The following is a 44059-nucleotide window of genomic DNA, read 5'->3' on the forward strand; positions in this document are numbered from 1 at the left end:
GATGTGTATAAGAGACAGGAACGAAGCTGTCGCCGACGATGTCGAACGGTTGCGGACTGCGAACCGTCAGTCGCGGTATCTGCATGGCAGGACTCCTTTCCGCTGGTCTCCGGCCCATCCTGGGTCGGGCTGCGCCGGCTGCACACGGGTAGTGGGCTACTCGATTCCTGCGCCGGGCGGGCCCGCCGGGACCGGGATCGCCGGGATTTCAGGTAGTCGGCTACTCGCGTCACGGCCGGCTTGCCGCGCGAACATCGGTGCCAACCACTTCGCGATCTCCGTCAGACTGGGAGGCACTCCTCATGCCTATGTGGATCGAAACGGCCGGGGCCCCTGCGCCTTTCCCGGTATCGCTGGTTGACCGGCGGTGCCGCCTGGGGGACTACACCAGGCAGACCATCCCCGCTGTCAACGTGCACAGCGAGGTCATCGCCTACGCGTCACCGGACTCCACCTACGCGGTGACCAAAAGACTCCTCGACGCCGCCACCCGGTCGATCCTGATCGGCATCTACGACTTCTCCGCCGCCTACATGAAGCAGTTGCTGCTTGACGCGCTGGCCCGCAAAGTGGCGGTGTCGCTCATGCTCGATATCGACAGTCCCGCAGAGGCCGGGCTTTTCCGGGAACTTGTCGACATGGGGGTGGTGGGCGTGCCGGCGCCGTCGTGCGCCAACCCCAGTGTTCAGGTCTTTGCGTCCGCGCACGAGAAGGTCATCGTGATAGACGACGAGTGGACGCTGGTGCAAAGCGGCAACTACAGCGCCAATTCCATCCCGCTCAACGAGGCCGACGGAGGTGGCGGTCCGGTGTTTCGCACCGGGAATCGGGACGCGGGGCTGGCGATTCGTTCCCCGGAGCTGGCCGCGCTGTTCACCCGGATCCTGAGGCGCGATATGGCCGCGGTGCCCGCGGTCGCCGCCGACGGACTCGGCGAGCCGCCGCAACCGGGGATGATCCTGGTGGAGCGAGCGCCGACCGACCGGCCGTCGCAACTGTTCACCAGCCGCACGTTCGAACTCGACGCGCCGCTGACCATCCAGCCGGTGCTCAGTCCCGACAACTACCTGGACGTGATTCCCGCGCTGATTCGCACGGCAACGCACTCCATTCTCCTTGAGCAGCAGTACATCAGGGCCGACCAGGCCCAGGTCCGGGTACTCCTGGACGCCGTCGCCGCGGCGCGTCGGCAACATCCGCAGCTGGAGGTGCGCATCGTCCTCGGCAAGATCTTCGACCGGTCGGATCTTCCGCGCGAGTACCGCAACCTCGATGTGCTCGCCGCGGACTACGACCTCAAACTGGACGCCAATATCCGCTACATCAACACCGATCAGCTGGTGCACTGCCACAACAAGATGATCGTGATCGACGGCGCAGCGGTATTGGTGTCGTCGCAGAACTGGTCGGACTCCGCGCTCACCAAGAACCGTGAGGCCGGACTGTGGGTGCCGCATGCGGGGATCGCGCAGTACTTCGCGCAGATCTTCGCGACCGACTGGGACAGCGCATTCACCAGCCCCGAGCAGGGCCTGGGGACCGCCCGGCTGAACCGTGCCGAGCTCGCCGCCGGCGGTTTGGTGCGTGTCGAGCCCGCCGACTACGACGAAGTGTGATTCCCACTGCCGATTTCGCGTAGTCGGCTACTCGTGACCGCAAGCGGCGACCGCGCCGAGCATGGGCGGTGTCCACCAATGGAACGCCCCAAACAGGGGCGCCTGAGCAACCTGGAGGCTGTCATGGACACACGGTGCGGTTGTTTCATCGTTCCCCAGCACGTGCTGGACGAACTTTCCGCCGACGAATCCCTGTCCGCCCGGTCACGCCAGGCGCTGCGTGACACCGGCACGCTCGAGCCGGTATGGCGTCGCCTCCGGGCCGCGCAGATCCGCGCCGGCCAGGCCGGCATGCTGCCGATGGGTGCCGCGGTCTCCGGAGCGCTGGCGTCCCAACCGGAAGCGACGGTGTTTAACTGCAAGAACACCCGGTCGCTTCCCGGCGCGCCCGTCCTCAACCCGGACTCGTCGTCGGATGCCACCGCTGGCCGCGCCTACCACGAGACGCTGGCCGTGGCCGACTTCTACGCCCAGTGTTTCGGACGCAACTCGGTCGACAACGCCGGCATGACCCTGGTCTCGTCGGTCCACTACGACGTGCGTTACTCCAACGCCTTCTGGAACGGCACCCAGATGACCTACGGCGACGGCGACGGCGAGGTCTTCATCGACTTCACCGCGTCAACCGACGTCATCGGACACGAGTTGACGCACGGGGTAACGCAATTCACGGCGGGCCTGAATTACACCAACGAGGCCGGCGGGCTCAACGAGAGTGTTTCGGACGTGTTCGGCACCATGTTCCGGCAGTGGCGGAAGGACCAGACCGTCGACCAGGCCGATTGGCTGATCGGAGCCGACATCATCGGGCCCAAGGCCGCCGCTAAGGGCTATACCTGCCTGCGCGACATGGCCGACCCCGGCGCCCAGCACTGCCTGTCCCGGCAGCCCTCGGATTACCGAGACTACGTGCCAGGCGGCGATCCGCACACCAACAGCGGCATTGCCAACCACGCGTTCTACCTTGCCGCCAAGGCCATCGGCGGACAGTCCTGGGAGAAGGCCGGCAAGGCGTGGTACGCGGCACTCACCAGCCCCAAAGCCTCGCCGAACATGAAGATGAAGGCATTCGCCAACCTGACGCGGTCGGCGGCAAAGTCCTTGTTCGCGACGGATTCCGCTGTATACAGTGCAGTTGACGCCGCGTGGGAGGCGGTCGGCGTCGCGTAGCGCAAGCGGGGCACCCATGAATGAATACGTCATCGAAAGGCGCGGCGGACTGGCCGGATTGCCAGCCACAGGTCGCGTGGCGGCCGACGCCCTGGATTCCCAGTCCCGGGCGGCGCTGGACCGCCTGATCGACAGCGCGGCGCCGCTGCCGCCCGATCCCGGCGCTGATCGCTACACGTATCTGGTGACGCGCCGAACGCCGGCCGGGGAGACCGCCCGGGAAATACCCGAAAGCCTGCTGCCGCAGTCGGTGACCAGGCTGGTGCGAGAAACGATCTAGCGCAACATATCCCAGGGAGCACCGATGATCACGCTGCAGCGACACATCGACGACGCCGGCGATCACGCGCCCGGCGCAGACCAGGTGGCCGACCTGGGCGCGGTGTCCAGGCCGCTGCGCGTCGTGCTGGTGGTCTGGGTGGGACTCGACGCCGCACTGGTGCTCGGATTGGCTGTCCGTAATGCGACCCTGACCAGCGCCGCGTGGGACCTGATCGGGACGGCGCTGCTCGCCGCGATCGGCATCACCTGCGCGCTGGCATCGATCCAGATCGCGAAGAAGTCGCGGGGCGCGGCGCTGACCGCCACCGTGAGTCAGGTCTTCATCGCGAGCCTGGCCGTCTATGTCTGGATGGTCGATCAGCGCAGCCCGGTAAGTCAGCTCCTGGGTGTCACGGGCATCGTGTTGTTGATGGGCGGTATCGCCCTGTGCTGGGTGCTCTACCTCGGCCGCTACGCGCGCGGTGCGTTCAGCAGGGGCGCGGCCGTCGCGGTCGCACTGTTCCCGTTGGTGGGCCTGGCTCAGTTCTGGATGCAGACCGAATACCTGCCCGCGTCCGCACGCCCGCTCGTCGACCTCAACGCCGAGCTGTCGCCGACGGGCTCGACCGGCCCGATCGTCCATCTGTCGGCGACGGTGACCCTGCACAACCGTGGCCCGGTGCAGGTCGAGGTACCGGCGGGGCTGATGCGCGTGACGGCATATCCGGTGGGAACGCCGGAAGAACCGGCCAGCACCGAACACCTTCTCGCCGGGCTGACGCCGCAGGGCCGGGTCCTGAAAGGCGAGTACCGCCAAATCCCTAACCTTCCGGTGGAATCCCAGCTGCTGTACGCCAACCTGTTTGCGGCCCCGTATGACTACACCTTTCTCTCGCCCGGGGGAACGGTGCAGCACAAAGTGGTGATCGACATCGACTCGCGCAAGGTCCGGCTGGTCCGGCTCTCGGTGACCGGAGTCGTGGTCACCCGCCGGACGCTGAAGGACACCCATACGTGCTACCCGCCGCAAGTCTCGCTTGTGCGCGACCCGTTCGCCTTCTTCGACGAGGCCGGCAAGATGCACGACTTCGGCGACGGCAAAGCGGGCGTCTTGTGCGCCGAATCCCGTTTCGCCTCCACCGGTGCCATCCAGGAGCTGGTCGCGGATCATCCGATGTCGAGGGTCTACGTCGTGGTCGATCCACCGGCGCCGACTTGGGAGGCACCGGATCTGATGACGTTCTACGGCATCCGCGACACCATCGACGATCCGCTTCGGCACGTCGACACCATGGACCAGATCGACAGAGCGAATCCCACCGCGATTGTGACGAACTCAGCCGAGTATGTGCCGTCGGACGCCGATGTTGGGCGTTGACGCAGGTGAATTCGGGTACGGCGCTACTCGTGCCGGCCGGCGACGATCAGGCAGATAGTGGGATACGGCCACCGTTGGAAAGGGATGCGCCATGACCCGCTCATCAGGCAACCGCGCGAACACCGATGCTGTCGTTCGCTGGATGGACACCGGCGCCGGCAGAACCGATCCGGAGCCGACGGCGCTGGCGCCCATCACGCCGGCGAAGCGCAGACTGCACGCCGCGTGGCGAGAATCCGCGCAGAGCCGGATCGTCGATCTGGATGTCGAGATCGACTGTCTGATCGAGCAGTTGGGCAGCGAGATGTCCGCGGCGCAACGACGCCGGCTGGGCGTGGCAAAGGGCAGGCTGCGCGCCGCTGACGCGGCCGTCAAGAGCCGCCCGGGATTGCGCTATGCCTGGACGGGCGTCGATGTCGCCCGGGCGCTGGGGCACATCAACGCGGTCGAAATCACCCTCACCGCACTGTCGCCGCCGGACGCCGTCGCCGCGAAACTGCCCGACATCATCGCCGACGCAGCTCTGCTGCTCAAGCCGCACGATGCCCGGCTGGACGACCTGCGCAAGTACGCCGCGAAACAAGCCCTCACCGACCAGGACCGCGGCGCCATCGCCCAGGACGTGCGGGCCATCTACGCGGCCTGCGCCGACGAACACGTCCGGACGCGCAGCTTTCGCAATCTGCTGTTCGGAGCCACCTTCGTGCTCACGCTGTTCGCTGTCGGCATCGGACTACTCGGCTGGCGCGCGCCGGGCTGGTTCGCGCTGTGCGCGGCAGATCATCCGGCGGCAGCCACCTGCCCGACGGGGGGATGGGCGCCCACCGGGGGTGACGTCTTCCTGGTCGAACTCATCGGACTGTTCAGTGCGGGGTTGTTGGGGTCGGTCGCCATTCGCCGGATGCGCGGCTCCTCGACGCCGTACGCGGTTCCGATGGCCTCGCTGCTGGTGAAGTTGCCGACCGGGGCGCTGACGGCGTTGGCCGGGCTGCTGCTGATCCGCGCCGGTGTCCTGGGCCCCGATGTCGCCGCCGCGGGCCGAGCGCAGCTCGTCGCCTACGCGCTGATCTTCGGCGGCTCGCAGCAGGCCTTCACCAGGCTCATCGACATTCAGACCCAGAACGTGCTCGACAGCATTCCCAGCCGCAACCGCGACGCGGCCAAACCGGCCCACGCCGGCCCGGACGGCCGGTGAGCCGCCGACGTCACAGCGCGATCCGGATGGGCGTCGCCGGAGTCGCCGCGATCGCGTCGAGCCCCCTGATGTTGCCCGCGATATTGCGGCTTTCCCGCTCGGCGATCTCGCGGATGACCGCCTGCGACACCGGGGACAGCGCGGCTGCCTCGAATACCGACACCACCTGGCGGGCCACCCAGCGGTCGCGGACCCAGATCGTGGGGCCGTGTGCGATCACCGGCTCTTGCGCCAGCAGCGATGCGAAGCGCCAGGCGCTGTCGCGCATCGCCCGCACCGCGGCGTTGATGGCGAACAGCTCGCCGGACCCCAACAACGCATACAGCTCGCCCAAGGCCGGTGACAGCTGGTTGAGCCGGCCGACGACGTCGCTGACCTGGGCCGCCAGCACCGCATTGATCGCGGTGAAGTCCTCACGCAGTGTCCACAGCGCCGGTCCGGGCGAAACCTGGACCGCGGCGATACCCAGATCCAGTGCGATATGTGCGGTGACCCCGGCGACCAGGTGCTGCACCAGGATCGGGTCGCCCGCGCTCGCCTCGCCGAATGCCACCGCCCAGGAACGGGTTGGCCGGGGGTACCGCTGTGGATGCAGGTGCCCGTTGAGTGCGTCGAGGTAGCGGTTGGCGAAGGCGACGTCGAACCGCTCCATCCGGGGCCCGTCGGCGAACACACCTTGGGCTATGGCTGTGCGCACCGCGATGGTGATCCGTTTGTACAGTGCCGCAAAGTAGCCCAGGCGGCTCGACGAGGTGATCGACCACTCGACCACGGCATCGATGCGGGCGATCACCTCGTCGAGCGTGGTGGCCGCGGGCAGATCCGGTGGGGGCGCGAAGGAGTTCATCTTTCCGAGGATCCACCGGTGGGGTCGCGGTCGCTAGCGTAGTCCGCTACGTCACTTGTTGCGCCGCAGTTCTTGGCGCACAGGCGGGTAGCGCGCTACTCGCGTGCGGGGCGTGCGAGCGGTCCTAGCGTTGTCCCCGAGTACGGAAGGGGCGCAGATGTCTTCGATCAATCCGTTCTGGCTGCCCGACGTGCTGCGCCGCGAAGGACTCGATGTCGTGGAGTTCCCCCGTTGGCGGTTTCGCGGGCTCGGCGACTTCACCGACATCTGGGGCGTGATCTGCCACCACACCGGTGCGAACGAGGCGCCGCCGGAGCGCATCGCAGGCGGCACCGTCGGGGTGACGGGCCCGCTCGCTCAGTTGCACCTGGCTCAGAACGGCACGGTCACCGTTGTCGCGGCCGGCACCGCGCGGCACGCCGGCTCGGGCCGCTATCCCGGCCTGCCCGCCGACCAGGCGGATCAGCACACGATCGGTATCCGCGCGGTGAACACCGGAACCGAAGGCTGGGGGCCGCCGCAATATGACGCGCTGGTGCGCTGCTGTGCGGCGATCCTGCGCAGACTGGGCCGGCCCAGCACCCATGTGCTCGGGCATCGGGAGTGGAACCCGCGCAAGTGGGACCCGGGTGCACTCGATGTGGAACGCTTGCGCGCGGACGTCGCCGCACGGCTGAGCGCACCGCGGGCCGCCTACGAAACCTTCCGCAGCACAGGCGAAGGCAGGTAGTTGCCTACGCTATGGGCGCGTTTTCGGCAGATCGATGATCGGGATTGGAAGTCACCACCCGAGATTGGAGTCGATATGCCCACCAAGAAGGCCGGACTGAAGACGCTGGCCACAAGCACAACTCAGCCCCATGTCACCCGGGCCGCGTCGCGCACGGCGCACAACGGGAACGGCACCGCACGCATGGTCTTCGGTTCGGCGTCCGGGGACAACCCGCAAGGGGCAACGCCATCTGTGGTTGCGGCCGACGGTGACGCACGCGGCGGTGCCAATGCCTACGGTGCCTTCTCGGTCGAGACCTTCGCCGACGCGGGGTCGCTGATGTACACCCACGAGGATGCCGCCGGCTTCCTCGGATACGTCGGCAAGTTCACCGCACCCAACTTCTGGTACAAGGACGGCAACGTCCAGATCTGGTCCTACTACGAGGACTTCGACGACTGGCAGGACACCTATGGCATGGACGCGGTCAACGTCGCCTACCATTCCGGGCACGGCGGCCGCCGCGCGGACGGCAGTGTGTGGTTCCCGCTGGGCGGCAACTGGAACAACCAGGGCACCAACGCATGGGCGTCCAACATGCGGCTGGGCAACGAACGGGCCAACTACCTGTTCTGGTCCACCTGTTTCGCCTGCCCCGTGTACGCCCCGCTGAACCCGATCATCACCTGGAACTCGGCGAATCTCGGCTTTCGCATGCTGTTCGGTTTCGAGACCACGAGCGTGGATGACGGCAACTACGGCAAGTACTTCTTCGAGGAGTGGAACAAGGGGAAGTCCTTCAGCACTGCCTGGATGGACGCCAGCTGGCGGATCTCTCACGGCCAGGTGCCGTCTGTCGTCGCCTGCGGCGCAACGCAGGCCGAGGCCAGCGACCGCCTCAACAACGAACGTCTGTTCAACTTCGGGCACGTCAGCAAGAACTGGTGGCAGTGGCGCTGGTACTACGCGTCGAGTCTGGCGCCGGCGAATCTGAATACGCGGGAACGGCAGCTCACCGTCCCGGTCGATGTCCGCGGCGCGCGACTGCGGCCGATCGAGGTCAGCCCGAAAGCCCTTCGCTCGGCGGTCGAGCGCTTCGGGGTCCGGGTCAGCATTTCCCGCGAGGTCGCGGTGTCGGCCACCGGCGCGTTCCGGATCGGCGACGGGGATGCCCGGCTGGCGTTCGGCGCCGACGGGTCGCTGGAAGCGCAGCTCGAGCACCACAACGACAGCAACCACGACCAGATCCCGGTGAGCCAGGCGGGGGCCATCGCCCAAGAGGCCCTCGGCCTGTACGGGTTGACCCGTGACGCCGAGTTGGTCTTCGACAAGGTGCAATACGCCGCCGAGGCCGGCGGCAGCGCCAACGGTGACGGCGAGTTGCTGGACCCGGTGGTGACCGGCACGACGGTGACGTTCAGACAGATGATCAACGGTCTGCCGGTGGTCACCCCCGGTGCCGGCGAGGTGCGGGTCTGTGTCGACAACGACGGCACGGTCACCCGGGTCGCCAGCTCGGTGCGCACCGTGGACCGGCTCACCCGCGGCGTGGGCGGCGGCAGCCCGACCCCGACCCCGGACGGCGCCGAACAATCCACGCGTGTCACAGCCGACCAGGACCCGGTAGAGCAGCGTCTCGGGGCGTCGTGGGCGCAGCACATGGCGCGCTGGGCCACCAAGGGCCAGATGCCGGTGGGCTACTCGCTGGTGCCCGGCACCACCGAAGTCGGCTACGCCGTGCAGCTCGACCAGGCGGTGCTGGTGGCCACTCGTGAGATCGAGGTGGACTTCGGCAACGGCCTGTTCAAGCGCTACCGCGTCGAGGCCCCGCTCGACTGATTCCACCGCCGCGACGAAACCCGGGTCCGGCGAAAGCGAACCCGGGTTTCGTCGGCTGTGTTCGCCCTACCGCGATGCCGCCACAACCGTGACGGCGAAGCGGCTGAGCACGCCGGTGTCGCCCTCCCAGCTTCGCCGGTAGGTGAGCCGCAGGACGCTTTCACCCGGCGCCCGAACCCTGAGGTGAAAGCAGGCCACACCGGCCGAACCCGTCGCCGCGGGATAGTCGCCGGAGGTTTCGGTGAGCTCCAACAATCGCTCATCGAGACTGTCGACGCCCCAGCGGTAACCCGCTGGGGCGTTTTCCGGCAGTCGTAGCTCGATCGTGTCACCGACCCGCAGCTGAATGCGGCGGCCGTCGTCACGCTCGGTCAGACGCAATGCCATCGTGCCGCGCGCCTCGTGATCACAACGCCACCCCGTAGCTCTCGTTGAAGAAGGCGCCGTTGATGTACTCCGGGCTCGCGTAGCCGAAACCGTCGTCACCCCAGCCGGTGCCCCAACTGTTGCGCAGGATGAAGCGCCCTTCGTCGGTGTAGCCGACCACCGTGACGGCATGGCCGCCCCGGACGGTGGCGGGCTGGAACTGATCCAGCTTGCCTCCCGTCGTCGCCGCGTTGTCCCACGTCGCATCCACGTTGAGGCCCACCAGGATGGGGCCGTGCTGGCTCAGCCAGGCACGCCAATTGTCCAGATTGAGCTGCAGGTTGAAATACGACGCGATCTTGTGCGTCGCGGCGGTGGCGTAGAAGGTGTTCTCGTTGCCGGAGTACATCGCGGTGTTGATCTTGAAGGGCAGCATGGACTCGGGCACCGCGCCGTAGTTGCGCAGAATGTCGGCCGCCGCCTTCAGCGTGGTACCTGCACCTTCGATCATCGTCTCCGGCCGCGAGGTGAACTGGTCGGTCTCCTTGGACGCCATCCAGGCGAACCGCGGTGACAACCTCTCCGTCTTCGCCAGCCGGCCGGCCGTCACGAACATGTACCGCGCCACCCCGTCGGTCGACGCCCAGCCGACGCACGATCCGGTGTTGCCCTGATCGCCGATGCCCCACCATGAGCTGCGCAGGTCCACGTGGGCCGGCAGGGCGGCCGGGGCGCCGAGGACCCCCGCAGCCAGCGCGTCGGTGAACTTCCAGTCGGTTTGCATGCTCTTCGGCGGTGTGGGAACCAGATTGCAGATCCGCTTGCGTTCCCTGCGCCGTGTTGCGACCTTTGCCATTTCAGTGACCTCCTGTGATCGGTCCGGGCGCGATGCCCGGGTAGGAATCCAATGATCCGGAGCGCAAAGGGGATTCAGCACGGGTAGTGGGCTACCTCAAACTGAGGTGAGCGCGGGTCACGTGGCAAGGCCACACCCGACCCGGCCTGCTCATCGCGCGGCTCAGTCCTCGAAATGACGGTCGTAGTCCCAGCGCTCAAGCCACAACTGCGCCTCATGCGCTCCGCTGGAAAAGAGCAGGATCAGCATGGCCACGCAGCCGGCGACGATGACGCTCATAGCCGGTACATCTCGCGCGCCATGCGCGAGGGCTCCAGGTAGTCACGTACGCGCGGGTACCGCGCCGGTGGGTCGGGCAGGCTGGGCAGCGACGCCAGTGCCCGACGGGCTATGGCCATCAGCCGGTGCCCGGCGCGCAGACGCGGCAAATCCACCGGTACCGTCCCAGGCAGCGTCGCCCCTGCGGTGACAAGAGCGGGGGCCGGCAGCGGTACGGAATTAACCGCTTCGACAATTGCGGCGGTTCGCGGTTGCGATAACACAGACATTTCAATTTCTCCTGACATCGTCGGTCGTGTGATGCGAGAAAATTAGGTCCGCCGGGCAACCGGCGGCACGAGTGGAGCGCTACCTGACTTCCGCCACGGGTGACCACGAATCCACAGGTAAAGGGGTGTACGCGCGCCCCGGAATCACCGAAGATGAAGTATTCGAATACTCGTGTTCGCTGCGATGTGACGTTCCACGATCGATGAGGGCGGAATGGGCGCCGAAAAAGAACACAGAGAGGCGGTATCGAAGTGCGCGCAACAATGTCGCGGTTGATGTCGAGAGCCGCAGAAAAGGCCGATCGCACAATCGGGTGGTCGCGCTTACCGAGGCCGTTGGCCCTGGCCGTTCTGGTCGGGCTGCGCCATCAGTTGCGGGCATACAACCTTTACGACGCCGGGCGCGGCGCCGCCGACCAGCCGCCCGATGACGGGCCGGTGTTCGGCAACCGCCTGGCTGCCCGCACTCTCAACGGCACCCATAACGACATCGACGACCCGCTGATGGGCTCGCTGGGAAGCAGGTTCGGCCGCAACGTTCCCCCGGAATACACCTATCCGGAGGATCCCGAGGCGCTGCTCGAGCCCAATCCGCGGCTGATCAGCCGGCGGCTGCTCGTCCGCGACGACTTCCAGCCGGCGACCACGCTGAACCTGCTGGCCGCCGCGTGGATCCAATTCGAGGTCCACGACTGGTTCAGCCACGGCACCGTCGACACCCAGCCCTGGCAGATCCCGCTGCACGACCACGATCCCTGGCCGCAGCGGCCGATGACCATCAAACGGGCGGCGCCCGACCCCAGCCCCGACCCGCAGGGTCCGCCCACCTTCGTCACCGGGGAGACCCACTGGTGGGACGCCTCGCAGATCTATGGCTCCACACCGGAATTCTGCGCGGCGCTGCGCACCGGCCACCGCGGTCAGCTCAAGCTCGACCAGCTGGGATTGCCGCCGGTCGAACTGGAGCGCCATCTCGACCTGACCGGCGCCGCCGGGAACTTCTGGGTCGGCCTGGCCATCTTGCACTCACTGTTCATGCGTGAGCACAACGCGATTTGCGACCGGCTCGCGCAGTGCTACCCGCAGCTGGGGGATCAGGAACTGTACGACAAGGCTCGGCTGGTCAATGCCGCGCTGATCGCCAAGATCCACACCATCGACTGGACACCGGCCATCATCGCCCACCCCACCACCGTGCTTGCCATGCGGGCCAACTGGTTCGGTGTTCTGGGGGAGCGGTTCCGGCGCCGCTTCGGGCGCATCACCGACAGCGAGGTGCTGCAGGGCATACCCGGATCGCCCACCAACCACCACGGCGTTCCCTATTCGCTCACTGAGGAATTCGTGGCGGTGTACCGCATGCATCCGCTGATCCCCGATACCTTCCTGTTCCGCTCGCTGGCCGACGACTGTGTCGTGGCCGAACACGAGTTCTCCGATCTGACCCTTCGGCACGTGCGTGAGCGGCTCGACGAGATCCCGATGGCGCACCTGTTCTACTCATTCGGCCGAGCGCATCCCGGTGCCCTCACGTTGCACAACTTTCCCCGGCAGCTGCAGCACTTCGAGCGCCCGGACGGATCGCTGATCGACCTGGCCGCCACCGACATACTGCGGGTGCGCGAGCGCGGCGTGCCCCGCTACAACGAGTTCCGGCGCCTGTTGCGCCTCAAACCGGTGTCATCGTTCGACGAGCTGACCGACAACCCGGTGTGGGCGCAGGAACTCCGCCAGGTCTACGCGGACGTGGAGCAGGTCGACCTGATGGTCGGGCTCTATGCCGAACCCAAGCCCCGGGGATTCGGCTTCAGCGACACCGCATTTCGGATCTTTGTGCTGATGGCGTCGCGGCGGCTGGCCAGCGACCGCTTCTTCACCCGGGACTTCCGGCCCGAGGTCTACACCCAGGCGGGCCTGGACTGGGTCGCCGACAACGACATGCGCAGCGTGCTGCTGCGGCACTTTCCGGCACTCGAGCCCGCCCTGGCCGGCGTCGCCAATCCCTTCGCGCCGTGGCACCCCGTCGGCGCTGCGCCGTCCACGGCACCGAAGGCGACTGCCGGCCGCGCCGCGCCGAACTACGTGCGCTACCGGGAGGACCTGGAGCAGCCACGGCCCGACGAGAACGAGGTGATCGAGCGGATCACCGCCGCACTGCGCCACAACAACGAACGGGCCTACCGGAAGTTCAAGCATGGGCTGCGCGACGCGCACGCCAAGAGCCATGCGATCCTGCGCGGCGAACTGTCCGTCTACCCCGATCTGCCCGAGGAACTGGCGCAGGGGCTGTTCGCCGCACCCGCGACGTACCCGGTGATCGCGCGGATCTCCACGACGTCGGGTGTGCTGCGCAGCGATCAGATCCGCGGTGTCCGCGGACTGGCGATCAAGGTCCTCGGGGTGGGAGGACCACGGGCTCTGGCCGACGACGATGCCACGACGCAGGACCTCATCATGGTGACCCACCGCGAGTTCCTGTTCGCCGACGCGCACGCCTACCTCGCGCAGGGCATGCCGACCGCTCGCGTCCTGGCGATGCTGCCCGACCGCGCGCTGTGGGCGGGCAGCGAGGTGCTGGCGGCGGCCACCAAGGTCGGCGTGCGGCTGCCGCCGAACCTCGCGGTCTTCATCGCGCCCAACACCCACATCCTGGGCGAGACCTTCTTTTCGTCGGCGCCGCTGCGCTACGGCGACTACGTCGCGAAGATGCTCTACGCGCCGTTGTCGGACTCGGTGAAAAGCCTGCAGGGCCGGCGAGTGCCCCGCGACGCCGGCCCGGAGGCCCACCGGGACCTGATGATCGACTTCTTCGCAGACCAGGGCGCCGAATACGAGCTGCGGGTGCAGCTGTGCACCGACACTGCCACGATGCCGATCGAAGACGCCACGGTGGCGTGGCCGGAAGAGGCGTCACCGCACCGGCCGGTGGCCAAGATAACCTTTCCGCCGCAGAATCCGTGCAGCCCGCAGCGCCGCGCCTTCGGCGACGATGTGCTGTCGTTCAACTCCTGGCGAGCTCTGGCAGATCACCGGCCGCTGGGCTCGATCAACCGCCTCAAGCTGCGGGTCTACGAGGCGTCGAGCCAGTACCGCCACCACGTCAACGCCGCGCCGCGCCTCGAACCGGTCGACATCGGGCAGCTGCCGGATTGATCCGATTTCTGCTGGTGAGGTGCCCGGGGCCGACTTAGACTGTCTATCCATGGCAGGCGGGTGGCGGCTGCTTGATCGCCCCGCGGAATGCGAGGCGATCCGGTCCTGTCTGACGGGTGAGGACTGTCGCGGTGTCGTGCTGGTGGGCTCCGCCGGAGTCGGCAAGACGACCTTGGCCCGCGCCGTCACCGCATCGCTGCCCTCCCGGGTGCACTGGGCGGCGTGCACGGAGTCTTCCCGCAGCATCCCGCTGGGGGCGTTCGCCCAGTGGGTGGAGGCGTCGGCGTCGCGCGACCCGATCGCGCTGCTGACATCGGCGCGGAAATCCCTGGTGGCTGACGGCGACACCGTCATCGGCGTGGACGACGCGCACCTGCTGGACCAGCTGTCGGCGACTCTGCTGCACCAGCTTGTGGTGGAGGGCGCGGCGCGGGTGGTGTGCACGGTGCGCAGCGGCGAACCGGTGTTGGACGCGGTGACCGCCTTGTGGAAGGACGCGCACCTGCAGCGCCTCGAACTGCACGTGTTGTCCAAACAACAGTGTGTCGCGCTGGTCGAATCGGTCCTGGGCGGGACGCTCGAGGGACTCAGCGCCGACGTCATGTGGGAATCGACGGGCGGCAATCCGCTGTTCCTGCGGCACCTGGTCGAAGGGGCTGTCGACGCGGGAACCCTGACCGAAGTCAACGGTGTGTGGCAGTTGCGTGGGCCGACCAAGGTGCCGTCGGGCCTGGCGGCGTTGCTCGACGAGCGTCTCGACCGCGCCGGCAACGAGGTGGTGGGCGCCTTGAAGCTGCTGGCGCTGTGCGAACCACTGGACATAGACGCGTTGTGCGAGCTGGCCGGGGAGGAGGCGGTGGACGCCGCCGAGGTGCAGGGGCTGATCCGCGTCACACAGGACGGTCGGCATCTCAGCGCCCGGTTCAGCCACCCGGTGTTCGGCGACGTCGTGCGCCGCCGGATCGGCACCGCCTCCGCGCGCAGCCTGCGGGGCCGCATCGTGAAGGTCCTTCGCGAACGCGATCTGGATTCGGCTGCCGACCGTATCCGGCTGGCGCACCTGTGCATCGACAGCGACCAGCAGGTCGACATGGAGTCGCTGATCAGCGCGGCCAAGGATGCGATCTTCTTGTCGAACCTGCCCCTGGGGGAGCGGTTGGCGCGCTCGGCTTTCGAGCGGGGCGGCGGCCTGCGTGCCGCCGAGCTGCTGTCGCGGGCGCTGTTGTGGCAGGGGCGCCCGGTGCAGGCCGACGAGATCCTCACCCGTTTCGATCCCGCCCACCTCGATGAGCTGCAGCTTGTGCAGTGGGGCATCCCCCGGTTGTCGATCCTGTTCTGGTCGATGGGCGATATCGCCCAGGCCACCGCGCTGCTGGAACTGCTGCACAGCCGCGTCGAACACCCGGCCCTCAAACTCATCGTGGACGCCACCGGATCGGCGATGGCGATCCACCAGAACAAGATCGAGGAGGGGCTGGCCGCAGCCGAGCGGGTGCTGGCAGACCCGCACGCCCCCAAACAAGCCGTCGACTTCGCCGCGTTCGGTGCGGGCCTGGCCATGCCGCTGGCAGGTCGCGGCGGCGAGTTCGCATCGATCGCCGCCAGGTGCCGCGCCGAGCAGAAGGCCACCGACGGCATGCTGCGCGGGATGGTGCGGTACGGCGACGTGCTCGCGCTGACCTGTATCGGGGAGCTCGACCAGGCCGATCAGCGGGTAGCCGAATACACGCAGTTCTCCTCGGCCGGCCAATTCGTCGGGTGGGCCATCGCCAAGATCATGGCCGGCCTGGTCGCGACCTATCGGGGCCGATTCCGCGACGCCATCTCCTCGATGGAGCAGGCGATCGCGGCGTTGGCCGCCGAAGCCTCGCTGCCCTGGCAGCTGCCGGCGCGGGTGCTGCTGGTGCGCGCGTATGCCGCGCTGACCAACATCGACGAGGCGGAGCGGGTGCTCGACGCCACCCAGGAACACACCGGCCCGCATGAGGCGCTGTGGGAACCCCAGCTGATGATCGCCAAGGCGTGGCTCGCCGCCGGGAAGGGCGGCCAGCGCTCGGCGGTCGACTTGGCCCGTGCTGCTGCCGATCTGGCCCGCACCGCGGGTCAGTGCGCGGTCGAAGCTGAGGCGTTGCACCATGCCGCCCGGTTCGGTGACCGCACCGTCGCGGGCCGGCTGGCGACGTTGGCCACCCGCGTCGGGGGGACGGTCGCGGGCTGTTATGCCCAGCATGCGCGTGCGGTGGGCACCTCGGACGCGGCCGCACTCGACGCGGTCAGTGTGGAACTGGAAGCCGCCGGCATGGTGTTGTCCGCCGCCGACGCCGCCGCGCAGGCGGTGCCGCTGTATGAGCGTGCGGGTCAGCGGCGCCGCAGCGCGGAGTCAGCGGCGCGGGCGCTGCGGCTGGCCACCCAATGCGACGGGGCGATGACGCCGGCCATCAGAGCGGCGGCGCGACCGCTGCCGGTGACGGCCCGCGAGCGGGAGATCGCGGCCCTGATCGCCCGTGGCCTGTCGAATCGGCAGATCGCCGAGCGGCTCACGGTGTCGGTTCGTACGGTCGAAGGCCATATCTACCGGGCCTGCATCAAACTCGACATCGCCGACCGCGACGACCTCGCCAAGATCGTCTGGCAGGAACCCGCCAACTAGTCACCGCCCACCGCGAAACCGACGTTGTGCAGACGGCTACTCGCACTTTTCCTGCAGAACGTCGGGCTCGTGGTGCTCAGGCCGGGTGCTCGTCCCAGCTTCCCGGCAGCATCGGCACCCGCGGCTCGGCGTCGAGCCCGTCGCCGGTCAGCACCGCGATGCCCGCGGCCTGCCGGCGCCCGTCGGCGGCCGTCCCGGCGAAGCCCAACGGTCCGGCGCCGGAGCCCGAGGCGCTCGCCGTCGCCGGCGGCGCACCCCAGTCCGGGGTCACCGAGACGTTCATGTCCATGTACTCGTCGCCGAACCCGCGCTGTTTGACGCGCTGGCGCCGCCGGCGCTGCTGCGCCAGCGTCAGCGCCGCGGCGTCGGCGGGCGCGTCCTGGTCTTCGGCGGCGTCTTCCTCCGCACTGCGGGAGCGCCGCGCACCGCTGGCGCGCCGCGCCGGCGACGCAACGCTGCTCACCAGATACAGGCAGGAGGTCGGCCCGAAACCGACACCCGGACCGCCGCCGGCCGCCCCGCCCGCCGGCATCCCGGCGCTGACGTTGACCGGCGCGGCCTGACCGGCCGAGGAGATCGGCTCGGCGCAGGGGCAGGCCTCGGCACCCGCAGGCACCGGGGCGCCCGCGGCCACCGGCGTGGCAGCACCGGCCACCGGCAGCGGCGGAGTCGGCTCGGGCATGTGGTCGAGCGCGCCCACCGCGCCGACAGCGCCGAGCGCACCCAACCCGGCGGCGGCGGTCAAGGCGGGCGCGGCGGCCATGACGATGGGGATCGCCATCTGCACCGCGATCTGCCCCAGCGGCCACAGCAGCGTCAGCGTGTGGAAGGTGGTCCAGCCCAGGGCCCCGGCCAGAATCGGGGACATACCCGGAATCTGCAGCAGCATCTGGCTGACCGAGCTGGCGAACGGAAACGCCTCGATCGGATATCCGTCGACCCCCAGCAGCGACCACAGCCACCTGGCGATCGGGTCCGCGAAGCCCATGTTGTACTGCCGAAGCAGGTCGGCGACTTGTTGTTCCCAGCTCACGGGTGGGGCGGCTTCGGCGGCCGACGCCAGAATCGGCGGTGCGGGCGCGGCCAGCGGAACCGAGGCCAGTGCGGCCCCGGCGATGCCCTGGTAGAGCGTCATCATCTCCGCGGCCTGCACCCACATGCGGGCGTAGTCGGCTTCGTTGAGGGCGATCGGGACGGTGTTGATGCCGAAGAAGTTCGTGGCCACCAGCGTGGCGTGCACGGCGTGGTTGGCGGCGAGTTCGGCCAGCGTGGGCATGCCGGCCAGCGCGGTGGTGTAGGCCGCCGCCGCCGTACGGTGCAGGTTGGCCGTGATGGTGCTGGTGACGGCGCTCTCGGCCAGCCAGCTCAGATACGGTTGGTGCGCGGCCGCGTACTCCAGGGCACTGGGCCCCTGCCAGGTACTGGCCTGCACACCGGCCAGCACCGCCTCCAGCTCGGCGGCCACCTCGGCATACTCCGCGCTCATCGCCGTCCACACCGACGCCGACTCCAGCAGCGGACCGGGTCCGGGCCCGGCGCTCAACAGTGCCGAGTGCACCTCCGGCGGCGAGGCCAACCAGACGGGTGCGGTCATCGAACACCTCATCTCAGCCGTATCGTGATCCCAGTTTGCTCTATCAGTAGTCGCGCTGGGAGCTGGTTTGGTTCCGTGCGAATCAACCTTTGTGTCCGGGCGCTGAATGAGCCACTATGTCGGCATGCGGTGCGAGGTAGTTCGCGAAACCCTGTCGTCGTTGCTGGACGGCGAGCAGCAAGGCCTGCCCGCCCAACAGGTGGATGCGCACCTGGCGTCGTGCCGCAGCTGTCGGCGCTGGCTGGTCGGAGCGGCTGCCCAGGCCCGGCGGCTCAGTGAGATCGACACCGGTACCGAAGCCGGCCCCGACTTGGCCGCACAGATCCTGGCGGCCGCCGGAGTGACGTCGGTCACCGGGATTTCCGATGACGACCGCTGGGCGCACTGGGGTGTGCGACGGCTGGCGCTGATCGCAGTCGGGGCGCTGCAGGTGGCGATGGCGATGGCTCAGATCGCGGGCGTGCACTTCGGCATGGTCTCGGCTCACGGCCACGGCGCAGCCACCGGCGCGCATTTGCTGCATGAGTCCACCGCATGGCTTTTGGCGCTCGGTGGCGCAATGATCGCCGCCGGCGTCTGGCCCTCCCTGGCGGTGGGTGTGGCCGCCATTGCTGGTGTGTATGCACTGGCACTGGGTGGTTACGTGGCTATCGACGCCTACCACGGCCAAGTGACGGCGGCGCGTATCGCCAGCCACCTGCCGGTGCTGATCGGTTTGGTATTTGCTTTGCTGGTGACGCGGGAGCGGGTCGGTGACACGCGCCCGCGCCCGGCTCGGGAAGACGCCCACGGCAGTGCTGCGGGCAGTGCTGCGGTCGCCGCGATCAGCCGCCCCAGGCGCCGTCATCTGCGATCGGTCAACCACGCGGCCGGCTCTACGACCATGCGTCGTAATCGGGTTGCGTATCCCGGGCTAAAGTTGTCGTCCATGGCGGGAGCTGAGCGAGTCGACGACCACGCTGTCACCGCACTCGCCGTAGCTGCCGCGGCCGGCGACGCGCGCGCGCTGGAATCGTTCATCAAAGCCACCCAGAAAGACGTCTGGCGCTTTGTCGCCTACCTCTTCGACGGAGTCAGCGCGGACGACCTGACCCAGGAGACCTACCTGCGGGCGATCAGCGCGATCCCGCGGTTCGCCGGCCGTTCAAGCGCCCGGACCTGGCTGCTGGCCATCGCCCGGCGGGTGGTGGCCGACCACATCCGCTACCTCAAGTCGCGTCCGCGCACCGCACCGGGAATCGACCCCGAGCTGCTGCTCGACCGTGACCGGCCCACCCGCGGCTTCGAAGACGTCGTCGAGGTGACCGCGCTGATCGCCGGCCTGTCGACCGATCAGCGCGAGGCATTGCTGCTGACCCAGCTGTTCGGGCTGTCCTACCACGACGCCGCCGAGGTCTGTGGCTGCCCGGTGGGCACCATCAGGTCCCGGGTCGCCCGCGCGCGTGACGCGCTGCTCGCCGACCCCGAGCACGGTGAACTGACCGGTTAGACCGCCGGGTCCGCGCGGGCGGGCCGAGATTCGGCCGGGCGTGAAGCCCGGTCAGAGCCGCCGTCGGCGGAGCAGTCATGGAACGATGGACGGGTAACCAGAGTTTCGAGCTTGGGGAGATCGGTGTCGGCGCTACGTTGGCTGCGGACGGCTGCCGTGGTGGGCGCGACGGCTGTCCTGCTGGCATCCAGCTGCAGCTGGCAGCTCGGCAACCCGATCCCGCAGGGCGTTCCGCCGCCACCGGGTGACCCGGTCCCGCCGGTCAGCACCGACCTCGCGTCCGGCCGGCCCGCCGACCAGCTCTATCAGTGGGCCGCCGAGCGGGCCCCGCTGCTGGGCATCCCGATCACCGCGCTGGAGGCCTACGCCTACGCCGCGCGGGTCGCCGAGGTGGAGAACCCCGGCTGCCACCTGGGCTGGACCACGCTGGCCGGTATCGGCCAGATCGAGAGTCACCACGGGCACTACAACAACGCCACGGTGGCACGCAACGGCGATGTGCGGCCCAAGATCCGTGGGGTCCGGCTCGACGGCTCCGGGGGCAATCTGCACATCGTCGAGGAGGTCCAGCCGGATCTGGCCGACGACGACGGCGTGGTCCGCGCTATGGGTCCGATGCAGTTCATCCCGGAGACCTGGCGGCTTTACGGCGTCGACGCCAACAACGACGGCATCATCAGCCCGGACAACATCGACGACGCCGCGCTGTCGGCGGCCGGCTACCTGTGCTGGCGCGGTAAAGATCTGGCCACCCCCAAGGGCTGGATGACGGCGCTGATGGCTTACAACCAGTCGGAGATCTACGCCCGCGCCGTCCGGGATTGGGCTGCGGCATACGCAGCCGGTCGCCCGCTGTGAGGCGTCCGGTACGGGCTAGGCTCCCAGCAGGCCCTCACTAGGACAAAGCAGTCCCCACTCAGCTCAAGGAGAAGTCAGTGCCCATCATCCAGCAGGTCGGCGCCCGCGAGATCCTCGATTCCCGCGGCAACCCCACGGTCGAGGTCGAGGTCGCGCTGGAGGACGGCACCTTCGCCCGGGCCGCGGTGCCCTCCGGTGCCTCCACCGGTGAGCACGAGGCCGTGGAGCTGCGCGACGGTGGCGCGCGCTACGGCGGCAAGGGTGTGCAGAAGGCGGTCACCGCGGTCCTGGACGAGATCGCGCCGGTGGTCATCGGTATCAGCGCCGACGACCAGCGGTTGGTCGACCAGGCACTGCTGGACCTCGACGGCACGCCGGACAAGTCCCGGCTGGGCGCCAACGCCATGCTCGGGGTGTCGCTGGCGGTGGCCAAGGCCGCAGCCGACTCCGCGGCGCTGCCGTTGTACCGCTACCTCGGCGGCCCCAACGCCCACATCCTGCCGGTGCCGATGATGAACATCCTCAACGGCGGCGCGCACGCCGACACCGGAGTCGACGTTCAGGAGTTCATGGTCGCCCCGATCGGCGCACCCAACTTCGCGGAGTCGCTGCGCTGGGGCGCGGAGGTCTACCACTCGCTCAAGGCCGTGCTCAAGAAGCAGGGCCTGGCCACCGGTCTGGGCGACGAGGGCGGTTTCGCCCCCGACGTCGCCGGCACCACCGCCGCGCTGGACCTCATCAGCACCGCGATCGAGGCCACCGGCCTCAAGCTGGGCAGCGATGTGGCGCTGGCGCTCGACGTCGCGGCCACCGAGTTCTACACCGAGGGCAGCGGCTACGCGTTCGAGAAGCAGAACCGCACCGCTGAGCAGCTGGCCGAGTTCTACGCCTCGCTGCTCGACAGCTACCCGCTGGTGTCGATCGAAGACCCGCTGTCCGAGGACGACTGGGACGGCTGGGTGTCGCTGACCTCGGCGATCGGGGACCGGGTGCAGCTGGTCGGTGACGACCTGTTCGTCACCAACCCCGAACGTCTCGAGGAGGGCATCGAGCGGGGTGCGGCGAACGCGCTGCTGGTCAAGGTCAACCAGATCGGCACCCTGACCGAGACCCTGGACGCGGTCACCCTGGCTCACCACAGCGGTTACCGCACCATGATGAGCCACCGCAGCGGCGAGACCGAGGACACCACCATCGCCGACCTGGCGGTGGCCGTCAGCAGCGGCCAGATCAAGACCGGCGCTCCGGCCCGCAGCGAGCGGGTGGCCAAGTACAACCAGCTGTTGCGTATCGAGGAGGAACTCGGCGACGCAGCCCGTTACGCCGGCGAGCTGGCCTTCCCCCGTTACGCGCCGGAGAGCAAGTAGCAGCCAGGGGCCGCTGCCATGTCCGATCCGAAACGGCCCGACGCCAAGCGGCGCGCCGCGACGTCGCGGCCGGGACGGGGCGGAGAAAACGGACGGGCGCGCCCGCGCCGGGCGCCGGCGGTACGCCGAGGGACCACCAGCTCGCGAACCCCGGCGCCGTCGCCGGCCGGAGCGGTCAAACGCGCCATCGCGGCGGCGGCCGAGCAGAGCTCGGAGCTGCGGGTGGGGTTCACCGCCCGGCGGGCGGTGATCCTGGCCGCGGTGATGTGCGTGCTCACCCTGACCCTCGCCGGGCCGGTCCGTACCTTCTTCGCCCAGCACGCGGAGATGAAACAGCAGTCCCAATTGGAGGACACCCTGCACCGCCAGATCAGCGACCTGCAGCAGCAGAAGGCCAACCTGGACGATCCCGCGCACATCCGGGCGCAGGCCCGCCAGCGGCTCGGCTTCGTCATGCCCGGCGAAATCCCGTACCAGGTGCAGCTGCCCGGCGCACCGGAGATGCCCGGCGAACCGGGCGCCGACTCCCCGGCCTTGGCCAGCGATGATCCCTGGTACACCGCGCTGTGGCACACCATCGCCGACGCGCCACACCCCGCGCCGGTGCCGCCGGGCCCCCCGGGACCGCCCGGTCCGCCGGGGCTGCCCGCCCCGCCTGTACCGGTGGTGCCCCGTGGTTGATCGCGCCGACCTGGACACGGTGAGCCGGCAACTGGGCCGCGAGGCCCGCGGCGTCCTGGAGATCTCCTACCGGTGCCCCAACGGCGAGCCCGCCGTGGTCAAGACCGCCCCGAAGCTGCCCGACGGGACACCGTTTCCCACCCTGTACTACCTGACGCACCCGGCGCTGACCGCCGCGGCCAGCCGGTTGGAGTCTTCCGGCCTGATGGCCGAGATGACCGAGCGGCTGCAGCACGACCCCGAGCTAGCAGCCCGCTACCGGGCCGCACACGAGTCCTATCTCGCCGAACGGGATGCGATTGAGCCGCTGGGCACCACGTTCACCGGCGGCGGGATGCCCGACCGGGTGAAATGCCTGCACGTGCTGATGGCGCATGCGCTGGCCAAGGGCCGCGGGGTCAACCCGTTCGGTGACGAGGCGCTGGCGATATTGACGGCCGAACCGGCGATGGCCGGCATCCTGGCCCCGCAGGACTGGCTATGACACGCGTCCTCGACGGGGCACAACGCAGTGCTGCCGTGAAGCGGTGCGCATGAACGCGGTGGCGGGAATCGACTGCGGCACCAACTCGATTCGGCTGCTGATCGCCGAGCCGGTGAACGGCGGCCTGCGCGACATCCATCGCGAGATGCGCGTCGTGCGGCTGGGCGAGGGCGTCGACGCGACCGGGCGATTCGCCCCCGAGGCGTTGGAACGCACCCGCGCGGCGCTGGCTGACTACGCTGATCTGCTGCTGGCCCACGGTGTTTCACGAGTGCGGATGGTGGCCACCTCGGCCACCCGGGACGCGGCCAACCGCGACGTGTTCTTCGCGATGACCGCGCAGGTCCTGGGCCGGGCGGTACCGGGCACCGTGGCCGAGGTCATCACCGGAGCGCAGGAAGCGCAACTGTCCTTCCGCGGCGCGGTCGGCGAGTTGGACGGCGCCGACGGACCATTCGTGGTCGTGGATCTGGGGGGCGGATCCACCGAGGTGGTGCTCGGGGATCCCGAGAACGGGGTGGTGGCCAGCTATTCGGCGAACGTGGGCTGTGTCCGGGTCACCGAGCGGTGCCTGCATTCCGACCCGCCGACCGCTGCCGAGGTTTCGGCTGCCCGCGACATGGTCCGCGGACTGCTCGGCGAAGCGGTCGCGGCCGTGCCCGTCCAGCGCGCCCGGACCTGGGTGGGGGTGGCCGGCACCATGACGACGCTGGCGGCGTTGGCGCTCGGTCTGCAGAAGTACGACCCGGCAGTGATTCACCTGTCGCATACCGGCTTCGACGAGTTGACGGCGGTCTGCGACCGGCTGATCGGGATGACCCGTGCCGAGCGGGCCGCGCTGGGTCCGATGCATCCCGGCCGTGTCGACGTGATCGGCGGCGGCGCGATCGTCGTCCAGGAACTGGCCCGGATCTTCGCCGAGCGCGCCGGTATCGGCGAGCTGGTGGTCAGCGAACACGACATTCTGGACGGAATCGTGTTGTCGATCGCTTAGTGGCCCCACCCGGGCCGGGTGCGGCCGCAGCGTAATCGAGCCGTTAAGGACGCCGCGTCGAGCGTAAAGAAAGCGTCAACGGCCACCACCGTGCCGGTTGAGCGGGTCTAGCTTCAGGGCAGGCGGGTTCCCGAGAAGGAGACCACGTGGCTGTCGTTGCGTACCTGATCCTGACGGTGGTGCTCTTCGCCCTGCTCGGCGCGGTGCTGAGGTGGGTGGAGCGACTGTGAGCATCGCCAACGCCGTCGGTCTGGCACTGACCGTTCTGGTGCTCGCGCTGCTGGTCGCGGCGCTGCTCTTCCCGGAAAGGTTCTAGTTGACCACGGCGGCCGCGTCGGCGGTGTTCCTGTCCTCGCTGGTGGTGGCGCTGGTTATCGTGCACGCCCCACTGGGGGACTACATGCACCGGGTCTACGCCCGCGAAACCCATTCCCGCGGTGAACGATTCATTTACCGCATGATGGGTGTCGACCCCGGGCGCGAGCAGACCTGGGTCGGCTATGCGCGCAGCGTGCTGGCTTTCTCGGCGGTGTGCGTGGTGTTCGTGTTCGCGGCGCAGTTGGTGCAGGGCGCGCTGGTGCTGCATCGCCCCCATCCGGCGGGCGCGATGACTGCCGGGCTGGCGTGGAACACCGCGGTCAGCTTCGTCACCAACACCAACTGGCAGGCGTACGCCGGGGAATCGGCCCAGGGGCATCTGGTGCAGATGGCCGCCTTGGCGGTGCAGAACTTCGTGTCCGCAGCGGTCGGGATGGCGGTGGCCATCGCCTTGGTGCGCGGCTTCGCGCGACGGCGCACCGCGGTGCTGGGCTCATTCTGGGTTGATCTGGTCCGCGGCACCCTGCGCATCCTGTTGCCCATCGCGACGCTTGCCGCCGTCGTCTTGATCGCCGGCGGCGTCGTCCAGAACTTCCACGTCGAAGACCAGACCCTGGCCACGATCGCAAGCGCGCCGCAGACCCTTCCCGGTGGCCCGGTGGCCAGCCAGGAGTCCATAAAGCTGTTGGGCACCAACGGGGGTGGCTTCTATAACGCCAACTCCGCGCATCCCTTCGAGAACCCCACCGCGTGGACCAACTGGTTGGAGATCTTCCTGCTGCTGGCCATCGCGTTCTCGCTGCCCCGAACGTTCGGGCGCATGGTGGGCAGCGCCAAGCAGGGGCACGCCATCGTCGCCGTCATGGCTGTGCTGGCCGTCATCGGCGTCGGCCTGCTCAGCGGGTCGCAGCTGGCGCACCACGGCACCGTTCCCACCGCGGTCGGGGCCGCCGGCGTAGGGGTCGAGCAGCGCCTGGGGGTCGCCGACTCCGCGGTCTTCGCCGCCGCCACCACGCTGACATCCACCGGCGCGGTGAATTCCGCGCACGACTCCTACACCAGTCTGGGCGGCCTGATGACGATGGTCGACATGCAGCTCGGGGAAGTGGCGCCCGGCGGTGCCGGTTCCGGCCTCTACGGACTGCTGATCCTCGCCGTGATCACGGTGTTCGTCGCCGGTCTGATGGTGGGGCGTACCCCGGAATATCTGGGGAAGAAGATCACGGCGCGCGAAATCAAGCTGGCGGCAAGCTATTTCCTGGTGATGCCGGTGGTCGTGCTGGCCGGCACGGCCATCTCGATCGCCCTGCCGGGACCGCGCTCGGCGATGAGCAACACCGGCCCGCACGGACTGTCCGAGGTGCTGTACGCCTTCACCTCCGCGGCCAACAACAACGGTTCGGCGTTCGCAGGCCTGGCCGCCGACGGGACGTGGTACGAGACCGCACTGGGAATCGCCATGCTCATCGGCAGATTCGTGCCGATCATCATGGTTCTCGCGCTGGCCGGGGCGCTCGCCGCGCAGGGCCGCACCCCGGAATCGATCGGCACGCTGCCCACCCACAAACCCCAGTTCGTGGGTCTGGTGGTCGGCGTGACGGTCATCCTGGTCGCACTCACCTTCCTGCCGTCGCTGGCGCTGGGGCCGCTGGCTGAAGGGCTGCACTGACATGCTCCCGGCCCTGGCCGCCTCCCCGTCACCGCAGACCGCGCACCGGCAGGTGCCCAGCGGCCTGATCGACCGCGCCCTGCTGGCCCGGTCGCTGCCCGCCGCGCTGCGCAAGCTCGATCCCCGCACCCTGTGGCGCACCCCGGTGATGCTGATCGTCGAGATCGGCGCCGCGTGGTCGACGGTGTTGGCGATGGGCGATCCGAGTTGGTTCGGCTGGCTGACCGTGGGCTGGCTGTGGCTCACGGTGGTGATCGCCAACCTGGCCGAGGCGGTCGCCGAAGGCCGCGGCAAGGCGCAGGCCGACGCGCTGCGAAAGTCCAAGTCCGACACGGTCGCGCGCCGGCTCCGCGGCTGGACCCCCACCACGCCCGGCTCCGAGGAGGCCGTCGCGGCGCCGCTGCTGCAACGGGGCGACGTCGTGGTGGTCGAGGCGGGCGAGATCATCCCCGGCGACGGCGACGTGGTGCAGGGCATCGCCTCGGTGGACGAATCGGCGATCACCGGCGAATCGGCGCCGGTGATCCGGGAATCCGGCGGAGACCGCTCGGCGGTCACCGGCGGAACCCGGGTGCTCTCGGACCGCATCGTGGTCCGGATCACCCAGCAGCCCGGACACAGCTTCGTCGACCGGATGATCGCGCTGGTCGAAGGCGCCAACCGGCAACGGACCCCGAACGAGATCGCGTTGAACATCCTGCTGGCCGCCCTCAGCATCATCCTGGTGATCGCCGTGGCCACCCTGCAGCCGCTGGCGATCTACTCCAAGACCAACAATCCCGGTGTCGCCGACACCGCGGCGCTCAACGGCAACGGCGTCACCGGCATCGTTCTGGTGGCGCTGCTGGTCTGCCTGATCCCCACCACGATCGGGGCGCTGCTGTCCGCCATCGGGATCGCCGGCATGGACCGGCTGGTGCAGCGCAATGTGCTGGCCATGTCCGGCCGCGCGGTGGAAGCCGCCGGCGACGTCAACACCCTGCTGCTGGACAAGACCGGCACCATCACCCTGGGCAACCGGCACGCCTCGGAGTTCCTTGCGCTGACCGGGGTGAGCGCCGCCGAACTCGCCGACGCCGCCCAGCTGTCCAGCCTCGCCGATGAAACCCCCGAGGGGCGCTCGATCGTCGTCTATGCCAAAGAGGCCTACGGGCTGCGTACCCGCACACCGGGCGAACTGATGGCCGCGACCTGGGTCGAGTTCTCTGCGCTGACGCGCATGTCCGGGGTGGACATCGGCGGACGCCAACTGCGCAAAGGCGCCACCCATGCGGTGGCGGACTGGGTGCGCGGCCACGGCGGCGAGATCCTCACCGAACTCGGCCAGATCGTCGACGGTATCGGCGCCGCCGGTGGCACCCCGCTGGTGGTCGCCGAAGTGCTCATCGGCGGACCCGCCAGGGTGCTCGGTGTCATTCACCTGCGCGACGTGCTCAAGCAGGGCATGCGCGAGCGGTTCGACGCGATGCGCCGGATGGGCATCCGGACCGTGATGATCACCGGCGACAACCCGCTGACCGCCAAGGCGATTGCCGATGAGGCCGGGGTCGATGACTTCCTTGCCGAGGCCACCCCCGAAGACAAGCTGATGCTGATCAAACGGGAGCAGCAGGGCGGTCGGCTGGTCGCGATGACCGGCGACGGCACCAACGACGCCCCGGCGCTGGCACAGGCCGATGTCGGGGTGGCGATGAACACCGGCACCAGTGCCGCCAAGGAAGCCGGCAACATGGTGGACCTGGACTCCGACCCCACCAAACTCATCGAGATCGTGGAGATCGGCAAGCAGCTGCTGATCACCCGGGGCGCGCTGACCACGTTCTCGATCGCCAACGACATCGCCAAATACTTCGCCATCATCCCGGCACTGTTCGTGGCGATCTTCCCGGGACTGGGCCTGCTCAACGTGATGCGGTTGCACAGTCCGCAGTCGGCGATCCTGTCGGCGGTGATCTTCAACGCGCTGATCATCGCCGCCCTGATCCCGCTGGCGCTGCGCGGAGTGCGCTACGTCGCGGGCAGCGCGTCCGCGCTGCTCAACCGCAACCTTGCGGTCTACGGCCTGGGCGGCATCGTGGCCCCGTTCCTCGGTATCAAACTGATCGACCTGCTGGTGCAGCTGCTACCCGGGATGGCCTGAGATGAGGATGACGGACGCGGTCCGGGGCCACCTGGTGGCGCTGCGGGCACTGCTGGTGTTGACCGCCATCCTGGGCATCGGCTACCCGCTGTTCGTCTGGCTGGTGGCGCAGATCCCCGGTCTGCACAGCCGCGCCGAAGGCTCACTGATCACCGTCGACGGCCGGCCGGTCGCCAGCGCCCTGATCGGGCAGTCGTTCACCGACGCCGCCGGCCGTCCGTTGCCCCAGTATCTGCAGAGCCGACCGAGCGCAACCGGTTACGACACGCTGGCAAGCGGGGCAAGCAATTTGGGCCCGGAAAGCGTGGTCGACCGGCCCGCGCACCCGAGCCTGCTCAGCGAAGTCTGCACGCGCAGCGTAGCCGTGGCACAGGTGGAAGGCCTGGGTGCGGCGGCCGGGGCGCGGCCGTTCTGCACTCCCGGCGGAAAGGGCGCGGTACTGGACGTTTTCGGCCCGCGCGATGCCCACGGCGCCGTCACCCATCCAAGCCGTGTGGTCAGCGTCAACGAACCGTGCCAGGCCGGCAGCGCACCCTTTATGGCCGAATTCCACGGCGTCCGGGTGCAATGCGCGCAGCCGGGCGAGGACTATGCGGCCGGCCGCATCGTGCCGATCCGGGGGGCGGCGCCCGGGCATCCCCGGGTGCCGGCCGATGCGGTCACCGCCGGCGGCAGCGGCCTGGACCCCGACATCTCACCGGCCTACGCCGACCTGCAGGCCGAGCGGATCGCGAAAGCGCGGGGTATCAGTGCAGCCGACGTGCGCGCGGTGATCGGCGCCCATCAGCGCGGCCGGCTGCTGGGATTCCTCGGCGAGGCCCGGGTGAACGTGGTCGCGGTCAACCTGGAATTGGACCGCCTGCACCCTGTCGCCGGTTGCTGCCGGGGCGGATGATCGAACTGTGAGCCCTTACGACTCGCCTTGCAAGCGTGGGGAGTTGCGCATCTACCTCGGTGCGGCGCCCGGTGTCGGCAAAACCTACGCAATGCTCGGGGAGGCCCATCGGCGGCTGGAGCGGGGCACCGACGTGGTGGCGGCGGTGGTCGAGACCTACGGCCGGCGGCACACCGAGGAACTGCTCGAGGGAATCGAGGTGGTCCCGCCGCGCTGGATCGACTACCGCGGCAAGCGTTTCCCCGAACTCGATGTCGACGCCGTGCTGGCGCGACGGCCGCAGGTGGCGCTCGTCGACGAGCTGGCCCACACCAATACGCCGGGAAGCACCAACCACAAACGGTGGCAGGACGTCGAACAACTGCTCGCTGCCGGAATCACGGTGATCTCCACACTCAATGTGCAGCACCTGGAGAGCCTCAACGACGTCGTCGCCGAGATCACCGGCGTACAGCAGCAGGAGACCGTGCCGGATGCGTTCGTCCGGCAGGCGTCGCAGCTGGAACTCGTCGACATCGCTCCCGAAGCCCTGCGCCGACGACTCGCTCACGGAAACGTCTACGCACCGGAGAAAGTCGACGCGGCCCTGTCGAACTTCTTCCGGGGCGGCAACCTCACAGCGCTGCGGGAACTGGCGCTGCTGTGGGTGGCGGACCAGGTGGACGCCGCGCTGGCCAAATACCGCGCCGACAACAAGATCACCGCCACCTGGGAGGCCCGCGAGCGTGTGGTGGTGGCCGTGACCGGCGGCCCGGAATCGGAGACGCTGATCCGGCGTGCCTCACGGATCGCGTCGCGGTCCGGGGCGGAGCTGGAGGCACTGCACGTGCTGAACGGCGACGGGCACGCGGGCTTGCCGCCCGCGCGGATCGGGAAGATCCGCGAACTGGCCGGCAGCCTGGGCGCTGCACTGCACGTCGTCGTCGGCGACGACGTGCCGAGCGCGCTGCTGGACTTCGCTCGCGAAGTCAACGCCACGCAGCTGGTGATCGGGACGTCACGCCGGTCCCGCTGGGCGCGGCTGTTCGAGGAGGGCATCGGAGCCACGGTGGTGCGCCGGTCCGGCAAGATCGACGTCCACATCGTGACCCACGAGGAGTCCCGGAGCGGCATCCGTATGCCGGTGATGTCCGCCCGGCAACGTCGCGCCCTGCCGTGGCTGGCGGCGGCGTTCGTACCCGCGGCGGTGTGCGCCGTCACCGTGAAACTGTTGGACCCGCTGCTCGGGGTGGGCGGCGAGAGCGCGCTGTTCTTCGTCAGTGTGCTCGTGGTGTCGCTGCTGGGAGGCGTTGGGGCGGCAAGTGTTTCGGCGGTGATATCGGGGTTGCTGCTCAACTATTTCCTGATCGACCCACGCTACAGCTTCACCATCGCCGACACCGATTCGGCGATCACCGAGATCGTCCTGCTGTTGGTCGCAGTTGCCGTCGCGGCGCTGGTGGATCGTGCCGCCGAACGCGCCCGCGAGGCCGGCCGTGCGTCACATGACGCGGAGCTTTTGGCCCTGTTCTCCGGGGCGGTGCTGCGCGGCGCCGATCTTGCGACGCTGCTGGAACGCGTGCGGGAGACCTACGCGCTGCGGGCGGTGAGCCTGCTGCGGATGCGCACCCCCGCCGACACGGAATCCGGGCGCACGATCATCGCCACCGTGGGCGAGGCACCGCAGTTGACCGTCGAGTCCGCCGACACCGCGATCGACGCCGACGAGGAATTCTGGATGCTGCTCTCGGGAAGACAGTTGGCGGCCCGTGACCGACGGGTGCTGTCGGCGGTGGCCAAACAGGCTGCCGGTCTGGTCAGGCAGCGTGAACTGGCCGCCGAGTCCACCCGCGCCGAGGCCGTCGTACGCGCCGATGAACTGCGCCGCTCGCTGCTGTCGGCGGTCAGTCATGACTTGCGGACCCCGCTGGCCGCGGCCAAGGCCGCGGTGTCGAGCCTGCGCGCCGACGACGTCGGATTCTCACCGGAGGACACCGCCGAACTGCTGGCCACCGTTGAGGAATCGGTCGACCAACTCACCGCACTGGTGGCCAACCTGCTCGACTCCTCCCGGCTGGCCGCCGGGGTGGTGCGACCGGAGTTGCACGGGGTGTATCTCGACGACGCTGTGGAACGCGCCATGGGAAGTATCGGCCGCGGCGACACCGGCTTTCGCCGTACCGGTATCGAGCGTGTCGCCGTCGACGTGGGCGACGCGGTGGTGCTGGCCGATGCGGGGCTGCTGGACCGGGTCCTGGCCAACCTGCTGGACAACGCCCTGCGCTACGCCCCGACCGGCTCCGTGCGGGTCAGTGCATCCCGGCTCGGCGACCGGGTGGTGCTCAACATCGCCGACCAGGGCCGGGGCCTGCCGCCGGGCGGCGAGCGCCTGTTCGAGCCCTTCCAGCGCAGCGGCGACCAGCACAACACCACCGGGATCGGGCTGGGCCTGTCGGTGGCGCGAGGGTTCGCCGAAGCGATGGGCGGAACCCTCTGCGCCACCGAGACACCGGGCGGCGGGCTCACCATGGTGCTGGATCTGGCCGCGCCGCCCGAGCCGTGACTCAGTGCTTCCAGATGACCTTGTCGACTCCGGCGGCGTCGCGGTAGACGACGCTGTCGGGCGCCGTGCCGTTTTTGACGTCGAAGTAGAGCCGGCCAGTGGTCTGGCTGCCCGTCGCGATAGGCGTGTTGGGCAGGCCGTCGGTTTCGTTGCCCTTCATCACCGCAAACGTCGAGCTGTTGACGGCGCGGGCGTTGAAGTCGGCGATATTGGGTGTCGGAGTGCCGCTTACCGCGCGCGCGGTGACGTCCGAATACCAGATCCCGTCATTGTGCCCGCTGGGCTGCAGGTTTTCGACGGTGTAATCGATAGCTCCGCCGGGGCTCTGGATTTCTTGCGAGTCGCCGAAACCGACCACCTGAGGGTCGGCCCATGCCGGCGCCACTGCCAGCATTCCTGCCGCCGCGAGGCCGGCCGTTGCCACGGCTGTTTTCTTGGCGATGTGGGAGAACATCACGGTATTGCTCCTTCCGCTTGGTTCGGAAGGCATATCCGCGCCGACGGAATTCAAAACCTGCAATTCACACCTCGAAGCGATAACCCATCCCCGCCTCGGTGAGCAGATGCTTGGGATTCGACGGATCGTCTTCGAGTTTGCGCCGCAACTGAGCCAGGTAAACCCGCAGGTACTGGGTCTCCTTGGCGTAGGCCGGACCCCACACCTGGGTGAGCAATTCGTCGCGGCCCACCAATTTGCCCCGGTTGCGCACCAGCATCTCCAACATGCCCCACTCGGTGGGGGTCAAGTGCACCTCGCCGCCGTTCTTGATGACTTTCTTGGCCGCCAGGTCCACGGTGAACGAAGAGGTCTCGACTATCGGCTGGTCGATCTCGGCGGTGGCGGTATTGCGCCGTGCGGCGGCCCGCAGTCGAGCCAGGAATTCGTCCATTCCGAAGGGTTTGGTGACGTAGTCGTCGGCGCCGGCGTCCAGGGCCTCCACCTTGTCGGCGGAATCAGTGCGCGCCGACAGCACGATCACCGGAGCCGTCAGCCAGCCGCGAAGCCCGGCCAGCACCTCGATGCCGGAGATGTCGGGCAGCCCCAGGTCCAGGATCACCACGTCAGGGCGCTGCTCAGCGGCGGCGCGCAACGCTCCGGCCCCGGTCGAGGCGGTGACGACTTCGTAGCCGCGCACCGACAGGTTGATCTTCAGCGCGCGCAGGATCTGCGGCTCGTCGTCGACTACCAGAACCCGTGTGCTCATCAGCTCTCTCCCCCCGGTGCGGCCAGATCTATCACCATGGTCAACCCGCCACCGGGCGTCTCCGTCGCCGTGATGGTGCCGCCCATCGCCTCGGTGAAGCCGCGCGCCACCGACAGCCCCAGGCCGACCCCGCTGGTGTTGTCGCGGTCGCCGAAGCGCTGGAACGGACCGAACACATACGCCTCGCCCCCCGGGGGCAGGCCGCGGCCCTCATCGGCGACGTTGATCAGCACCCGGTCTCCGACGCGGCCGGCCGTCACCCGCACCACGCTGTCAGAGGCGTAGCGCAACGCGTTGTCGATCACGTTGGCCAGCACCCGTTCCAGCAGACCGGCGTCGGCCATCGCCACGGTCGCCCCGACCTCGACCTTCACCTGGTCCACTCCGGCCCGGGCGAAGGCGCTGCTGCGCTTTCCGATTCCGACCAAAGCGCGCTGCACCACCTCTTCCAGGTAGACCTTGGTCAGCTCGGGCCGGATCACACCGGCCGCCAGCCGCGAGGAGTCCAGCAGGTTGCCCACCAGGTCGGTGAGTTGGTCGATCGATTCCTCCACGGTGGCCAGCAGTTCGGCGGTGTCGGCGGGGGAGAAGTCGACGTCGTCGGCGCGCAGGCTCGACACCGCCGCCTTGGCCGCGGCCAGCGGGGTGCGCAGGTCATGGCTGACCGCCGACAACAATGAACGGCGCAGCTCATCGGTGCGCATCACCGCGTCGGCGCGGTCGGCCTCGGCGGCCAGTTCCTCCTGGCGGACCAGTCCGGCGGCCTGCCGGGCCACCACCGACAGCACCCGCCGATCACGTGAGGCCAACTGCCGGCCGGCCATCAGCATCCAGAATTCGTTGTCGCCCACATCGATCGAGGTGTCCGCGAGATCGACCGAGGTACACGGTTCTTCGCCCACCGAGGCCACCACCTGGGTAGTCGCGGTGTTGTTCGACACCCGAACCAGGCTGACCGAGCGCTGCGCGTAGGTCTCGCGAACCCGCTCGAGCAGGGTGTCCAGATCCGCGCCGCGCAGCACTGATCCGGCGAACAGCGTCATCAGTTCGGCTTCGCGTGAGGCCCGGCCGGCCTCCCGGCTGCGGTTGGCGGCGCTGTCGACCAGGGCCGCCACCGCCACCGCCACCAACAGCAGCACCACTTCGGTTACCGCGGCGTCGGTTTCGGCGACGGTGAAGTCGTGACGCGGCGCGAGCAGGAAGTAGTTCAGCAGCACTCCCGACAACACTGCCGAGAGCACCGCCGGGCCGATCCCGCCGAGCAGGGCCACCAGCAGCACACCGACGAAGAACAGCGCACTCAGACCGGTCTCCAGGTAGCGGTCGAGCAGGCCCACGGTGATCGCGCACATCACGCAGGGCACCACGACCGCCGCCAGCCAGGACACTGCGCGCCGTTCCGGCGGCGAGAGCGACAGCGCCCGCAGACCCGGACGGGCGGCGTCGGTGGTGACGATGTGCACGTCGATGTCGCCGGAGTGCTGCACCACCGCCGCACCGACGCCCTCGTCGAAGATGCGCGCCCAGCGCGACCGCCGGGAGCTGCCGATCACCAGCTGGGTGGCGTTGACGTCACGGGCGAACTCCAGGAGCCCGGTCGGCACGTCGTCGCCGATCACGGTGTGCAGCGAGGCTCCCAGGCTGATCGCCAGCTGGCGCATTTTGCCGACCCACGGGGCCGGTGCTCCCGACAGGCCGTCGCCGCCCAGGACGTGCAGCACCAGCAGTTCACCACCGGCTTTGGAGGCGATCCGGGACGCCCGGCGCACCAGGGCCTCGGATTCGGGTCCGCCGGTGACCGCTGCCACGATGCGTTCCCGGGCCTCCCAGGTCTCGGTGATCTTCTTGTCGGCCCGGTACCGGGTCAGTGCGGCGTCGACCTGCCCGGCCAGCCACAGCAGCGCCAGTTCCCGCAGCGCGGTCAGGGTCTCGCCGCGGAAGTAATTGGCCAGCGCCGCATCCACCTTCTCCGGGGGATAGACGTTGCCGTGGGACAGCCTGCGGCGCAGTGCTTCCGGTGCGATGTCGATGAGTTCGATCTGCTCGGCCCTGCGCACGACCGCGTCGGGGACGGTGTCGAGCTGGGGGGTCCCGGTGATCTTGGCGGCGACGTCGCTCAAGCTCTCCAGCTGCTGGACGTTGAGGGTGGAGATGACGGTGATGCCCGCGTCGAGCAGTTCTTCGATGTCCTGCCAGCGTTTGGCGTTGCGGCTGCCGGGCGGGTTGGTGTGGGCGAGGTCGTCGACCAAGACCACCTGCGGGTGGCGTGCCAGCACCGCGTCGACGTCGAGTTCGCCGCCGGGCTCGCCGACGATCTCGAGGCCCTGCAGCAGTTCGGCAGTCTTGGGGCGGCCGTGCGTCTGCACCGCGGCGGCCACCACATCGGTGCCGCGCTCGGCGCGACGGTGGGCTTCGCCGAGCATGGCGTAGGTCTTCCCGACTCCGGGCGCAGCCCCTAAGTAGATGCGGAGTTCACCGCGCCGGGGGCGCTGGCTCACGACACTCACCCGACCATCATCCCGGCAAACGGCGTCCTCAGCCAGCGGCGACGGGCCGTGCCATCACGGTGGGCTTGAACCCGTAGCGCGGGTTGCTCGACCCCGAGCCGCTGCGCGCCGCCGCGGCCGCCGCCGGAATCCCGGCCCCGACGGCGTTGACCGTGCCGGCCTCCTCGGCGTCGGTCCAACCGTGGCTGACCAGGGTGGCGGCATTGTCGGGAATGGACGTCGCCGTCGCCGGCACCGCCGCGGGCCAACTGGACGGCACCGACAGCCCGCCGGCCGCGGCGGCCTTGCCGAGGCCGGCCAGCACCGGTGCGCCCCCGGAAGCCGCCCCGGCCGGGGCGCCCACGGAGTCCGCCAGCACCATCAATCCCGCCGCGTCGGCCGCGGGTCCGTGCGCGATGGCGATGGCGCTGGCGATACCGGCGAACATGTGCCACACACCGGCGTTGCTCAACGCCGAACTGTAGGTCTGCAGTCCGTTCCAGATCCCGATGTTCTGGGTGGAGCCGATGAAGTTGGACAGGAAGTCGGCACCGCCCTGCGCCGGCAGTGACGCCGCGGCCGGGCCGGCCAGGGTCTGCACGGCCGCGGGCAGACCGGAGACCAACTGCGACAGGCCGTCCTGGGCGCTGCCGGCCGACGCCTGGGCCACCGCGGCGCCCTGACCGGCCAGGCCGGCCGGGTTGGTGCCGGGTGCCGGGGTGTTCAGCGGTTGCAGCACCCCGGCCAGCGACGACGAGGCCGCGTAGCCGTACATGGCCAGGGCATCCTGCGCCCACATCTCGGCGTACTGGGCCTCCACCGCCGCGATCGCCGCGGTGTTGAGCCCCAGGAAGTTGGTCGCCACCAGGGCCGCGAACTGTGCCCGGTTGGCGGCCACCACCGCCGGCGGCACCGTCATCGCGAAGGCCGCCTCGTAGGCTGCGGCCGACGCCGATGCCTGAGCCGCGGCGTGCTCGGCGGCAGCGGCGGTGGTGTTGAGCCAGCCGATGTAGGGCCGGGCGGCGGCGGCCATCGCCGCGGCGGCCGGGCCGCGCCAGGTCTCCTCGGTCAGCGTGGAGATCACCGACTCGTAGCTGGCCGCGGTGGTGGCCAGTTCGGCGCCCAGCGCGTTCCAGGCCGTGGCGGCAGCGGTCATCGGCGCGGCGCCGGCGCCGGCGTACATGCGTGCGGAGTTGATCTCGGGGGGCAGGGCTGCGTAATCCATGTCGGCGAGATCCGTCCTAGACGATCGGCTTACGGGGCATCACAACCGGCTTGACGCCGTAGCGCGGCCGGCCGAACCCGTAGCGGCCGCGCTCGGCGGGCGCCACGGGAGCACCGGCGGGCAGCGTGGCCGCACCGTGCGGTGCGGCGGCCGGGCCGGCGGCGGCGAGCGGGCGGGCGGTGGCGGCCGGTTCGGCTTCGGCGGCCCAGGTGGGCGGCGCCGAGAGCTTGTTGACCGGGGCGGCCTGGCCGGCGGCCGCGGCCACCGGGGCTCCGGCGGGGGCCGGTGTGGTCTGGGCGACCAGTTCGGCGTCGACGGCGCCGGTGATGTGGTGGACCACGCCGGACGGGTTGGTGATGAAGCCGGTGCCCAGGCTGGTGAACGCCGAGGTGCCGGAGGCCAGGTTGCTGGCCTGCATGGCGGCCAGGATGGCGGAGTTGCTGGCGATTCCACCGAGCCCATAGGTCGGGTCGGCGGCGGCGCCCGTTCCGGCGTTCGCCAGGCTGGACGCGGTGCCCAGCCCCGCGGTGGAGGTGGCCGCCGCGGAGTTGGCGGACTCGGTCTGTCCATAGGACTCGGCGCTGGTGCGCAGGGTGTGGATGAACAATTCCTGCATGGCCGCGGCCTGGGCGCTGATCTGCTGATACAGCGTGCCGTAGGCGGAGAACTGGGCGGCCTGCAGCGCGGAGACCTCGTCGGCGGCGGCCGGGGCCAACCCGGTGATCGGGCTGGCCACGGCCGCGTTCTGGGCGTTGAGTCCCGCGGCGATCGTTTGCAGGTCACCGGCCGCCGCGGTCAACGCCTCGGGATGGGTGGTCAGGAACGACATGACAGCTCCTCGCGAAGAGTGGAGCCGGCCCCTGCGGGGCCGGGTTATCGCTCCACTTTTTCGCTCGACCTGCGGCTGTGAGGTGTCGTTAACGAGTTCTTAACGGTATGGCACGGATTATTGACGGTTTGCTATCAGGCCCAGCTGGACCCGACGGCGGCGTCGGTGCCGGCCATGTTGTTGCCGGCTGTCTGCACCTTCTGCCCGTGGGCGTTGGCCTGCTCGTAAATGACCTGGAAGTTGCGCCCGAGGGCGGTCACGAACTCCTGGCAGGCCACCGAGCCGGCGCCGCCCCAGAAGTCCCCGGCGGCCAGCACGTCGTGCACGATCGCCTGGTGTTCGGCCTCCAGGGCGGCGGCCTGGGCGCGGATCAGCGCGCCGTGGGCGTCGACATCACCGAACTGGTAGTTGATGGACATCGGAATCATTACTCCTTGTTGTTGTGATTGGGTTAGCTGCTCAGGACCTGCTGCGAAGCAGCTTCCTGCTGTTCGTAGAGGTTGGCGTCACGGAGCAGTCCGTCGCGCACGTCGTGCAGCATCTTGACGATGTTGCTGAACGCGGTCTGCATCTGCCCCATGGTGTCGTAGGACGTGCGTTCGGCCAGCCCGCCCCAGCCGGAGCCGGAAATGCTGGTCGTCGACGCCCACATCCGCCGGGCTTCGTCCTCCACGGTCTGCGCGTGGGCGTCGAAGCGGGCCGCCGTTGCACGCATGGCGTGCGGGTCGGTCATGAAACGGGTGGTCATTGTTCTTTCTCCTTGGGTTGTTCTGTTTTCACTGCTCAGCCGGCCGCCACCGGATGGATGGTGACGGTGGGCCGAAATCCGTAGTTGTTGGCGTTGGTCGAGGAGTTGGCGCGTGCGGCCATCGGTGCGATGGGCATCCCGGCGGGCATGGCGCCCGCGCCGCGCTCGGCCGCGGCCGGCAGGGCCGCGCCGGCGAGCGCGGTGGTGCTGTTGCCCACCGTGGCGCCGGCGGAGGCCCATGTCGGGGGGACCGACAACAGGCCGACCGAGGCCGACCGCCCCATGCCGGCCACCACGCCGGCGCTTTTGCCCGCCGCGCCCAGCGCGCCGCTACCCAGCGTTCCGGCCGAACTGGCCAGCCGCGCCGCGCCCGTCAGGGCGGGGGCCGCATACATAGGCGCCGCGGCCAGCGCGGATGTCGCGGGGCTGCCGTCACCGGCGCTGCCGAAGATGCCCAGCATGTTCGACAACACACCCATCAGGTTCGAGCCACTCGAGCTCGCCATCGAGGTCAGGTCGGCGGGGTTCAGCAGGCCGCTCAGCATCCCCTCTGCGGCCGACGACCCGGACTGCAGCGGCGACGAAAAGCTTTGCAGCGCTGAGGGGATCGCCGAGATCAGCTGGGAGACGCCGCTCAGGCCTGCCGGGCTGGTGCTGGTGACGGGCTCGGTGAACGGGGTCACCTGTGCGGCGGCCGCCGCCGAGCCCGCGTAGCCGTACATGGCCGCGGCGTCCTGGGCCCACATCTGCGCGTACTGCGCCTCGGTGGCCATGATCGCCGGGGTGTTCTGGCCCAGCAGGTTGGTCGCGACCAGCATCATCAACAAGCTGCGGTTGGCCGCGATCAGCGGCGGCGGCACTGTCATGGCGAACGCCGTCTCGAACGCCGCCGCGGCCGCGGTGGCCTGGGTGGCGGTCTGCTCGGCCAGCTCGGCGGTGGTGTTCAGCCACGCCACGTAGGGCGTGACCGCGGCGATCATCGCCGCCGACGACGGGCCCGTCCACGGCCCGCCGGCCAGCGTGGTGACCACCGCCTGATACGCGGCGGCCGTCATGCCCAGTTCCACGGCCAAGCCCTGCCAGGCGGTGGCGGCGGCCAGCATGGGCGCCGCTCCCGGTCCGGTGTAGATCCAGGCAGAGTTGATCTCCGGGGGCAATGCCCCGAACTCCAACATTTCTCGAATCCTTTGTGTGTCTGTGGACCTAGCGGGCTGCGATCGCGTTGGCGGCCTCGGTCGCCTCGTACGCGCCGGCGCTGGTCATCAAGGTGGTGACGAACATCTGGTGAACCGCATCCGCCTGGGCACTGACCGCCTGGTACAGCCCGGCGTGCGCAGCGAACTGGGCGGCGGTCAACGCCGACACCGGGTCCGCCGCAGCGGGGATCACACCGGTTGTCGCCGGGGCGGCCGCCGCGTTCTGGGCGGCCATCGCCGAGCCGATACCGGTCAATTCGCCGGCCGCGGCCGTCAGCTCTGCGGGCTGAGCGCTCACGAACGACATCAACGACATCACCATCTCCTCATCGAACGAGCCGGCACCGTGCCGGCCACGAGATCCACAGTGCCGATGCGCCGCTCGGAAAGCTCGTGTCCTTACGCGCTCTTAACGCCCCCGGAACGAACCTTGATGAGTCCTTGATGTCCGCATCCCGTCTGCGCCGCAAATCCCCACTGTGCCTGCGGATTTGCCGCCTAGAGGCGGGTCGGAGACGGCCGACAAGTTGGCGTCGATTTGTGAGGCAGGTCTCTGCTCGCGGGTCGGCTACAAGGCTGATTTGTGGGCAGCCGACAGGCCTTGGATGGGGCTGGCCGGGCGCGGATTGCGGTGCCGGCGTGCCCGCGGTGGGGGAGTGTGGCGCTACGCCGGAGTGCCGATGGCGCGGAGAGTGCTCTCAACCGTCGTCAACACGAACCAGTCAACCCCTTCCAGGGTGGCTACTTCGACCTGGTCGATGGTGCGCCACGGGACCCGGAGCTTGATAGAACACCGGTTTCAGTCACCCAACTTCAGCCGTAATCGTCCTCGGGAAGGGGATGTCGTCACGTGCAATGTCGTGCGGGAAACACGGCGAAGTCGCAATGACGCTGGGCGGGTATCCCGGCGGGTTGGACGCCCTGATCTGGAAGGTGTAACCATCCGGCGAATAACCGAACCTGTTGGGTTTACGGAAATCGTCGCGCTCGAAGACCCACCAGCCCCAGCTCGTCCAGATGTCGCCTGTCTGGGTGATGAGCTTGTCGGCGTCGACCTCTGAGGGCACAGTCAGGTCGCCGGTTGCCGTGAACTCGACCGGCGGGTTGGTGTTGAGGGGTGAATCGTTGCATGGCACGGCGGTGGTGCCGCCGCTGTATCGACTCGCGTCGAAGGCGATTCCAGGAGGTAGCGCGGTAAGTGTCTTCTTGAGGTATGCGAGCACCGTGTCCTGGGCTTGTTGCTGACTCGTCGGCGTGACGACAATCGCTTTCCACCCCGGAGGGGGCGGGGGTGCCGATGTCATGGTGGAACCTCCCGAAATAGTTGCCCCTGTGGGGACAGGCGGACCCAGCGGTTGTTCGGTGTGGCAGCCGACTGTCAGAAATCCGAGCAGCGCAAGTGCCATGATCTGCTGAAGCTGCGCAATACCGCGCCGGTACTCGTTGCCCATGATGTCTAGCCCCCTACCGGGTAGGGAGCTTGCACGCCGCCGATCACCGCGCCCAGGTTGGCCAGCGACGGAGTGTTCGCATCCCAGTAGCTGCCGTGGGTTTTCAGGCTCGGGAAGAGTCCGCCCGGTCCTGTGCCAACTCCACTTCCGGCGAAGAGGTTGTTTGCTCCGAAATCCGCGCCCATCGGGTCGGGCCCGAGGGTATGGGAAGTGACGACGTTGGCGAGGCTGATCGGATCGAACGGGTCAGTCATGGCATACACCGTGCCCCCGGGGTTGATGTTCAGGTCGCTGGCATGGTCTACCAGCATGCCTGGGCTGGCGACCGCGATGACATTGTCGGCGGCCAGATGGTGCCCGTCGCTGGCCGCCGCTCCGACCAATGTGGTGCCGTAGCTGTGCCCGATCACGGTGTCGGTGGACGGTGCTCCGATGTGCGAGGCCCGCATCCCGTTCTCGAATGAGTCGAGGGCACCGGCCCCGTGCTGGGCGTAGCTGGGCCACGGCGCCTGTTCCAGTACAGACATCGGGCGGTCATACGCCATCCAGGTCGTCACCGATACGTCTCCGGTGTGGAGGTCGCGGTTAGCAACCATCGCCGCGTCGTACATCGCCGCTGCCCTGGTCATGTTGCCCCCGACGTGGGTGAGGTCGTCGCCAGTTCCGGGCACCAGGACGGCGTTGTGGCTGGCATTGTCGGGATTGCCGATCGACACCGCGGCGTGGCCCTTGTCATCGAGGAAACCCAGGTAGCGAGACGGGCCATCTTTCGGCGCCTTCATCGCGTTCTGCACGCCCTGATACTCCGCCAGCGAGTGCTTGGCCGCTTGTAGTTGCGTTCCGAGAGCAGCTAGCTCGCTGCTTGTCTCCGGGCTGTGATCGCCCATGTAGACCTGGCGGGCCAGGTGGTCGTAGCGCCCTTGCATCGAATCGACGTTGGCCTGGGCATTGGCCATCAGCTCGGGCAGATGACGTTCGTTGTTGTAGTGGTTCTTGTCTGCGAACGGCATCCCCGGGTGGTTGCCGATGAAGTGGTCGCTGTCGTAGACGGCATCTTTCTGGTCCTCTGACAAGTGAGTCCACCACTGCGTGAACTGCTGCGGATCATCCGGCGGAAGGTCCGGCCCCCGCACGCCAACACCACCTGCACCGCCGTCGGCGCCCTCGTCGCCGAAGCTGAACTCGTGCAACCCCGCGCCGGCTGCGGTGAGGTTGCGGGAGAGGTCATCCTCGTCGTGGACGAGTTTGTAGACCTTGGACATCAGGTAGCTGCGGTGGCCCTCGGCTGCCAGTTCACGCTGTTCCAACTCGGCGGCGGAGCGGTACCAGGTGATCCGGTCGGTGACGGACCAGTCTTCACCGACCGTGAAGTTGTCGTTCTCGATTTCGTCCACGGTGTCGAGCACCGAACTCTTGGTGCCGTCCTGGGCATCGGCACCGCGCTCGGCGATCCCTGCGAGGGTGTCGGTGGTATCAACGGGCGTGCGGATTTTCACCAGGTCGAGGTAGGCGCGGTCCTGGAAGGCTTCGGCACCTGAACCGGTCCACTCGGTCCCGCCGGGGCGCATGGAGGCTTGATGCACCTCGGTGAATGCGGACTCCCACGTGCGGCCGAGGTTTCGCCAGGCGGCTGCGCTGGCCCGCAGGTGATCCCAGCTGGCAGCGCGGACCTCGGAGAGGGTCGGTAGACCAGACATCGGGTGTTACCTGCCTACGCCGAATCCGCCGGCTGCGCCGTCGTCGCCACCGGCTGCGCGCGGGACCCGGGGGGTGATGCCCGGCGGCAGCCCGCCGGCCCCACCGTCGCCGCCCGGGCCGGCGGGCAGGTGCGAGGCCACCGCGGTGAGGCGCTGCGCCCCCTGCTCGTCCTGGTCCTGGTATTCGGTCGCTGCTTTGGTGAGCTTGCTCCCGTTCGCGGTCATCCGGGATTTGCAGGCGGTGCCGATGGCGCTCATCGCGGCGTTCACCGCGCCCGTGGCTGCGCCGGTGGACTGCCAGGTGGACAGAGTCACGGTCGGCAGAGCCGGGGCGACTGTCGCGGCGAGAGTTTCGCAACGTTGCGCGACGGTACGCAGACCTTCGGGGGTGACCTTGAGGGTAGGGGAGGTCATTGGGGAACTGTATTTGAAGGACGCGATTCAGGGGATAGACCCAACCCTCTCGTCTGTCTGGAAGAAACTCAAGGTCGAGTTGCCGATCGACCGAACACTTTGGTGTTCCCAGGCGGAAGGGCGGTTCCTACGGCTCGGTGAGTACCGCTGGGCATTCGGCAACGCGTGCGCAGACGTCGGTATAGACGGGCTGATGTCCCCACGGCCTAAGGCACCCCACCGCGTCACTGGCGATCAGTGCAGGCGCTAACGTCAAAGTCGTGCAGAAACTCCTAGGGCATGCGACAGCGGCCTTGAAGGCCATCGAGAGCGCTGCGGTATCACGGCGGTATTCGGAACGTCAGGCCGAGGCGGCCTCAAACAGGCTCTGACCTGCAACGCCCCCATAGCCCAATTGGCAGAGGCAGCGGACTTAAAATCCGCACAGTGTCGGTTCGAGTCCGACTGGGGGCACGGTGTTTGTGTTGGTAATCGGGTTGGTGGCCCGTGCGACTGCCGATGACTGCCCGCCGCGTCAACCGTCGATCCGCGCCACCGGCGACCAAGGCCGGGGCTGTGCGGCGCGCCTCAGCGTCCGTCGGCCGCCTGCGCGGCGAGCGCGTCCCGGACCGGGCCCAGCGCATGGTCGAAGCGCCGATCAGGGTCCAGGTGGCCGTACTCGGCGGCCCCGCTGGGACCGAACACGACGACGATCTCGATCTCCTCGTCGAGCTGGACCCCGACGGTCCCGCGGACCAAGATCAGGTCCCCGGTCGGGGACCCGGGGCGCAGAAATCGGGTCGGCGGGCCCGGCAGCGCCGACACGTCGGCCACGAACCGGCGGGCCGGGGCGGCCAGGTCGGCCAGGGCGCCGGCTGTTTCCTCGAACTACGGGGACGAGTCGCGCGACAGCCCGCCCGGCACCTGCTCGTCGGGGAGCTCGTGGGCCGTCACCGAGCCTCCGGCGCGGTCGATCCCCCCGGCTGGCGCGACGGCCGCGCACCCGAGCGACGTACCGGAGATGGCCTGGCAGGCCGGCCTCGGACTTGTCGGATCAACTGGGTGAGGTTCTCTCGTCTCGCGCCGCGGGATCGCGCGCATCACAGTATGGCGCCTAAGTGTTGTGACCTCGGAGGTTGTTGACGGCGTGCCTGCTTGAAATGGGGAGGACCTCCTGACGGAGTGGATGTGTCTGGCATCTACCCGT

The 44059-nt window shown here is 68.8% G+C and carries 38 protein-coding genes, 1 tRNA gene and 2 pseudogenes; 23 read left to right on the forward strand and 18 right to left on the reverse strand.

Annotated features, from left to right (window positions below; all coding sequences use genetic code 11):
• The first annotated feature begins 302 nt into the window (after window positions 1–302).
• The 5 genes from LI92_RS04405 to LI92_RS21800 all read left to right on the forward strand — a co-directional run bounded on the left by LI92_RS04405 (window position 303) and on the right by LI92_RS21800 (window position 5620).
• Window positions 303–1616, forward strand: coding sequence for a phospholipase D-like domain-containing protein (locus LI92_RS04405; RefSeq protein WP_046316374.1), 1314 nt, complete (start codon window positions 303–305; stop codon window positions 1614–1616).
• Window positions 1617–1739: 123 nt separating this feature from the next.
• Window positions 1740–2786, forward strand: a complete 1047-nt coding sequence (locus LI92_RS04410; protein WP_046316431.1) for a M4 family metallopeptidase — start codon at window positions 1740–1742, stop codon at window positions 2784–2786.
• A 16-nt stretch (window positions 2787–2802) separates the two neighbouring features.
• On the forward strand, window positions 2803–3066 hold the full coding sequence (locus LI92_RS04415) for a protealysin inhibitor emfourin (RefSeq protein WP_046316376.1): 264 nt from the start codon (window positions 2803–2805) through the stop codon (window positions 3064–3066).
• A 24-nt stretch (window positions 3067–3090) separates the two neighbouring features.
• Complete coding sequence (locus LI92_RS04420; protein WP_046316378.1) at window positions 3091–4425, forward strand: hypothetical protein; 1335 nt, start codon at window positions 3091–3093, stop codon at window positions 4423–4425.
• Between the two features lie 91 nt (window positions 4426–4516).
• Window positions 4517–5620 (forward strand): hypothetical protein, encoded by a 1104-nt coding sequence (locus LI92_RS21800; protein ID WP_152665331.1) that lies wholly within the window; start codon window positions 4517–4519, stop codon window positions 5618–5620.
• Between the two features lie 10 nt (window positions 5621–5630).
• Here the strand turns inward: LI92_RS21800 and LI92_RS04430 are convergent, their stop codons facing one another.
• On the reverse strand, window positions 5631–6467 hold the full coding sequence (locus LI92_RS04430; protein ID WP_046316380.1) for a DUF5995 family protein: 837 nt from the start codon (window positions 6465–6467) through the stop codon (window positions 5631–5633).
• 157 nt (window positions 6468–6624) lie between these two features.
• Here LI92_RS04430 and LI92_RS04435 point away from each other — a divergent pair, with 157 nt between their 5' ends.
• Entirely contained in the window at window positions 6625–7197 is a 573-nt protein-coding gene (locus tag LI92_RS04435) for a peptidoglycan recognition protein family protein (RefSeq protein WP_052740699.1), read from the forward strand.
• Between the two features lie 75 nt (window positions 7198–7272).
• Window positions 7273–9018: a DUF6345 domain-containing protein gene (locus LI92_RS04440; protein ID WP_052740700.1), complete on the forward strand. Its 1746-nt coding sequence runs from the start codon at window positions 7273–7275 to the stop codon at window positions 9016–9018.
• A gap of 66 nt (window positions 9019–9084) precedes the next feature.
• On the opposite strand, the gene LI92_RS04445 is transcribed toward LI92_RS04440, so the two are convergent.
• The 3 genes from LI92_RS04445 to LI92_RS23655 form a co-directional block, all read right to left on the reverse strand.
• Complete coding sequence (locus tag LI92_RS04445) at window positions 9085–9405, reverse strand: protease inhibitor I42 family protein (RefSeq protein WP_046316382.1); 321 nt, start codon at window positions 9403–9405, stop codon at window positions 9085–9087.
• Window positions 9406–9424: 19 nt separating this feature from the next.
• Complete coding sequence (locus tag LI92_RS04450; protein WP_286134853.1) at window positions 9425–10240, reverse strand: C1 family peptidase; 816 nt, start codon at window positions 10238–10240, stop codon at window positions 9425–9427.
• Window positions 10241–10515: 275 nt separating this feature from the next.
• A complete protein-coding gene (locus LI92_RS23655; RefSeq protein ID WP_192829976.1) occupies window positions 10516–10674 on the reverse strand; it encodes a hypothetical protein in 159 nt (52 codons plus the stop codon).
• Between the two features lie 378 nt (window positions 10675–11052).
• Here LI92_RS23655 and LI92_RS04455 point away from each other — a divergent pair.
• The 3 genes and pseudogenes from LI92_RS04455 to LI92_RS04460 form a co-directional block, all read left to right on the forward strand.
• Window positions 11053–12834 (forward strand): annotated as a pseudogene (locus tag LI92_RS04455) (peroxidase family protein); the annotation flags it as partial.
• A 36-nt stretch (window positions 12835–12870) separates the two neighbouring features.
• Window positions 12871–13941 carry a catalase family protein gene (locus LI92_RS22160; protein ID WP_082109549.1) on the forward strand — a complete coding sequence of 357 codons (1071 nt, stop codon included), beginning with the start codon at window positions 12871–12873 and terminating at the stop codon, window positions 13939–13941.
• A gap of 49 nt (window positions 13942–13990) precedes the next feature.
• Entirely contained in the window at window positions 13991–16591 is a 2601-nt protein-coding gene (locus tag LI92_RS04460) for a LuxR C-terminal-related transcriptional regulator (RefSeq protein ID WP_046316384.1), read from the forward strand.
• A 76-nt stretch (window positions 16592–16667) separates the two neighbouring features.
• Here LI92_RS04460 and LI92_RS04465 read toward each other — a convergent pair whose 3' ends face one another.
• Window positions 16668–18185 (reverse strand): PPE family protein, encoded by a 1518-nt coding sequence (locus tag LI92_RS04465; RefSeq protein ID WP_046316387.1) that lies wholly within the window; start codon window positions 18183–18185, stop codon window positions 16668–16670.
• A 124-nt stretch (window positions 18186–18309) separates the two neighbouring features.
• On the opposite strand from LI92_RS04465, the pseudogene LI92_RS24255 reads away from it, so the two are divergent.
• From LI92_RS24255 to LI92_RS04520, 12 genes and pseudogenes are all read left to right on the forward strand, one after another.
• Window positions 18310–19014 (forward strand): annotated as a pseudogene (locus tag LI92_RS24255) (DUF2275 domain-containing protein); the annotation flags it as partial.
• Window positions 19015–19113: 99 nt separating this feature from the next.
• Complete coding sequence (gene sigC, locus LI92_RS24260; RefSeq protein WP_286134854.1) at window positions 19114–19674, forward strand: RNA polymerase sigma factor SigC; 561 nt, start codon at window positions 19114–19116, stop codon at window positions 19672–19674.
• 123 nt (window positions 19675–19797) lie between these two features.
• The gene (locus LI92_RS04475) at window positions 19798–20532 is read left to right on the forward strand and encodes a lytic transglycosylase domain-containing protein (protein ID WP_046316390.1); all 735 of its coding nucleotides are present in this window, start codon (window positions 19798–19800) and stop codon (window positions 20530–20532) included.
• A gap of 77 nt (window positions 20533–20609) precedes the next feature.
• Entirely contained in the window at window positions 20610–21899 is a 1290-nt protein-coding gene (gene eno / locus LI92_RS04480; RefSeq protein WP_046316393.1) for a phosphopyruvate hydratase, read from the forward strand.
• 18 nt (window positions 21900–21917) lie between these two features.
• Complete coding sequence (locus LI92_RS04485) at window positions 21918–22580, forward strand: FtsB family cell division protein (RefSeq protein WP_046316395.1); 663 nt, start codon at window positions 21918–21920, stop codon at window positions 22578–22580.
• Window positions 22573–23064: a DUF501 domain-containing protein gene (locus LI92_RS04490; RefSeq protein ID WP_046316397.1), complete on the forward strand. Its 492-nt coding sequence runs from the start codon at window positions 22573–22575 to the stop codon at window positions 23062–23064. Before LI92_RS04485 ends, LI92_RS04490 begins: the two co-directional genes overlap by 8 nt.
• A gap of 49 nt (window positions 23065–23113) precedes the next feature.
• Window positions 23114–24058: a Ppx/GppA phosphatase family protein gene (locus tag LI92_RS04495; protein ID WP_046316399.1), complete on the forward strand. Its 945-nt coding sequence runs from the start codon at window positions 23114–23116 to the stop codon at window positions 24056–24058.
• Window positions 24059–24284: 226 nt separating this feature from the next.
• Entirely contained in the window at window positions 24285–24374 is a 90-nt protein-coding gene (locus LI92_RS24265; protein ID WP_046316401.1) for a potassium-transporting ATPase subunit F, read from the forward strand.
• Window positions 24375–26045, forward strand: coding sequence for a potassium-transporting ATPase subunit KdpA (kdpA, locus tag LI92_RS04505; protein WP_046316403.1), 1671 nt, complete (start codon window positions 24375–24377; stop codon window positions 26043–26045).
• 1 nt (window position 26046) lies between these two features.
• Window positions 26047–28185: a potassium-transporting ATPase subunit KdpB gene (kdpB, locus tag LI92_RS04510; RefSeq protein ID WP_046316404.1), complete on the forward strand. Its 2139-nt coding sequence runs from the start codon at window positions 26047–26049 to the stop codon at window positions 28183–28185.
• Window position 28186: 1 nt separating this feature from the next.
• Window positions 28187–29080: a potassium-transporting ATPase subunit C gene (locus tag LI92_RS04515; protein ID WP_046316406.1), complete on the forward strand. Its 894-nt coding sequence runs from the start codon at window positions 28187–28189 to the stop codon at window positions 29078–29080.
• Window positions 29081–29087: 7 nt separating this feature from the next.
• Window positions 29088–31622, forward strand: a complete 2535-nt coding sequence (locus LI92_RS04520) for a sensor histidine kinase (RefSeq protein WP_046316408.1) — start codon at window positions 29088–29090, stop codon at window positions 31620–31622.
• Window position 31623: 1 nt separating this feature from the next.
• Here the strand turns inward: LI92_RS04520 and LI92_RS04525 are convergent, their stop codons facing one another.
• The 12 genes from LI92_RS04525 to LI92_RS04580 form a co-directional block, all read right to left on the reverse strand.
• Entirely contained in the window at window positions 31624–32079 is a 456-nt protein-coding gene (locus LI92_RS04525; RefSeq protein ID WP_046316410.1) for a DUF1942 domain-containing protein, read from the reverse strand.
• Window positions 32080–32143: 64 nt separating this feature from the next.
• Entirely contained in the window at window positions 32144–32827 is a 684-nt protein-coding gene (locus LI92_RS04530) for a response regulator (protein WP_046316413.1), read from the reverse strand.
• Window positions 32827–35334, reverse strand: a complete 2508-nt coding sequence (locus LI92_RS04535; protein ID WP_046316415.1) for a DUF4118 domain-containing protein — start codon at window positions 35332–35334, stop codon at window positions 32827–32829. Before LI92_RS04535 ends, LI92_RS04530 begins: the two co-directional genes overlap by 1 nt.
• A 28-nt stretch (window positions 35335–35362) precedes the next feature.
• Complete coding sequence (locus LI92_RS04540) at window positions 35363–36538, reverse strand: PPE family protein (RefSeq protein ID WP_046316417.1); 1176 nt, start codon at window positions 36536–36538, stop codon at window positions 35363–35365.
• 16 nt (window positions 36539–36554) lie between these two features.
• Complete coding sequence (locus LI92_RS04545; protein WP_046316419.1) at window positions 36555–37367, reverse strand: PE family protein; 813 nt, start codon at window positions 37365–37367, stop codon at window positions 36555–36557.
• Between the two features lie 134 nt (window positions 37368–37501).
• Window positions 37502–37786: a WXG100 family type VII secretion target gene (locus tag LI92_RS04550; RefSeq protein ID WP_046316439.1), complete on the reverse strand. Its 285-nt coding sequence runs from the start codon at window positions 37784–37786 to the stop codon at window positions 37502–37504.
• Window positions 37787–37818: 32 nt separating this feature from the next.
• Entirely contained in the window at window positions 37819–38115 is a 297-nt protein-coding gene (locus tag LI92_RS04555; RefSeq protein ID WP_046316422.1) for a WXG100 family type VII secretion target, read from the reverse strand.
• A gap of 35 nt (window positions 38116–38150) precedes the next feature.
• Window positions 38151–39290, reverse strand: coding sequence for a PPE family protein (locus tag LI92_RS04560; protein ID WP_046316424.1), 1140 nt, complete (start codon window positions 39288–39290; stop codon window positions 38151–38153).
• Between the two features lie 28 nt (window positions 39291–39318).
• On the reverse strand, window positions 39319–39618 hold the full coding sequence (locus LI92_RS04565) for a PE family protein (protein WP_046316441.1): 300 nt from the start codon (window positions 39616–39618) through the stop codon (window positions 39319–39321).
• 496 nt (window positions 39619–40114) lie between these two features.
• On the reverse strand, window positions 40115–40762 hold the full coding sequence (locus LI92_RS04570) for a hypothetical protein (RefSeq protein ID WP_046316426.1): 648 nt from the start codon (window positions 40760–40762) through the stop codon (window positions 40115–40117).
• Between the two features lie 5 nt (window positions 40763–40767).
• Window positions 40768–42459, reverse strand: coding sequence for an alpha/beta hydrolase (locus tag LI92_RS21805; RefSeq protein ID WP_052740702.1), 1692 nt, complete (start codon window positions 42457–42459; stop codon window positions 40768–40770).
• Between the two features lie 6 nt (window positions 42460–42465).
• A complete protein-coding gene (locus tag LI92_RS04580; RefSeq protein WP_082109548.1) occupies window positions 42466–42873 on the reverse strand; it encodes a type VII secretion target in 408 nt (135 codons plus the stop codon).
• 379 nt (window positions 42874–43252) lie between these two features.
• Between LI92_RS04580 and LI92_RS04590 the strand changes: the two genes are divergently transcribed.
• Window positions 43253–43326, forward strand: a tRNA-Leu gene (locus tag LI92_RS04590).
• Window positions 43327–43440: 114 nt separating this feature from the next.
• On the opposite strand, the gene LI92_RS04595 is transcribed toward LI92_RS04590, so the two are convergent.
• On the reverse strand, window positions 43441–43677 hold the full coding sequence (locus tag LI92_RS04595; RefSeq protein WP_152665332.1) for a hypothetical protein: 237 nt from the start codon (window positions 43675–43677) through the stop codon (window positions 43441–43443).
• Window positions 43678–44059 lie beyond the last annotated feature (382 nt).

The sequence above is a fragment of the Mycobacterium sp. UM_Kg1 genome (assembly GCF_000972925.1).
Taxonomy (GTDB): domain Bacteria; phylum Actinomycetota; class Actinomycetes; order Mycobacteriales; family Mycobacteriaceae; genus Mycobacterium; species Mycobacterium hiberniae.

What these genes read in the sequence shown, in the direction of transcription:
- LI92_RS04460 (WP_046316384.1), top strand. Translation starts at nt 13,991, where the DNA reads ATGGCAGGCGGGTGGCGGCTGCTTGATCGCCCCGCGGAATGCGAGGCG.
- LI92_RS04450 (WP_286134853.1), bottom strand. Translation starts at nt 10,240, where the DNA reads ATGGCAAAGGTCGCAACACGGCGCAGGGAACGCAAGCGGATCTGCAAT.
- LI92_RS04435 (WP_052740699.1), top strand. Translation starts at nt 6,625, where the DNA reads ATGTCTTCGATCAATCCGTTCTGGCTGCCCGACGTGCTGCGCCGCGAA.
- LI92_RS04540 (WP_046316417.1), bottom strand. Translation starts at nt 36,538, where the DNA reads ATGGATTACGCAGCCCTGCCCCCCGAGATCAACTCCGCACGCATGTAC.
- LI92_RS04410 (WP_046316431.1), top strand. Translation starts at nt 1,740, where the DNA reads ATGGACACACGGTGCGGTTGTTTCATCGTTCCCCAGCACGTGCTGGAC.
- LI92_RS04555 (WP_046316422.1), bottom strand. Translation starts at nt 38,115, where the DNA reads ATGACCACCCGTTTCATGACCGACCCGCACGCCATGCGTGCAACGGCG.
- LI92_RS04570 (WP_046316426.1), bottom strand. Translation starts at nt 40,762, where the DNA reads ATGGGCAACGAGTACCGGCGCGGTATTGCGCAGCTTCAGCAGATCATG.
- kdpB (WP_046316404.1), top strand. Translation starts at nt 26,047, where the DNA reads ATGCTCCCGGCCCTGGCCGCCTCCCCGTCACCGCAGACCGCGCACCGG.
- LI92_RS21805 (WP_052740702.1), bottom strand. Translation starts at nt 42,459, where the DNA reads ATGTCTGGTCTACCGACCCTCTCCGAGGTCCGCGCTGCCAGCTGGGAT.
- LI92_RS04550 (WP_046316439.1), bottom strand. Translation starts at nt 37,786, where the DNA reads ATGTCCATCAACTACCAGTTCGGTGATGTCGACGCCCACGGCGCGCTG.
- LI92_RS04465 (WP_046316387.1), bottom strand. Translation starts at nt 18,185, where the DNA reads ATGACCGCACCCGTCTGGTTGGCCTCGCCGCCGGAGGTGCACTCGGCA.
- LI92_RS04485 (WP_046316395.1), top strand. Translation starts at nt 21,918, where the DNA reads ATGTCCGATCCGAAACGGCCCGACGCCAAGCGGCGCGCCGCGACGTCG.
- LI92_RS04405 (WP_046316374.1), top strand. Translation starts at nt 303, where the DNA reads ATGCCTATGTGGATCGAAACGGCCGGGGCCCCTGCGCCTTTCCCGGTA.
- LI92_RS04440 (WP_052740700.1), top strand. Translation starts at nt 7,273, where the DNA reads ATGCCCACCAAGAAGGCCGGACTGAAGACGCTGGCCACAAGCACAACT.
- LI92_RS04515 (WP_046316406.1), top strand. Translation starts at nt 28,187, where the DNA reads ATGAGGATGACGGACGCGGTCCGGGGCCACCTGGTGGCGCTGCGGGCA.
- LI92_RS04545 (WP_046316419.1), bottom strand. Translation starts at nt 37,367, where the DNA reads ATGTCGTTCCTGACCACCCATCCCGAGGCGTTGACCGCGGCGGCCGGT.
- LI92_RS04430 (WP_046316380.1), bottom strand. Translation starts at nt 6,467, where the DNA reads ATGAACTCCTTCGCGCCCCCACCGGATCTGCCCGCGGCCACCACGCTC.
- LI92_RS21800 (WP_152665331.1), top strand. Translation starts at nt 4,517, where the DNA reads ATGACCCGCTCATCAGGCAACCGCGCGAACACCGATGCTGTCGTTCGC.
- LI92_RS04565 (WP_046316441.1), bottom strand. Translation starts at nt 39,618, where the DNA reads ATGTCGTTCGTGAGCGCTCAGCCCGCAGAGCTGACGGCCGCGGCCGGC.
- LI92_RS04420 (WP_046316378.1), top strand. Translation starts at nt 3,091, where the DNA reads ATGATCACGCTGCAGCGACACATCGACGACGCCGGCGATCACGCGCCC.
- LI92_RS04445 (WP_046316382.1), bottom strand. Translation starts at nt 9,405, where the DNA reads ATGGCATTGCGTCTGACCGAGCGTGACGACGGCCGCCGCATTCAGCTG.
- LI92_RS04415 (WP_046316376.1), top strand. Translation starts at nt 2,803, where the DNA reads ATGAATGAATACGTCATCGAAAGGCGCGGCGGACTGGCCGGATTGCCA.
- LI92_RS04560 (WP_046316424.1), bottom strand. Translation starts at nt 39,290, where the DNA reads ATGTTGGAGTTCGGGGCATTGCCCCCGGAGATCAACTCTGCCTGGATC.
- LI92_RS04495 (WP_046316399.1), top strand. Translation starts at nt 23,114, where the DNA reads ATGAACGCGGTGGCGGGAATCGACTGCGGCACCAACTCGATTCGGCTG.
- LI92_RS04530 (WP_046316413.1), bottom strand. Translation starts at nt 32,827, where the DNA reads ATGAGCACACGGGTTCTGGTAGTCGACGACGAGCCGCAGATCCTGCGC.
- sigC (WP_286134854.1), top strand. Translation starts at nt 19,114, where the DNA reads ATGGCGGGAGCTGAGCGAGTCGACGACCACGCTGTCACCGCACTCGCC.
- LI92_RS04580 (WP_082109548.1), bottom strand. Translation starts at nt 42,873, where the DNA reads ATGACCTCCCCTACCCTCAAGGTCACCCCCGAAGGTCTGCGTACCGTC.